Annotated in this window: 52 protein-coding genes, 1 tRNA gene, 1 pseudogene and 1 riboswitch (1 of these 55 cut by a window edge); of the genes and pseudogenes, 16 read left to right on the top strand and 38 right to left on the bottom strand. The window is 44.6% G+C overall.

Annotation, left to right across the window (positions count from 1 at the left end; translation table 11 throughout):
- Window positions 1-702: 702 nt before the first annotated feature.
- The 8 genes from A9237_RS16180 to A9237_RS16150 all read right to left on the bottom strand — a co-directional run bounded on the left by A9237_RS16180 (window position 703) and on the right by A9237_RS16150 (window position 10,553).
- Window positions 703-2,991 (bottom strand): Ig-like domain-containing protein, encoded by a 2,289-nt coding sequence (locus tag A9237_RS16180; RefSeq protein WP_078608652.1) that lies wholly within the window; start codon window positions 2,989-2,991, stop codon window positions 703-705.
- The gene (locus A9237_RS16175; RefSeq protein ID WP_078608651.1) at window positions 2,991-4,079 is read right to left on the bottom strand and encodes an OmpA family protein; all 1,089 of its coding nucleotides are present in this window, start codon (window positions 4,077-4,079) and stop codon (window positions 2,991-2,993) included. Before A9237_RS16175 ends, A9237_RS16180 begins: the two co-directional genes overlap by 1 nt.
- A gap of 475 nt (window positions 4,080-4,554) precedes the next feature.
- A tRNA-OTHER gene (locus tag A9237_RS27175) sits at window positions 4,555-4,640 on the bottom strand.
- Between the two features lie 432 nt (window positions 4,641-5,072).
- The gene (locus tag A9237_RS16170; protein WP_078608650.1) at window positions 5,073-6,581 is read right to left on the bottom strand and encodes a DUF3360 domain-containing protein; all 1,509 of its coding nucleotides are present in this window, start codon (window positions 6,579-6,581) and stop codon (window positions 5,073-5,075) included.
- A gap of 416 nt (window positions 6,582-6,997) precedes the next feature.
- Complete coding sequence (msrQ, locus tag A9237_RS16165) at window positions 6,998-7,615, bottom strand: protein-methionine-sulfoxide reductase heme-binding subunit MsrQ (RefSeq protein ID WP_078608649.1); 618 nt, start codon at window positions 7,613-7,615, stop codon at window positions 6,998-7,000.
- The gene (gene msrP / locus A9237_RS16160) at window positions 7,612-8,616 is read right to left on the bottom strand and encodes a protein-methionine-sulfoxide reductase catalytic subunit MsrP (protein WP_078608648.1); all 1,005 of its coding nucleotides are present in this window, start codon (window positions 8,614-8,616) and stop codon (window positions 7,612-7,614) included. The genes msrQ and msrP overlap by 4 nt, the downstream gene beginning before the upstream one ends.
- Before the next feature lie 189 nt (window positions 8,617-8,805).
- Window positions 8,806-9,741, bottom strand: coding sequence for a DMT family transporter (locus tag A9237_RS16155; RefSeq protein WP_078608647.1), 936 nt, complete (start codon window positions 9,739-9,741; stop codon window positions 8,806-8,808).
- A gap of 98 nt (window positions 9,742-9,839) precedes the next feature.
- Window positions 9,840-10,553 carry a helix-turn-helix domain-containing protein gene (locus A9237_RS16150; RefSeq protein ID WP_078608646.1) on the bottom strand — a complete coding sequence of 238 codons (714 nt, stop codon included), beginning with the start codon at window positions 10,551-10,553 and terminating at the stop codon, window positions 9,840-9,842.
- Between the two features lie 198 nt (window positions 10,554-10,751).
- Between A9237_RS16150 and A9237_RS16145 the strand changes: the two genes are divergently transcribed.
- Window positions 10,752-12,119 (top strand): MATE family efflux transporter, encoded by a 1,368-nt coding sequence (locus tag A9237_RS16145; protein ID WP_078608645.1) that lies wholly within the window; start codon window positions 10,752-10,754, stop codon window positions 12,117-12,119.
- A 106-nt stretch (window positions 12,120-12,225) separates the two neighbouring features.
- On the opposite strand, the gene A9237_RS16140 is transcribed toward A9237_RS16145, so the two are convergent.
- Together A9237_RS16140 and A9237_RS16135 are read right to left on the bottom strand one after the other, a co-directional pair.
- Complete coding sequence (locus A9237_RS16140) at window positions 12,226-13,392, bottom strand: hypothetical protein (RefSeq protein WP_078608644.1); 1,167 nt, start codon at window positions 13,390-13,392, stop codon at window positions 12,226-12,228.
- A 306-nt stretch (window positions 13,393-13,698) separates the two neighbouring features.
- Window positions 13,699-14,595, bottom strand: a complete 897-nt coding sequence (locus A9237_RS16135; RefSeq protein ID WP_078608643.1) for an SDR family oxidoreductase — start codon at window positions 14,593-14,595, stop codon at window positions 13,699-13,701.
- A 188-nt stretch (window positions 14,596-14,783) separates the two neighbouring features.
- On the opposite strand from A9237_RS16135, the gene A9237_RS16130 reads away from it, so the two are divergent.
- Window positions 14,784-15,668, top strand: coding sequence for a LysR family transcriptional regulator (locus A9237_RS16130; RefSeq protein ID WP_078608642.1), 885 nt, complete (start codon window positions 14,784-14,786; stop codon window positions 15,666-15,668).
- A gap of 106 nt (window positions 15,669-15,774) precedes the next feature.
- Here the strand turns inward: A9237_RS16130 and A9237_RS16125 are convergent, their stop codons facing one another.
- Window positions 15,775-17,379: a S8 family peptidase gene (locus A9237_RS16125; RefSeq protein ID WP_078608641.1), complete on the bottom strand. Its 1,605-nt coding sequence runs from the start codon at window positions 17,377-17,379 to the stop codon at window positions 15,775-15,777.
- A gap of 633 nt (window positions 17,380-18,012) precedes the next feature.
- On the opposite strand from A9237_RS16125, the gene A9237_RS16120 reads away from it, so the two are divergent.
- Window positions 18,013-18,999, top strand: a complete 987-nt coding sequence (locus A9237_RS16120; RefSeq protein WP_045481884.1) for a cytochrome-c peroxidase — start codon at window positions 18,013-18,015, stop codon at window positions 18,997-18,999.
- A gap of 74 nt (window positions 19,000-19,073) precedes the next feature.
- Here the strand turns inward: A9237_RS16120 and A9237_RS16115 are convergent, their stop codons facing one another.
- Complete coding sequence (locus tag A9237_RS16115) at window positions 19,074-19,973, bottom strand: LysR family transcriptional regulator (protein WP_078608640.1); 900 nt, start codon at window positions 19,971-19,973, stop codon at window positions 19,074-19,076.
- 124 nt (window positions 19,974-20,097) lie between these two features.
- Between A9237_RS16115 and dkgB the strand changes: the two genes are divergently transcribed.
- Complete coding sequence (gene dkgB / locus A9237_RS16110; protein WP_078608639.1) at window positions 20,098-20,898, top strand: 2,5-didehydrogluconate reductase DkgB; 801 nt, start codon at window positions 20,098-20,100, stop codon at window positions 20,896-20,898.
- 91 nt (window positions 20,899-20,989) lie between these two features.
- Here dkgB and A9237_RS16105 read toward each other — a convergent pair whose 3' ends face one another.
- From A9237_RS16105 to A9237_RS16070, 8 genes are all read right to left on the bottom strand, one after another.
- Window positions 20,990-21,838, bottom strand: a complete 849-nt coding sequence (locus A9237_RS16105) for an alpha/beta fold hydrolase (RefSeq protein WP_078608638.1) — start codon at window positions 21,836-21,838, stop codon at window positions 20,990-20,992.
- A 267-nt stretch (window positions 21,839-22,105) separates the two neighbouring features.
- Complete coding sequence (locus tag A9237_RS16100) at window positions 22,106-23,530, bottom strand: aspartate kinase (protein WP_078608637.1); 1,425 nt, start codon at window positions 23,528-23,530, stop codon at window positions 22,106-22,108.
- Window positions 23,531-23,612: 82 nt separating this feature from the next.
- A complete protein-coding gene (locus A9237_RS16095) occupies window positions 23,613-23,999 on the bottom strand; it encodes an ectoine synthase (RefSeq protein WP_005393369.1) in 387 nt (128 codons plus the stop codon).
- 13 nt (window positions 24,000-24,012) lie between these two features.
- Window positions 24,013-25,278: a diaminobutyrate--2-oxoglutarate transaminase gene (ectB, locus tag A9237_RS16090; RefSeq protein WP_078608636.1), complete on the bottom strand. Its 1,266-nt coding sequence runs from the start codon at window positions 25,276-25,278 to the stop codon at window positions 24,013-24,015.
- A gap of 35 nt (window positions 25,279-25,313) precedes the next feature.
- A complete protein-coding gene (ectA, locus tag A9237_RS16085; RefSeq protein WP_020197620.1) occupies window positions 25,314-25,847 on the bottom strand; it encodes a diaminobutyrate acetyltransferase in 534 nt (177 codons plus the stop codon).
- A gap of 343 nt (window positions 25,848-26,190) precedes the next feature.
- Window positions 26,191-27,855: a BCCT family transporter gene (locus A9237_RS16080; protein ID WP_009704320.1), complete on the bottom strand. Its 1,665-nt coding sequence runs from the start codon at window positions 27,853-27,855 to the stop codon at window positions 26,191-26,193.
- 225 nt (window positions 27,856-28,080) lie between these two features.
- Window positions 28,081-28,830, bottom strand: coding sequence for a 3'-5' exonuclease (locus tag A9237_RS16075; RefSeq protein ID WP_078608635.1), 750 nt, complete (start codon window positions 28,828-28,830; stop codon window positions 28,081-28,083).
- Entirely contained in the window at window positions 28,827-30,707 is a 1,881-nt protein-coding gene (locus A9237_RS16070; RefSeq protein ID WP_039984168.1) for a DUF294 nucleotidyltransferase-like domain-containing protein, read from the bottom strand. The genes A9237_RS16075 and A9237_RS16070 overlap by 4 nt, the downstream gene beginning before the upstream one ends.
- 372 nt (window positions 30,708-31,079) lie before the next feature.
- Here A9237_RS16070 and A9237_RS16065 point away from each other — a divergent pair, with 372 nt between their 5' ends.
- Window positions 31,080-32,489: an MATE family efflux transporter gene (locus tag A9237_RS16065; RefSeq protein ID WP_078608634.1), complete on the top strand. Its 1,410-nt coding sequence runs from the start codon at window positions 31,080-31,082 to the stop codon at window positions 32,487-32,489.
- 70 nt (window positions 32,490-32,559) lie between these two features.
- Here A9237_RS16065 and cysS read toward each other — a convergent pair whose 3' ends face one another.
- Entirely contained in the window at window positions 32,560-33,933 is a 1,374-nt protein-coding gene (cysS, locus tag A9237_RS16060) for a cysteine--tRNA ligase (RefSeq protein ID WP_078608633.1), read from the bottom strand.
- A 395-nt stretch (window positions 33,934-34,328) separates the two neighbouring features.
- Here cysS and A9237_RS16055 point away from each other — a divergent pair, with 395 nt between their 5' ends.
- Window positions 34,329-36,266: an LTA synthase family protein gene (locus A9237_RS16055; protein WP_078608632.1), complete on the top strand. Its 1,938-nt coding sequence runs from the start codon at window positions 34,329-34,331 to the stop codon at window positions 36,264-36,266.
- A gap of 53 nt (window positions 36,267-36,319) precedes the next feature.
- On the opposite strand, the gene A9237_RS16050 is transcribed toward A9237_RS16055, so the two are convergent.
- The 7 genes from A9237_RS16050 to A9237_RS16020 all read right to left on the bottom strand — a co-directional run bounded on the left by A9237_RS16050 (window position 36,320) and on the right by A9237_RS16020 (window position 40,799).
- Window positions 36,320-37,249, bottom strand: coding sequence for a LysR family transcriptional regulator (locus A9237_RS16050; protein ID WP_078608631.1), 930 nt, complete (start codon window positions 37,247-37,249; stop codon window positions 36,320-36,322).
- Window positions 37,250-37,395: 146 nt separating this feature from the next.
- Window positions 37,396-37,725 carry a hypothetical protein gene (locus A9237_RS16045; protein ID WP_078608630.1) on the bottom strand — a complete coding sequence of 110 codons (330 nt, stop codon included), beginning with the start codon at window positions 37,723-37,725 and terminating at the stop codon, window positions 37,396-37,398.
- A 1-nt stretch (window position 37,726) separates the two neighbouring features.
- Complete coding sequence (locus A9237_RS16040) at window positions 37,727-38,179, bottom strand: DMT family transporter (protein WP_237358411.1); 453 nt, start codon at window positions 38,177-38,179, stop codon at window positions 37,727-37,729.
- Window positions 38,176-38,616: a DMT family transporter gene (locus A9237_RS16035; protein ID WP_078608628.1), complete on the bottom strand. Its 441-nt coding sequence runs from the start codon at window positions 38,614-38,616 to the stop codon at window positions 38,176-38,178. Before A9237_RS16035 ends, A9237_RS16040 begins: the two co-directional genes overlap by 4 nt.
- Window positions 38,613-39,128: a VOC family protein gene (locus A9237_RS16030; protein ID WP_038894045.1), complete on the bottom strand. Its 516-nt coding sequence runs from the start codon at window positions 39,126-39,128 to the stop codon at window positions 38,613-38,615. Before A9237_RS16030 ends, A9237_RS16035 begins: the two co-directional genes overlap by 4 nt.
- Window positions 39,128-39,487 (bottom strand): carboxymuconolactone decarboxylase family protein, encoded by a 360-nt coding sequence (locus tag A9237_RS16025; protein ID WP_045411238.1) that lies wholly within the window; start codon window positions 39,485-39,487, stop codon window positions 39,128-39,130. The genes A9237_RS16030 and A9237_RS16025 overlap by 1 nt, the downstream gene beginning before the upstream one ends.
- A gap of 130 nt (window positions 39,488-39,617) precedes the next feature.
- Window positions 39,618-40,799 (bottom strand): MFS transporter, encoded by a 1,182-nt coding sequence (locus tag A9237_RS16020; protein ID WP_078608627.1) that lies wholly within the window; start codon window positions 40,797-40,799, stop codon window positions 39,618-39,620.
- Between the two features lie 101 nt (window positions 40,800-40,900).
- On the opposite strand from A9237_RS16020, the gene A9237_RS16015 reads away from it, so the two are divergent.
- The gene (locus tag A9237_RS16015) at window positions 40,901-41,677 is read left to right on the top strand and encodes an AraC family transcriptional regulator (RefSeq protein WP_078608626.1); all 777 of its coding nucleotides are present in this window, start codon (window positions 40,901-40,903) and stop codon (window positions 41,675-41,677) included.
- Window positions 41,678-41,931: 254 nt separating this feature from the next.
- A complete protein-coding gene (locus A9237_RS16010; RefSeq protein ID WP_078608625.1) occupies window positions 41,932-42,315 on the top strand; it encodes a hypothetical protein in 384 nt (127 codons plus the stop codon).
- A gap of 122 nt (window positions 42,316-42,437) precedes the next feature.
- On the opposite strand, the gene A9237_RS16005 is transcribed toward A9237_RS16010, so the two are convergent.
- Both A9237_RS16005 and A9237_RS27170 read right to left on the bottom strand, forming a co-directional pair.
- The gene (locus A9237_RS16005; RefSeq protein WP_078608624.1) at window positions 42,438-43,172 is read right to left on the bottom strand and encodes a chromosome partitioning protein ParA; all 735 of its coding nucleotides are present in this window, start codon (window positions 43,170-43,172) and stop codon (window positions 42,438-42,440) included.
- 31 nt (window positions 43,173-43,203) lie between these two features.
- Window positions 43,204-43,362 (bottom strand): hypothetical protein, encoded by a 159-nt coding sequence (locus tag A9237_RS27170; RefSeq protein WP_005434065.1) that lies wholly within the window; start codon window positions 43,360-43,362, stop codon window positions 43,204-43,206.
- A gap of 530 nt (window positions 43,363-43,892) precedes the next feature.
- Window positions 43,893-43,994, top strand: a riboswitch (glycine riboswitch).
- Between the two features lie 116 nt (window positions 43,995-44,110).
- Between A9237_RS27170 and A9237_RS16000 the strand changes: the two genes are divergently transcribed.
- From A9237_RS16000 to A9237_RS15980, 5 genes are all read left to right on the top strand, one after another.
- The gene (locus A9237_RS16000; RefSeq protein ID WP_005446084.1) at window positions 44,111-45,487 is read left to right on the top strand and encodes an alanine/glycine:cation symporter family protein; all 1,377 of its coding nucleotides are present in this window, start codon (window positions 44,111-44,113) and stop codon (window positions 45,485-45,487) included.
- A 450-nt stretch (window positions 45,488-45,937) separates the two neighbouring features.
- Entirely contained in the window at window positions 45,938-46,687 is a 750-nt protein-coding gene (locus A9237_RS15995) for a winged helix-turn-helix domain-containing protein (protein ID WP_078608743.1), read from the top strand.
- Window positions 46,684-47,145 (top strand): hypothetical protein, encoded by a 462-nt coding sequence (locus A9237_RS15990; protein ID WP_005443522.1) that lies wholly within the window; start codon window positions 46,684-46,686, stop codon window positions 47,143-47,145. Before A9237_RS15995 ends, A9237_RS15990 begins: the two co-directional genes overlap by 4 nt.
- Before the next feature lie 516 nt (window positions 47,146-47,661).
- Window positions 47,662-49,134, top strand: coding sequence for an aerolysin family beta-barrel pore-forming toxin (locus A9237_RS15985; protein ID WP_078608623.1), 1,473 nt, complete (start codon window positions 47,662-47,664; stop codon window positions 49,132-49,134).
- 221 nt (window positions 49,135-49,355) lie between these two features.
- Window positions 49,356-50,024, top strand: coding sequence for a ParA family protein (locus A9237_RS15980; protein WP_054823518.1), 669 nt, complete (start codon window positions 49,356-49,358; stop codon window positions 50,022-50,024).
- 100 nt (window positions 50,025-50,124) lie between these two features.
- Here the strand turns inward: A9237_RS15980 and A9237_RS15975 are convergent, their stop codons facing one another.
- Window positions 50,125-50,691, bottom strand: a complete 567-nt coding sequence (locus A9237_RS15975; RefSeq protein WP_078608622.1) for a threonine transporter RhtB — start codon at window positions 50,689-50,691, stop codon at window positions 50,125-50,127.
- Entirely contained in the window at window positions 50,691-51,326 is a 636-nt protein-coding gene (locus tag A9237_RS15970) for a LysE family translocator (RefSeq protein WP_045481827.1), read from the bottom strand. Before A9237_RS15970 ends, A9237_RS15975 begins: the two co-directional genes overlap by 1 nt.
- Window positions 51,327-51,595: 269 nt before the next feature.
- Here A9237_RS15970 and A9237_RS15965 point away from each other — a divergent pair, with 269 nt between their 5' ends.
- Entirely contained in the window at window positions 51,596-53,071 is a 1,476-nt protein-coding gene (locus A9237_RS15965; protein ID WP_078608621.1) for a carboxypeptidase M32, read from the top strand.
- Between the two features lie 96 nt (window positions 53,072-53,167).
- On the opposite strand, the gene A9237_RS15960 is transcribed toward A9237_RS15965, so the two are convergent.
- Together A9237_RS15960 and A9237_RS15955 are read right to left on the bottom strand one after the other, a co-directional pair.
- Window positions 53,168-54,496 (bottom strand): hypothetical protein, encoded by a 1,329-nt coding sequence (locus tag A9237_RS15960; RefSeq protein ID WP_078608620.1) that lies wholly within the window; start codon window positions 54,494-54,496, stop codon window positions 53,168-53,170.
- Between the two features lie 366 nt (window positions 54,497-54,862).
- Window positions 54,863-55,336, bottom strand: a complete 474-nt coding sequence (locus A9237_RS15955) for a hypothetical protein (RefSeq protein WP_078608619.1) — start codon at window positions 55,334-55,336, stop codon at window positions 54,863-54,865.
- 92 nt (window positions 55,337-55,428) lie between these two features.
- Here A9237_RS15955 and A9237_RS15950 point away from each other — a divergent pair.
- Window positions 55,429-55,602, top strand: a pseudogene (locus A9237_RS15950) (carboxypeptidase M32); the annotation flags it as partial.
- A 92-nt stretch (window positions 55,603-55,694) separates the two neighbouring features.
- Here the strand turns inward: A9237_RS15950 and A9237_RS15945 are convergent.
- Both A9237_RS15945 and A9237_RS15940 read right to left on the bottom strand, forming a co-directional pair.
- Window positions 55,695-55,994 (bottom strand): DUF3861 domain-containing protein, encoded by a 300-nt coding sequence (locus tag A9237_RS15945; protein WP_039989264.1) that lies wholly within the window; start codon window positions 55,992-55,994, stop codon window positions 55,695-55,697.
- A gap of 20 nt (window positions 55,995-56,014) precedes the next feature.
- Window positions 56,015-56,509: a DUF2798 domain-containing protein gene (locus A9237_RS15940; RefSeq protein WP_078608618.1), complete on the bottom strand. Its 495-nt coding sequence runs from the start codon at window positions 56,507-56,509 to the stop codon at window positions 56,015-56,017.
- 96 nt (window positions 56,510-56,605) lie between these two features.
- Here A9237_RS15940 and A9237_RS15935 point away from each other — a divergent pair, with 96 nt between their 5' ends.
- Window positions 56,606-57,040 (top strand): MarR family winged helix-turn-helix transcriptional regulator, encoded by a 435-nt coding sequence (locus A9237_RS15935; protein WP_078608617.1) that lies wholly within the window; start codon window positions 56,606-56,608, stop codon window positions 57,038-57,040.
- Between the two features lie 70 nt (window positions 57,041-57,110).
- Here the strand turns inward: A9237_RS15935 and thpR are convergent, their stop codons facing one another.
- Window positions 57,111-57,632, bottom strand: coding sequence for an RNA 2',3'-cyclic phosphodiesterase (gene thpR, locus A9237_RS15930; RefSeq protein WP_078608616.1), 522 nt, complete (start codon window positions 57,630-57,632; stop codon window positions 57,111-57,113).
- A gap of 10 nt (window positions 57,633-57,642) precedes the next feature.
- Window positions 57,643-57,671, bottom strand: partial view of a fosfomycin resistance glutathione transferase gene (gene fos, locus A9237_RS15925; protein WP_078608615.1) — the 3' portion only. 370 nt of this gene lie beyond the right edge of the window; the window shows 29 of its 399 coding nt (coding positions 371-399); its start codon lies beyond the right edge, outside the window — the gene reads right to left on this strand; its stop codon occupies window positions 57,643-57,645.

The following is a 57,671-nucleotide window of genomic DNA, read 5'->3' as shown; positions in this document are numbered from 1 at the left end:
CATTAACCCCGTTAGGATGGTTATACTTTTTGGCATTTTCTATTGCCTCCTATCGATGAAGAGACCAAGAGCAAGTTGCTAATTGTGATTAGAGCCTCGTTGGTTAAGAAGTTAACTTTCGAGGGCTTTTGTCTATTTGCCGCAAAGAAAAATGTTCAAGTGATTGCTCATTTTCGATTCAATCCGTACCACTCAAGACTTTTTTCTTTCTAAACTTTTTATATCAAGTAGTTAACCTTCTTGACGTACAAAGCTATACAGCTGGACCTCAAAGCCTAACGCAAAGTAACTTATTACATTTTCACTATCTCTATTACTAGTCACTACGCGACTAATAATAGAGCCGGTAGCATTAGTCGGCTCTGTATATTTTCTACTGGACATTGCGGCTCCTTCCTCTCTCAAACCGTAACGCCAATTTTAACGCGTCGCTTTCAGGTGCCTTCTTTTCTTTCTAAAGAATAACTAGACAAAGTGCTCCTAATTACGATCTGACTGGTTAAATTTTTAACAGTGACTCACACCCTGCCAAAGAGGGATGGTAAGACCCCACTTCCATAGACACTTAATAGTTATATAATTCAGCCAACCTATGATCAGCCTAAACCATCTAGCTTCCATCACCTAGAAAGCAAAAAGAGCACATCAACTAACGCTAATGTACTCTTTTAGAATAGAAAGCTATAGCGCCTCTATTTAATGTTATGGCTCAGATATGCAAGAAACATAGTGGTATGTCTCAAGCGCGGTAGTATTACGAATATTACCAAACGTCATGTCAATAGTAACGACATCAGTGGGACTGACCTCGGTTGATGACCAATAGACAATACCAATAGGCCAACCACGTTGCTCGTATAGGCTATTTGGAAAAGGAAAAGAAAAGGAATTGTACAAATCGAGGAGCTCATTGTCGGTAGGTAAACGCCAATTCGTTCTCCCTTCTAACGCGATAGAATTATATTGCTCACACAAAGCTGGTGCATCATTCCACCACTCAAAAAGGTGGTAATATCCAGTGTCACCAGTTTGAAAAAAACCACTATCGTCTAGACGCCCTGTCTCCTCGTAGTACATTCCATAGTTCTCACTTCCACCGATACTTTCAAGGTATCTATCACTAGGTGAACTAGTATATAGAACGCCATTATTGTTCAAGTCAACTACGTCAATACATGGCCCTGCTAAGGTAATACAAGCCGTGACCTTAATTTCGTTACTCACAATACCTTGCAGCTCTGCCGTCGCCATTGCAATATCATTGGAGATTACGCCATTTGATAATAATCCGGTTGCTGATATCGAGACCACATCATCACCCGTGACACTCCAGTTCACTTGGTCTGTAATATCTGCTTGCGTTGAATCATCATAATAGCCAGTCGCCCTGAGTTGGACTGTTTCAGTCCCCCAAATTCGAACGTCGCTTGGCTCCAATACTATCGACTCTAAATTCTTGACCACATTAATAGTCGCAGGGTCACTTTGAACAACATTGCCATAACCATCACTCAAAGATGCAATGGTTGTTGTTCCGCCTAACGCAACGCCAGTGACAACTCCACCATCAACGGCACCATTTCCAACTGTTGCGACCGATGTGTCTTGACCGGTCCAATCTACCTCTCTCGTAATATCAGCAGTCTCACCGTCAGTGTAGGTCCCCCTTGCTGTTAAGGTCGTTGCTTTCCCAACACCAACATCAACAGTGACAGGTACAATATCAATATAAACAAGTCGTTCTGTCGTTACGTTAAGTAGCGCATTGTCGCCAATCGTTTCACCTTCAACAGTAGTGCTAGCCCTTACTTCAACCGTTCCAGCAGACACGCCTGTTACCATTCCGTTATCTATTGTCTGGCCAGTCGTGATAGAGGCAACGGCTGGATCGCTTGTACTCCAGCTCACCGATGGATCATTCGTTACATCAAGGCCTGTGCCATCAGAGAAGATAGCTTTCACATTGAATGGCCTTGTTTGACCAACGGTCGTTGTATCCGTGTCTGGTGAAACCTCTAAAGAAGTAATAACCGCATCAGTCACCGTAAGCTCCGCAGTACTATTCAGACTATCAGAAATGTGAGCTTTAATCGTTGTGGGTGATGCAGCTGCAGTTACTCCGGTAGCTAAGCCACTGGTATCGATGGTCGCAATCGCCTCATCTGAAGAAGTCCACGTTAATGAAGAATCTGTAGTTACATCTTGTGTACTGCCATCAGAAAAAAACACCTCTGCTTTAAAAGCTTGAGTTAAGCCTTTAGAAACCGACGCTACTTCTGGAGAGACTCTCAGCTCAGTTGCAATAGCATCCGTAATCGTAAGCTCTGCAGTATCGCGAACGCCAACCCCGTTAATGTTCGCAACTGCGCTCACTTCAACAATACCCGCACTCATACCTTTTGCCAAACCATCAGTATCAACGGTTGCCATAGCGATATCGCTACTATCCCAGTTCAAATACGATTCAGTGGTAACCTCATACGCAGTGCCGTCAGAAAACGTTGCTGTGGCGACAAAAGGCTTTTCATAACCCGCTGCTAATGTCTCTGCTTTTGGAGTAACTTGCAGTCCTGTCGCTATTGCATCGGTCACCATGACACGTGCAGTGTCAGTTACCGTTTCATTATCTTCTGTATATTGAGCAGTAACCGTTGTATCACCAACAATCATACCTTCAACAGTAGCATCAGGGTTTACCTTGGTTATCGACTCATCTGAACTTGACCAGATGATATTGTCGCTGCTTGTGACATCAACAATGCTGCCATCAGAAAGCAAAAGGTTTGCGTTTAAAGGTAAAAGCACCCCTACAGGAATAGCGTTGTCTTTTGGTGAAACCATCAGTTTTACAATGGTCACATCTCGGGTCTCAGGTGGTTCTGTGGCCCCACCGCCGCCAAGCAAACCTTTGTCATCTCCGTTACAACCAATGACACCAATCAGGACGAATATAGCCAGAAACGATTTCCAAAGCGTATTTAGGAAATTCATTATTGAACCTCCTTAACTTGCTCATCGATTTTCTCTTCAAGCGTTTCAAACTTGATGTTTACACGTCGATTCAATGTGCGCCCTTCCGCTGTATCGTTACTTGCGACAGGTTCTAACTCCCCCGCTCCGGTTACCGTTAAACGTTTGGCATCCACGCCTTTACCGACAAAGTAGTCAGCAACAGATTTGGCACGCTCCTCAGAAAGCTCTTGGTTGTATTGCTCCGAACCAACACTATCGGTATGACCAGTAATAACAACACTACCGTTCGGATATTGATTTAACGCATCAACAACACGATTGAGTTCGTCACTGACTTGTAGAATGGATGAGTTGAAACCAAATTGAGCATCAGCGGCTAGAGAAACGTCTTTTATCACCACTTGTTTTTCAATAACGGTTTCGGGTCTAGGCTCAGGAATAGCGACTGGTTCCGGTTGAGACACTTCCTCTTCACCAAAGTGGTACGTTAAACCGATAGAGGTGAAGTGCAAATCTGCACCTTGGACAATATCATCACCAATACCATCAATGAATTGGTATTCCCCTCTCAGAGACCAGTTGTGAGACAAACTATAGTCAAGACCAAGAGAAGCCATTGCATTCCAATCTTGACTTTGTTCGCTTCCAGCCCAATCAGATTGCTTGTCAATATCTTGGTAAGCAGCACCTATGCGAGTAAAGACTTCCCAGTTTGGCGAAATCGCATAAGAAAGTTTAGCGGCAACTTCTGCACCATACGTGTCAGTACTGACTTTTCCATTCGAATATTTCGCATCCGGCTTACCGTAATCGGTGAAGCCGCCTTCAAGAGCAAACCATTGATTAAATTGGTAGCCTGCGTAAAGACCGTAGGCAAAAACATCCTCATTACATTCTTGTGCACTTGATGAACATGCATCTTGGTAAGCCGCCCACCCAGCACGAGCGCCTAAGTAAAAGTGCTCACTATGAGAGGCATTGCTTTCGATGTTTGAAACGCCAGTTTGTCCATTAACTGGAGTGTTGAGAGAGCCCCCTTCCGCAAAAGCTGGGACTGCAAGTATCGCACTGATAGCAGATACTAAAGCTATACTATTAGATTCCATACCTATTCCAATACTACCTGTAAATACTACCCTCCTAAACACCCAAAACTGCATATCCCAAGAAGAGCTTGATTTTCATATAAAGCTCACAAGAGAGAAAGACGAATCACGAACACAAGTAATTCAAACACACACAGTAATTATCAGGAGGAGCTACATTGAATATAAAAAGCCATATAACAGTAACTTACATAAAGAAAGCCAATGACTTATGGTGAGCAATCATACAAATACATATTTCTAGCGACTAGGCATCAATACCAAATATATATAAATATTGCCTATGAAGCTCAACACACATGTAATAAAACATTGTATTTTTAAATAGTTAGAGTAATTACTTGTGGAATCATTTTTTCATCAAATGGACTATTTATTACAATAAGAAATAAGTAGAGCTTGAAAAATAGGCTTGAGTCTGGCAGGAAAGGACAGAAACGAAAAAGCCCCAGCATTTCTGCTGAGGCTTAGAATGTGGCGGTGAGTGAGAGATTCGAACTCTCGATTCAAAACTAATTACGAGAAATTACTTTAAATTTAGAAGCGTTATACCATCAAACCTTTTATTTACTCTTTTAAAAGTTGCTCAACCAATTTTTTGGAAGTTCAATTGCTGTAAGTCCAAATAAACTATACGTAACGATAACACGGGCACCATATAGTGTTTCATTTGCAGTTGATGACAAAACTTCAACAATAAACTATCGCAGCCAACACAATGAGTTATAACTCAAGGGCAGCTTAGATATTGCCTAATTCACTTTAGATGAAAGGTAATTTTCGAAATAATTTTTTCACAATTGTACTTCCCCGTTCCTTGCACAATTAGGCTTAAGAGTTTGTCCTACAGGCTGGAGGACAAATCGATTTTATGGTGTTTTTTTGCTATCCAAATATGTTTTTGGGCAAAAACGGTTTAGTTCAACAGAACTAAACCGTTTCTATCAGGTTAGAAAAAGGTTCTTCAAACCATAAATCGTACTACGAAACTATCTAACGGAAACTTGGGATAAGCGCTGGAATCCCTGGTAGTAGACCAACCAACGCCATTACGCTTGTTAATACAACAAACATAATGCCAGGCAGTACCCAACGGCTCATTTTACTGAGTTCCCCACTACGTTCTTTACAGCCGACTAAGCCTAAGTTATCCAACAGCATAGTGAGAGACCAGCCAAATGCAGGGTTAACGAGCGCAGAAGAAAATACAACAATCGCTGCCGATTGTGTGGTTTTCCCCTCACGCGTCATTTCCATTCCCGCTTCTAGCAATGGAACAAATACCCCAACAATGAGCGCAACACAAAGTACCGGTTGCCAGATCGCTAAATCCATTGGGTAGCCCCAAACAGCAGCGATGATACAGAACAGTGCCGTTAGCAAAGCACCAGCAGGAATAGGACGTTTAGCGATAGCCGCCGGAACGATGTAAGTCCCCCACGAAGACGTAAAGTTAGTACCACCGAGCAAAGAGCCGAACGTCTGACGAATTGACGCTGTGGTCATGGTATCGTCGATGTTCATATGTACTTTTTCTGTACGCTCTGGATAGCTGATTTTTTGGAATACTTGATGTCCTAAGAAATCTGGCGACCACATAGCCACGGCCAAAATAGCAAAAGGCAATACGACCATGAAGTGTTCAATCGTCGGTAAACCTAGCATCCAGCCCGTATCCTCTCCCCACCAATACATAGGGTTCATATTGGGTAAACCGGGCTCGGTTTGAAAAGAAAACGGTGCGCCCATAGCAAAAGCTAAAGTACCGCCTAGCAAGCAACTAAGAGGAACGGCTAGCCAACGCTTACGAAAATGTTCCAATAGTGCATATAAAATAATGGTGCAAAAGATCACGACAAAAGCGATGTGGCTCATCCCTATTCCCTCTGCCCAAGCGAAAAGTTTTTTCACTTGAGAGACGGTTCCAACAAAGCCAAGGTAGAGTAATAAGCCGCCACACACACCTTTACTCGTGAGGTTTGCCAGCATACTGCCACCTTTACTGATGGCTAACAGTATGCCAAAAGCACCAATCAGCAAACCAAAGGCCATAGGGTGCCCACCAGCAGCAACGACGATAGGAATTAATGGGATGAGCGGGCCGTGTGTACCCGCGAGGTTTGCGGTTGGCAGTAGAAAGCCTGAAAAAAGAATAATGAAAACAGAGGCGATAAGTAGTTCATAACGAACATTTTCTAAAATAAAGCCTTCGTTCAACCCTAGCGCCCCGGCAAAAGTTGCGGCAATGGCTCCCACCATAACGACTTTACCAATGGTCGCGGCCATCGCCGGGATGGTGTCTTCTACCTCGAATCGATAATCTTTAAACGGCAAATTGGGACGCCAACGTTTAGGCGCCATGATTTGCAACTCGTGCTCTAAATATTGTTCTCGGGACTCAAACTCCGAACTTGGTTTATGTTGTTGTTCATAGGTGAGTTCATCCTCACTGGCTTTAGGCTTATCTGTTCCAATATTTACGGACTCTAAAGTGCTGCTCATTGTGATTCCTTTCGTTCACACTCTAAGGTGTGTTTTTCCAACCAACGTTGTTTGCTCACTAAACGAAGATTAAGCGAGTCGTTGTCTATAAGTTCTCTGCTACAAGAACTCGATGACTGAACTTTTTGAACTCTGAAAATTCAGTTGCTAGTACCTTATACCAAACGAAAAAATACAAATAGTCTCAGGTGGTTAGACATTAGTCGTAGGGTTCGGGCTAACGGTATGAGCGTTGTGATGGGATTTGATAGAACTAGCCCAAGGTCTTTGGCGAGAGCGAACGAAAGGTGTGGAAGCGTGGTGAGCCAACAGCAACAGAAAGCTTGGGTTAGCGGCTTTTTATCCAATAAAGAAAGGGGCTCACGGAGCCCCTTTTTGTCTGTTGATTCATTTATCGCAATTGGTCTAACAGCGCATCAATTGGATAACAGTTTTCGAAACACTCGCTGCTTCAATGTCTTCCAACGCACCAGCAACAAACCAATGGCGATTAGGATATAGATGGTTGGCTCTGCTACCTCTGACTTCACCGACCAATAGAAATGAATCGGTGCCAATATCGCAGCTAAGTAAACCCAGTTATGCAGCTTTTGCCATTTAGGCCCCATTTTACGTTGAATGGATTGAGTCGAAGTCACCGCCAGAAGTAACAAGATAACCCACACTGCTGCACCAACGGTCAAGTAAGGGCGTTTGACGATTTCAGAGGCAAGCAAACTCCAATCTAATCCTAAATCGAGCACAGCAAAAGCAACCAAATGAAGTACTGCCCAGAAAAAGCTGTAGAGCCCGAGTAGTCTCCTAACTCGAACTAACAATCCTTGCTTGGTCCAACGTGCAAGCGGAGAAACCAGTAAGGTAATAAACAACGTATTAAGCGCGCTAATACCCGTGTAATGAATGATGCCTTGAACGGGATCGCCACCTAAGTTGTCAGTATTAATAGCAATGACCAGCAGACCTAAGAAACCGAGAGAGACAAGGTGGATCAGGACTTTAAGCGCAATGATGTGTTTTGGCGTCAGCTTTCTCAATAGAACTTCCTCAGATCCATATTCTTATAGAGATGTGCCACCTCTTCCTCGTAGCCGTTGAACATCAATGTTGGCTGCCTGCGAGAGCTGAGCACACTGCCCTCGCCGATGAAACGCTCGCTTGCTTGACTCCAGCGTGGATGGTCGACATTTGGGTTCACATTCGCGTAAAAACCGTATTCATTCGGCGCTAAACGATTCCACGTTGTTGGCGGCTCTCGGTCAGTTAAACGAATTCGAACAATAGACTTGATGCTTTTGAATCCGTACTTCCAAGGTACAACTAGGCGAAGTGGCGCACCGTTTTGTGGTGCAAGCGTCTTACCGTATAAACCCACAGAAATCAGCGCGAGCGGGTTCATTGCTTCATCAAGACGAAGCCCTTCGACGTAAGGATATTCAATACTGCTGAACGAGCCTTGAGCTGGGAACTGTTTTGGATCATAGAGGGTTTCAAAAGCGACGTATTTCGCGCTACTTTTTGGGTCCGCCATTTTGATGATGTCAGCTAGAGGAAAACCAATCCACGGAATGTTCATTGACCACGCTTCCACACAACGTAAGCGATAGATTCGCTCTTCTAGTGTGAACTTATTAAAGATGTCATCGTAGTCGAGCTTGATTGGGTTATTCACCAAGCCGTCGATCTCAACCGTCCATGGGTCAGACACGAACTCAGAAGAGTTTTTCGCAGGATCAGACTTATCGGTACCAAACTCATAGAAGTTATTGTATTTCAGAATTTTACTTTCAGGAGTAAGAGAAAGATCCGCTTGGTATTGTTGTGGCTTTGCCGCGCTAAGGTCAATTCGATTGTCTGAGACTGGCTTTTCCTTTGACGCGAAGATATCCAAAATACCCGCTTGTGCATTCGCTGCGAGCGGCATACCGACAACCGCAATGCCAAGCTTTTTCAGTATTTCGCGACGTTCTTTATAAACGGACTCTGGCGTCGCTTCGTTTTCAGATAAAGCCCAGCGATGATTCTTCTTAATCCACATAATCTTCCCCGAATGTGTTCATACTTTAGTAAATAGCGAACTGGTAATACGTTGATTAAGACAGACCGTAGCAATGGCAGTTCTATTTCATTGAAAACGAAAAACCGATATGCATACGAGTTAACGCTTTTCATCGATGTCTGCTAGGAGGCTATGTTCGTTAGTAAGGAAACCTTATTCGCTAGGAAATCATGTCACCTGTTTTGGTTTGCTCGCCTCTTTATCTAAGGTTTGAAGAATAAGGCATACACCAATTAATCCAACGCCAATCCAACCAGAGATAGCAATCTTCTCCCCAACAATCCAAACCGCCAGCACGGCCGCAACAACCGGTTCAAACAACGTAAGAAGATTGGCACTGCTAACATCAACGTACCTTAATCCATAACCATAGGCGAGATAACCCAAACACATTGGAACGATCGCCATATAGACTGAAACAGAAGCGTTCGTGATGCCGGTGAATAGGTTATCTCCGGTAAACGCTAAGCTAGGCAATAACAACAGAGCACCACCAGCAAAGATACTACCTAACGCCGCTTGCGATTTGATTCCGCCATCAATCATTCGCTTAGCAACCCACGAATAAATGGCGTAACTTAACCCTGCTATTAACCCCAAAACGATGCCCAAAAGATAAGAGGCTTGATTTGATTCCACCGCCCCACCCGATTTCGCCATGACTAACATAATGATGCCCACCACTCCAAATGCAAAGCTCACCCACCATTGAACAGAAATGCGCTTACCTTTGCTAAAAAGACACTCTATTAAAACAGTAAAGAAAGGCGCACTGGCAATTGAGATAACGGTACCAACGGCAATGCCAGAAAGCTTCATCGACGTGTAAAATGCCAAAGGATATACAGCTAATGCAACGCTGCTTATTGCTAACGCTAACTTAAACAGTAAAATCTGATGGAATTGATGACGAATGCTACGCCAAGATAACACTGCTTGAATAACACCACCAACGCCCATAGCGAAAGCACCAATGGCTAGCGGACTGACTTGATGAGCAAAACTTGCGGCTGTGCCTGTCGTTCCCCACAACAAAGAGGCGAACAAGATCGCCAGTGCGCCCGATTGATATTGACTCGTCGATTGAATCGCAACAGATGACATGCTTTATTTCTCTATAATGATTTTCAATAGAGAAAAGGATACGTTGATTAAGAAGGCATAACTTTGCAGAAAGGACGCAACAATCGTTTAATGAGACGTTATTGACGGGCTAGCTCGCGTGGCGACAAACCAAAATGGATTGAAAAGCGACGACTGAACGCAGATAAATCGGTGTACCCGACTCGCTCGGCAATCAGTTGAACTGGTAAGTCGGTATGTGTGAGCAAAGCTTTGGCTTTTTCCATTCGTAACTCAGTAATGTACTGCAATGTGCTGACGCCAAGACTTTCTTTAAATCGCTTTTTAAATTGAGTCGGGCTCAAACAAGCTATCTTAGCCAGTTCATCGATAGACAACGCCGTATCCATATTTTCAGCAATATGGCTTTGTACTGCTCGAATCCTTGGGTCAACAGGCTTTGCGTGAGTTTGCTGATCTAAAAGCATCGAGAACACATTTAAAATCGAGCCCTCTAACCCACTATCAACTTGGTGCTGCAACTGTTTTTCTACAAAATGAAGATAGCTTAACAGTGGTGGCGTAACAGAAAACACTGCCAATTGTTCCGTAAAAAAGTGCTCTGGCAAAACGTCCAAATCCGCGACAATAAAACGCGCCATTTCATCGGCTTTGAATCCATGCTCAGTGCCAGCAGGAATCACGACACACTCACCGACGGTGACTTTACCGACAAAGTTTGTCATCTCAATCGCAATATTGCCGTGGATTGGCAGCACCAATTGATGATAATCCCCGTGTGAATGGCTCTGTAATTGCTTGGTATAAGTTCGAATACTGAGGCTATTTTTCATATCAGATTAGCTAACGAATACGCTTATTTTCAGAAAGATACGTTGAGTATAACCAGCCAAACACACAACACAAATACGCCGACTGATTTGGATTATTAACCAAATCTAAAAACTGATTTAGGGATTAGCCCTCTTATCATTAACAATCGCAACTCTATACTGGCACTGTTCCCGAACTTTCGAATCAAGAGCCTTGTGATGATAGCGATTTCCTCGACCTTAAAATCCGTTCTCGAAAAAACACTGCCGTTGACTGTCGGCCTTTTTGCGATCATGTCAGTACAACTTATCGATGCGGTGTTTATCGGTATGCTTGGCGTGAACGAGCTTACTGTGCAAGGTATCACGATGCCGTTTCAAGCTGGCTTTATTGGCATTCAAGTCGGCATTGGTGTCGCGGCAACGTCGATCATCTCACATGCTTTTGGCGCAAATAATACGCAACGCGCGACAAATACCGCTTCACTTGCGTTATTGGTCGGCAGCGCTATTATCGCACTGATTGGACTAGCGTTGTGGTTGATGGAGCAAAGTGTATTTTCTGCATTTGTCTCTGTGAAAGACAGCGGTGCACAATATCAACAGCTCGAAACGTTATTTGGTCAGTTCTGGGGCTTATGGTTGTTAAGCGCACTATCCAGTGCCGTACTGTATTTGATGACCTGTGTGTATCGTGCGAACGGTGACACTAAAGTCACGGGCTCTGTCTTTGTTATCGCAAGTCTTATCAACCTCGTGCTCGACCCGATCTTTATGTTCGTTTTAAACATGGGAATTGCGGGTGCTGCATTAGCATCGATGCTTGGCTTTGCCATCAGCGCGGGTTACATGATGCACAAAGCCAAAGGTCGTCAATGGTTCGCGCCTTTCTCTTCGGCTTTAACTAGCAAAGACGATGTCGCGCTGCTGATCAAAACCACGATTCCAACCATGATGAATCAGATATTACCGTCAGTCAGTGCTTTCGTGACGGTTATGTTCATCGCTCATCTTGGTACTAACGAAATCGCATTTTGGAGTTTGTTAAACCGAGTGGAAAGCTTCTTACTGATCTTCACGTTAGCACTCACCATGTCATTGCCGCCGATGATTGGCCGTGAACTCGGTGCCGAACGTTTTGATTCAATCCAAGCGCTCGTTCAATCGGCGTCTCGCTTTGTGATTTTGTTCCACTTGGCCATCGCAACTTTGTTGGTGATGAGTTTACCAATTGTTGTTCCTCTCCTATCGGCGGACAACACAATGCAAGACTGGTTAAAGCTAGCGCTTTGGGTGATTCCGTTTAGCTACGGCCCTTTAGGTTTGTGTATGGTTGTCACTTCCATCTTCAACGCATTAGGTAAACTAAAAACTGCCCTATTCGTTTGCTTTGTAAGATTGGTGGTTCTGTACATCCCAGCGATTGCCATCGGTTCGTTACAGGGTGACATTTTTACAATCGTCATCGCAGCGACAATTGCTAACGTTCTAGCAGGCTTGTTTGCATGGTTACAGTTAACGAGCTATGTAAAACAAAACTTGTCCGTCACTCAAGCGTCGATGTTGAAAGTGGAAGCAGTGAAGTAATAACGGGTTTTAAAAAAGATAAACGCCCATACTTTTGAATAAGTGTGGGCGTTTTTGTTTTTGGCGCCGTACCTAGGGGGATGAGGTCATTACTCTTCTGCGTACTTTATAAAACCGGCACGTGATGCGCTTCGACTTTAGTTTTGTGAATGTGGCTCATCTTATGGGTATTAACGAAGTCTGTTCCGCTCCTAAAGCCCGTTTTCACTTTAGTAGTGAGTACTGCAATGTTGTTGCCAAAGACAACGTCCGTGTGACGAGCATATTCGCATTCCGTAGTCTTAACGCCTCGCTCAGCAAATCCCTGCTCCATCTTACGAGAGTAAGTAACGAAGTCCGCTGGCGTGATTTTTTCGTCTAATTTCGAGTTGCTTGTTACTGCGCTGATTACATCCGCGGGTGACAACGATTTATCGAGGCTTTCTAACACCTCCACCGCCTTTTTAGGATGTACCGTTGGGGGCCTTTGACAGGTATACATTTCGTAGAGGTACTCGACCACCGTCTCAATATCCTCTTTATTATGTCCACCCATTAAATAACTTCCGTTACCTACCGCACCACCGGAAAATTTGCTCTCGCCATTAAGGTGCTTTGCTAAATTACCATCGGGCTTGATGCTGACACCGATATCGAAGAAGTAATCTCCGGCATTTAAAGCCAGTAAAGAGACCATGTTCTTTACAAAAGCCGGGCTACCGTGATTGATGCTTGCCTCATACAATTCCGTCATCTTTTCGGCAATGACTGGCGTCTCCATGTTTTTCTTCTTCAGCAATTCATCCACTGAAACGAACTTAACATTATCTGGAAGCTCGACACGTGAGTCGTAACAAGTTCGCCCTTTAGTACGTCTATCAACATATATTACGTGTTTTACCTTTGGGGTAATTTTGGCATTACTAATGACGTTCAGTAGGCCATGTTCCTTTTCAACACTGGGAATAATATTGTCTTCACCACTTTCCGCTTTTGTATTCACCCAACAATAAGCAACGGTCTTGGTTGGTAGCTTGGAAAAACTCGGTTTCGCGCACAACAAAGAACTGAGTCCACTCTTTTTCTTATTTTCTTTTAATGGTGTTAGCGCTACGTCGGTGTTTTCGTTGCTGCGTTCAGCAATGACTCTTTCTCGATTCGCTGCCCAGCGTTTATTGTCTGCTTGTGTCACTTTTAGCTCTTCCTTACGAGCTAAACGTTGTTGGGTGGCGCGTTCTTGAACAGATTGTTGTACTTGTTCTGTGTGGTCACTTGGAGAAGATTGATATCGCATTAAGTTGGCCCTAATTATCAAATGTAAGAATTTGTTACAATATGATAAATTTGACACTTAGAATAAATAGTGGTGATGAAGTAACCGCTCAATAAGATATTATTACTAATTAAAAGCTCATTATGAAGGGGAAAATCACATTATTTTCTCTTCTGTATAATGGTAATGAGTACGGTAAATACCATTAAATATAAATTATTGTATATTTACTCTAATTTACTTTTCATTAATAAACTAAGTAAGAGTTAATAGGCTCTAATATTTAAAAAGGGACTCAAACGAGTCCCTTGGTGGATTCAAATAATCTTAAGCATTCGTTAGTTTTTTCAGCTCTGCTTTGTTCTCTTCTAACCAAGCTTCGAAACTCTGAGGCTGCCTGCCTGTCAGTTCTTCAAACGCTTCACTTGTACCATCTGAGTAGTTTCCGCGATTGTGTTTATCCATCGTCACACACAACTCTACGATAGGAGCAGGCAACTCAAACGACTCAAGCTGTGCTTGGTAATCTTCGTCAGACAGGTTAACCATGTTGATAGACGTACCGAGAACTTTATCTATCACTTTCGCCATTTCTGCGTGCGTTAGAGATTGCGCACCGTTCATTGGCAATACCACTTTGCCCTGCGCTGGTTTCACGAGAGCAGATGCCGCAGCAAAAGCGAGATCTTTGCGTGATAGTTGTGCAGAGCGCCCCTCTGCTGCCGACGTCAACCAATGACCCGACTGTAGAATGCTCGCAAAGTATTCTGCCAAGTTCTCGAAGTACCAGTTGTTACGCATGATGGTCGCATTAGCGATACTGCTTTGTTTAATCGCATTCTCGGTCGCTTCATGCTCATGAGCGAACATCACTGGCGAGCTCTCTGCAGAAGGCATCGACGTGTAAGCAATGTGGCTCACCCCTACTTTTTCTGCTGCCGCGACTGCATTCAAGTGCGCTTGAGTGCGAGGACCAGAGGCGTCGATGCTGACCAGTAGCATGCTGTCTGCTCCCTGGAAGGCTTGCTCTAGTGACTCAGGGCTTGAAAAATCTGCCTCGCGAACATCCACACCTTGGCTTGCTAACGCTTGCAGTTTGTCTGCATTACGAGTGGTCACAATCAATTGGCTTGGTTTTACATTGAGCTCTTCAAGCAATGCTTTTACCACTTGTGAACCTAGTTTACCTGATGCGCCTGTTACTAGAATTTTGCGATCTGACATGATGGTTTCTCCATTCGATTCTTACATTATTTATTTCTGAACAAGGCGAAAATGACCAAGCTGTTTTGGCTTCCCGCTGTCGATGGAGACACTATATCGTTTGATGATTGATAGATAATTAGCCTTTGATTAAACTAATTGTTCATTCTGACTAAACAATACTAAATAGCTTTTGGAAAGTAATCGGTATGATCTCACTCGATGACATGATGGTCTTTGCCAAAGTGGCAGAGAAACAATCCTTTACTCAAGCAGCTGACGATCTTGATATTGGCAAAGCGCGCGTCTCACAAATCGTCTCTAAACTAGAGCAAGCGTTGAATACTCGTTTGTTGCATCGCACGACACGTTCCCTTTCATTGACTGATGCAGGTTTACGCTACTACGAAAAGTGCAAACTGATTGGTGATATCGCTTCAGAAGCTAACGCAGAAACACAAGATGCCAATCAAATCCCAAGTGGGACGATTCGTATCTCCACGCCTAGCTCAGCTTTGGTCGATATATTGAGTGAGTTCTTACACCTCTATCCGGAAATCAAACTCGACATTATTGAGAGCGACAGTTACAGCAATCTGATTGAATCTCGTTGTGATATTGCATTGCGCGCCTCTTCCGCTTTAGAAGATTCAAGTTTATATGCGGTTAGACTGGGCTATTTTCGCGACATGATTTGCGCCACGCCAACCTATCTCAGCAAGGTAGAAACGGTATCTACACCGGAAGATCTTCTCTCGCTAGATTGGATTAGCCACCATATCGTTCACGGTGATAAGCAACTCACGATGACCAACAGCCAAGGTCATGTCACGCGCTTGGTTCATAGCCCTAAAGTGCAAGTAAGAACCGCGGCCACAGTCAAAGAATTCGTTTTGAATCATCTTGGGTTTGCCATCATGCCAAGCTTTATGATGAAGGAAGAATTAGTGCGAGGAGATTTAGTTCGCATCCTACCCGATGTGCACGATTTAGAGATTCCGATTTATGCGGTGTACCAAGAGAAAGCCTTAATGCCGCTTCGAGTTCGCACTCTCATCGAGTTCTTGAAGCAAAAAACTGATGCGTTTGAATAGCGTCGAACGTCTCCTATGAAACTCAGCAATCCCTAAGCCCAATATTCCCAAAAGAAAAGCCCACCGAAAAGTGGGCTTTGTTCTCTTCTAATAACGAGAATAATAACTAGTAGCTTGCTTGAATGCTGACACCACTATAGTTTGAGTAACCTTGAATCATGACGTGGTAGCGTCCACTTTGGGTTGCGCTTACCGTACATGTTTCATTGTTACCGTATTTGAAAGGTCGGCAGTCCCATGTATTCAGTGCTGGTTTTGCACCAAAACGGAGATACAAATCCGCATCACCACTGCCACCATACATTTGTACTGTTAAGCGTTGCCCCGCTTCTACATCAACATAGTAATACGCGACTTGACCGGTTGAACCACTTAAACCGCTCACTGGCACACCCGAGGTTAACTTGCCTTCTGGGTCCGGTGTTGGATCAGGGCCACCACAGTCTTGGCCACAATCTGCATCGGTTAAGCTATAAAGTAGCTTGTTCACGCTGCCTCTTGTATCCGTCACCTTTCCGCTTGTTGCGCGGCTAACGATTAAGGCTTCCACTTGGCTTGGCGACAACGAACTGTTTTCTTGAAGATACAGTGCTGCTACACCCGCTACATGTGGCGTCGCCATCGATGTACCACTAATGGTTTTGTAGCCACCGTCATACCATGCAGATTTGATTTGTGAGCCTGGCGCAAATACGTCCACACAACTGCCCCAGTTTGAAAAACTCGAACGTGCATCCGTGCTAGTGGTCGAGCCGACAGTGACACCATTAGCAACGCGCGCTGGAGAGTAGTTACACGCATCGGCGTTGGAGTTACCTGCTGCAAGCATAAAGCTGACACCGGATTGAACCGCACTTTGCACCGCACTATCGAGAGCGACAGATTGACCGCCACCCAAACTCATGTTGGCGACTGAAGGTCCGGAAGCATTCGCAGCCACCCAGTCCACACCGGCGATAACACCAGACGTAGAACCCGAGCCGCTACAGCTCAATACTCTCACGCCGACAAGGTTGACGTTTTTTGCAACACCATACAAGCTGCCGCCGATGGTGCCCGCAACGTGTGTACCGTGTCCATTACAGTCACTTGCATCTGCATCGTTGTCGATAAAGTCATACCCTGAAACCGAGCGACCACCAAACTCAACATGGGCATTATTCACACCAGTATCGATAACATAAGCCGTTACCCCAGTACCATCAAAGTTGGCACTGTAGTTGTTATCGAGTGGCAAGTTGCGTTGGTCGATTCGGTCTAGTCCCCAAATGGCATTGGTTTGATTTGCGTCTGCCGAGACTATTGGGTCAAGCGATAGGATTCTGTCTTGCTCAATGTAATCCACACGAGGATCAGAACGCAGGTCTTTTAGTTGCTCAGGACTCAAGTTAGCGACAAATCCGCTGATCGAGTGGTCAAAAACCGACTCCACTTGTATCGAATACAAACCAGACATGCGGTCTACAGACTGCTGCGTGAATTGCTCGAATTCCGTTGAGTTGCTCGCCATCATTTGCGGTTGTTGAAATACCACTATGTAGCGATCTGCAATGGCGATGTCGTCCGGCGCAAGCATCAAAGTGGCAGGCAATGTGTTGGGAGCTTGTTGTAACTCTGCACGGTCCGCAATCTCATTAGATTGCGAAAAAGCGATAGAAGAATGAAAACAGAGTGCCGAGGTGATACAACAACTTAGTAGTTTCTTTAACATAAAATGTTCCTTGAAATCATAGTCTTGTTGATTTTTACCTAGTACCAAACTGTCAACACGAAAACACAGACAATCAGCGTAGTACGCTCAATACGTGCTGCAGTGACGTTACACAAATCAAACTAGACAATGAGCAACCATATGCATAATTGATAATAATTCACATACTCAGAAACATGATCAATAACCAAGCTTTATTGAAATTGAAATGCAAAAATTCATTTAGACTTAGAGCAAAATCCCTAAAATAGAATAATTCTACACACCTGGTTTATTGCCTGTTATATACCCCACTCTTACCGATAATTTACGCAATAAAAACCTAGCTTATCTTATATCTTAGGTTTTTCGCCTACCAAGCTTCACTTGATTGCATAATTGACCTAAATCAACGAACCTGTCGTTTATATTCTTTGCATATTTGTAAATGAAAGGTGACCAACTGCTTGGGAAGCTTGCAAAATCAAATCGTGCAAAGTTTGGGCGTTTTTAACATCGTTTTTTGCCATAAAAACCATCGATTTTTTGCATTTTATCGAATAAAACGATTGCTATACCGTGACTTCCAGAGCGTACCAATAAGAAGTACGCCGCCCTAGTGAGAGTGAAAAATCACTTAAAAAGGAAGTTATTATGAAAACTCTTATAGCAGTGAGCGTCTTATCAGTCCTATCTTTCGGTGCCTACGCAGAGCGCCAATCAGCAGAGCCCATCAAGGTAATCGAGCCAGTTGCTGGACTTGATGCGAAGAAAGTAGAACTGGGTAAAACGTTGTGGTTTGAACCTCGTTTATCCGCCTCCAACACCATTTCTTGTAACTCTTGCCATAACATCGCAAAAGGTGGCGTCGATAACCTACCAAGCTCCATTGGTCATAAATGGGCAATTGGCCCTATCAACTCACCAACGGTGTTTAACTCGGATTTGAACTTTGTTCAGTTCTGGAATGGACGAGCAAAAGATTTGCAAGAACAAGCGGCTGGCCCGATCGAAAACCCACTTGAGATGGCCTTTAGCCACCAACTTGCGATCGACACGCTCAAGTCGATTCCTCAATATCGCGAGTGGTTTAAACAAGCCTACGGCAGTGAGACGATCACCATTGATAACGTGACTGATGCAATTGCGACCTTTGAGCAAACCTTACGTACGCCAAACGCACCGTTCGATCTTTGGTTGAAGGGCGACGATAAAGCACTAACAACAGCGCAGGTCGAAGGCTACAACTTGTTTAAAGCGAAAGGTTGTACAGCGTGTCACAGCGGCCCTCTCGCCGGTGGTCAAATGTACCAAAAGATGGGCTTAGTGAAGCCGTTTGCAACGGATAACCCAGATGTTGGGCGTAAGGCGATCACGGGTAATGATTTCGATAAGTTTGTCTTTAAAGTACCGACACTGCGTAACATCGAACTGACCTACCCGTACTTCCACGACGGTTCGGTTTGGGATCTAGAAGAAGCAGTCGCCATGATGGCAGATCTTCAGCTTGGTCAGAAACTGACGAAAGAAGAATCGGTCAAGATTACTGAGTTCTTACGCTCACTAACGGGTGACCAACCAGAGGTGACGCTACCTCATCTACCGCCATCAACCAACGAGACGGCACGTCCAAATATCTAAGTTGGTAAATGAAATACTTTAAAGGAGCCTTGTGTGGCTCCTTTTGTTCTTCTTTTCAAGTAATTGAATTCGCGCTATTCAAAACCATCATCATTCATATGACGCTTTAAGAAATCGATAAATGAACGCACTCGAGCAGAAGCCACGGCATTGGCGTAGTAAACAGCATGGATAGGCTGTCGAATATCTAAGCGAGACTCTGGCAAGACTTCAACCAACCGACCATTACGTCGGTCATCTTGAGTCATAAAATCAGATAGGCAAACAACGCCGTCTCCTTTTAATGCCATCACTCGAAGCGTTTCTCCACTTTCCGCTTTTACCACTGGCTTGATACGAAGCAGTTCGCCCGCTTCGGTTTGTAGTGGCCAATCATTTAAGAATTCGAAACGACTAAAGCCTAACAATCGATGCTGCTCTAGTTCTTTAACTGACTTTGGACTGCCATGTTGCGCGAGATATTCGGGACTTGCTAAAACACGAATGCTACTGGTCGCCAGACGTGCAGCACGCATGGTGGAATCTTTAAGTTGTCCAATGCGAATTGCAATGTCGGTTCGCTTGCCAAGCAAGTCAATGTTCTCTTCATTACTGGTCAGTTCGAGCTCAATCTCTGGGTATTCTTGTTGATACTGCGCCACCAGCGGAGCCACAACATGAAGCATAAATGGTGAAGCAGCATTAACTCTCAAAAGTCCCGATGGCTTACCTTTGTCGCCGACGAGCATATCTTCTGCCTCGTCCACCGACGCTAGAATTTTACGAACGCGATCAATGTACAACTGCCCTTCTTCGGTCAGTTCAATTCGCCTTGTGGTTCGGTTAAGTAAGGTGGTATTGAGCTTAGATTCTAACCTTGCCAACGCACGACTAGTCGCAGAGGTTGTCAAAGAGAGCAACTCGGCCGCCGCACTGACCGAGCCAGTATCAACCACCGACACGAACACATTCATTTCATCTAACGTTGCTTTCATTATTGCGTTTGATTCAAAAGTATTTTCATTTTATGTGACTTTATATCAATTTTAGAATCATGCAAACTGGGTTCATCGAAACGAATTCAACGACTAAAATAAATCTAAAAACTAGGAGATATGTATGACAGTTCCTGCATTTGGCGTGGGTACCTTCCGCCTTAAGGGTCAGGTTGTAATCGATTCAGTAAAGAACGCACTAGACCTTGGTTACCGCGTGATCGACACGGCTCAAATCTATGACAACGAAACTGAAATCGGTCAAGCGATTGAGGAAAGTGGCGTAGCGAGAAATGAGCTTTATATTACCACCAAGATCTGGGTTGATAAGCTTAACAATCAAGACCTTATCCCGAGCTTGAAAGCAAGCCTAGAGAAACTTAAAACTGACCATGTTGACCTAACACTTGTCCATTGGCCAGGCGAAGGCACTGACGTGAATGAATACATGCCAGAGCTATTAAAAGCAAAAGAACTTGGCCTTACTAAAGCGATTGGGGTTTCTAACTTTAATATCGAGCTACTAGAACAAGCTGCAGATGTGGTTGGCTTCGATAATATTGCTACCAACCAAGTGGAACTGAGCCCATATTTGCAAAACCGCAAGTTAGTCGAGTTCATGAACGATAAAGGCATTACGGTAACATCCTACATGACACTGGCTTATGGCAAAGTTCTTAAAGATGAAGTAATCAATGACATCGCGGCAGTGAAAGGTGCGACCGCGGCTCAAGTGGCTCTGGCATGGGCAATGCAGAAAGGTATCGCAGTGATCCCGTCCTCAACAAAGCGCGAAAACCTAGCGAGCAACTTGAAAGCGTTAGAGCTTACGCTAACTGATGAAGAGATGGCTCGTATCGATGCGCTCGAATGCAATGGCCGTGAGGTTGACCCAGAAGGTCTAGCACCTAAGTGGGATGCATAACTCTCGCTCGATATTAATTCATTAATAATGATAGAAAAAGGAGCCAACTTTGGCTCCTTTGCTTTTGTTTGCCTGTACACATAGAAGTGAATTAACTCGTTGCGACTAATTCGCTCATCACTTTCACAAATCGTTCTGGCTGCTCTAACATTGGTGTATGAGCAGATTCTGCAATGATTTCGAGCTTCATATCTGCCTCTCCAAAATCAATCTGATCCCATGTTGAAACTGGAGCAATGCTGAAATCTTTTTCTCCGCTGATCACTAATACCTGTACAGCGGGAAGTTGCTGATAAATCGCCGTATCAAATTCAGCAAACACTTCTCCCCACAACTTATCTAACAGAGCGGTATGGGTTGGAAACCCTTCCCACAACGGCAGTTCATTAAACTCCGGATCATACCAACGCATCGCGCCTAGTCGATGACACAAGTGAACGAATTTTCGCTCCGGATTTTGCTCAATGTCGCGAGCAAGCAATGGGAAATTGCGTTCGAAAATTTGCTTTCTCTCCTCGTCCGCTTCTTGCTCCCAACATTGAAATTGGAGCGCCTGCATTTGTGGTGACAAATTTGGCGAGATGTTCGCAAGCACTAAACCTTCAACATATTGAGGAAACGTCACGGCAAAATGGGTTGCCATTAGTGCATGCCCAGAATGACCAAACATCCACGCTTTTTCGATGCCGAGCGTATCCATGACCAATTTAATGTCAGCACTGATGGCCTCTAACGTTGCGTCAGATGCATTGGGAATAACGTCGCACTCAGCAAAGCCGCGATGGTCGACAAAAACACATTGGAAATGGTCGAACAATGCAGTTGGCGTGACACGCAAATAGTAATCTGCGCTGCCGATAATAATTAAAGGGATACCGCTGCCACGAACGATAGTTTTAAGGTGGTAATGACCTGATTGAATGGTTTGATTCTTATTCATGATGTTTACCTAATTTAATTCGAGTTTGTTCCCTCCGAATATCAGAGTAGAACGTGAAGTTTGAAAAATCAGGCAAGTGTCGTCAGCGAATAAGTTTCATGTGTTAGTTGAGGTCAATACTGAGGAACAAAAATTCTATCTAGCTAACCCTATATGTTCAAGTGTCTTGATCTTGGTTGACGGACACAAAAAAGGGACGATAAACACGCCCCTTCTTTTCTATTAGCAGCTAACCGTTGCCTAACAGTTAACTGCCGTCAATCAACTTCAAGCAACATTCGCCGACTTATTTGTATCGCTGCCTTGTTCAAAGAACTCTTCATGTAGCGCGCAAATCGCTTCTTTATACTCATCGTCACTGACGACAAACTGCACGTTAACGTTTCTCATTGATGAGTGAAGAGCAATGGGTGTCACGTCGCGATTCATCAGTGCAAAAACGCCTTTAGCTAACGTTTTATTGGTATCGATTTGAGAACCGATTGCAGAGATGAGCGCTACCATGCGTCCATTAATTGAGGCTTGTGGATAGCGTTTCTCTACTTTGTAGCGCACCTTGTTTAAGCTCTCTACACTGCCGCCTAGGTAATAGGTGATCGAGTTTGCGTTCATCTCCTTCCCTATGAGATTGACGCGAGCATCAGCGATTATCTCCATCAACTCGTAGCTGACGTTGTCTACCTTTCCAACCATGGTTTGATCAAATAGATGAAGCGCAAATACCTTCTGCTTACCGGCAATGATTTCAATGCGGTCGCTTTCTGGGCGGTAATCAGCAGAGATCAATGTTCCTTTATGTTCTGGTTCAAACGTATTTTTGATCTGTAATTCAATCCCACTTTCACGCAGTCCTGCCGCTGCATTTGGGTGAATCGCTTCCATACCAAGATTCGCTAACTGATCGGCCACATCATAATTGGTCATTCCAATTGGATTGACACGCTCAACACCAACAACCCTTGGGTCGGCAGAGCTTAAATGGTACTCCTTATGAATTATCGCTAAATCGGCTTTGGTTGTTGCAGCAATTCGGCTAAAGGTCATTTCGCTGTAACCTCGATCATAAGTGTGCATCAGCCCTTCTTTGCAATACGCATAACCCGTCACGATTGGCAGCTCTTGAGTCACATCTATCTCTTCAAACGCTTCACGTATCGTCTCATCTAAACTGCGAGGTTGTTGGTTATCCCAACCGGATAGGTCAACAAAGGTCGAGTTAATACCCATGTTCTTTAGCTTTAGGGCGGTGTTATAAGCACTGTGCGCTTCGCCAATTGATGAGAGAAACTCACGAATTTGCGGTAAGTAGTGGCGCAGAGAAAACTGCCCGTATTGGCAAGTTTCTAGGATATTGGTTACGCATATTTTTGCTTCTGAAATGCGAGAACGAATGAACTTGTCCGCACGCATGCGGTTCATCGGATCGGCAAAAATATGTTCGTTTGTCAGCAGCATACGGCTTTCAACATACGCTAGTGCGTCTTGCCATGCTTCATCGCGTTTAGCGATAAGTTGATAGACACCTGGCTTACTGGTTTTTTTGCATTCCAATAGAGCGTCCGTCATTCCGCCATAAGCAGAAACAACAAAAATACGGTTATATGGGTTTTGTGGGCGAAGAAGAATGTTGTCGAGTACAGCATCGAATGCTGTCATAGATGTACCGCCGATTTTTTCTACGGTAAATGTCATGAGGGGGGCCTTAATGATTGGTAATTTAAAAGAATGGATAAGAAAAAGGGGTGAAACATCACCCCTTTAAAACATCAGTGGGCTAGTCCACCAGCGGATAAACGCCATTTTCGTCGTGAACTTCCGCACCCGTGATTGGTGGATTGAACACGCATGCCATGACCATTTCTTTGTTTTTATAGGCGCGTAGGTAATGCTCGTCATGCTTGTCTAGGATGTATAGCGTACCCGGTTTGATTGGGTAAGTTTCACCGCCAACGACTTCAATTTCCCCTTCTCCACTCATGCAAAATACAGATTCCAAATGGTTCTGATAATGAATGTGTGTTTCGGTTCCTTCGTATATCGTCGTGATATGGAATGAAAAGCCCATGTTGTCGTCTTTCAATAACATACGGACACTTTCCCAGTTATCAGACACAACTCGTCTTTCGCTATTGCGACACTCATCGAGTGTTCTAACGATCATAATTCTTTCCTTGCTATGATGCTTGTTTGAAAAGTTTGCTTGCGATGGCTTCTACCGAGCCCTCGAAGATATTAAGCCCTTGGGTAAGTTCGGATTCGGAAATGGTCAATGGGCAAAAGAACTTCACCACTTCATCATTTGGTCCTGCGGTTTCAATCACCATTCCGTTCTCAAAACACGCTTTTGCAATATCACCAGAGATTTCACCGTTCTTACATTCGATACCAATCATCATCCCGCGACCTTTACGCTGTACAAACATCTCAGGGAATCGTTTTACCGATCGTTGAATGACTTCATCAACCATGTTCGAACAACGCTTGATGTGCGCTTCAAAACGGTCATTTGACCAATATGTTTCAATTGCTTTCGCTGCTGTCACAAACGCATGATTGTTGCCACGGAATGTGCCGTTATGTTCGCCTGGTTTCCATTTATCCAACTCAGGTTTTAATAGAACGATGGCCATTGGCAGACCATAACCGCCAATCGATTTTGACAGCGTTACCATGTCTGGCTTAATGCCCGATGGCTCGAAGCTAAAGAAAGTGCCAGTTCGACCGCAGCCTGCTTGAATATCGTCAACAATCAATAAGATATCGTGTGCTTTGCAAAGCTTGCTGAGACACTGCAACCATTGGTTAGACGCAACGTTAAGGCCACCTTCTCCTTGCACCGTCTCTAATAAAACTGCAGCTGGTTTATCCATGCCTGCAGAGTTATCTGACAACATGGTTTCAAATAATTTGAGGCCATCAATATCTGCATAACCTTCGAAAGGAATACGAGTAACATTGTTTAAGCTAGAACCCGCTCCTTGGCGATGATGTTGGTTGCCCGTTGCAGCTAAAGCGCCAGCCGTACAGCCATGAAAACCGTTTGTGAAGGCAACGATACTACTGCGCCCCTTCACTTTTTTTGCCAACTTGATTGCCGCTTCTACGGCATTGGTACCGGTTGGGCCTGTGAACTGAACTTTGTAATCCAGCCCTCTTGGTTCAAGAATGTATTGATTTAGTGCTTCAAGAAAAGCGGCTTTGGCTTCTGAATGCATGTCCAAGCCGTGTGTAATGCCATCCATTTCAATGTACTCAAGGAGCGCTTGCTTAAGTACTGGATTGTTATGACCGTAATTTAGAGATCCCGCTCCAGCAAGGAAATCGAGGTAGCGTTCGCCTTGTTCTGTTTCTAACCAGGTACCTTTTGCTTTACGAAAGACGACTGGAAAACTGTTCGAGTATGAACGTACGTTGGATTCCTGCTTTTTGAAAATATCCATGATAAGACCGTTATTTGATTCCTATTTTGTGGGGATTACTTGAGGGGAATACGATACAGATACTCGGTATCGTGCTTGCCTTTGAAATGATCCTTTTCATCCAAGAAAGTCGTCACTTCGCCGGCGTTTCCATGTTGAGCATCGAGCTTTTTAAATAACGCCCAAGATGCATCGTTGGATTTAGTGATTGTGGTTTCGATTGCGTTTATGCCTTCGAGTCCTTCTCGCTTTAGTAAGCGTTCAAGCATTTGAGACGCCAAGCCGTTTCCTCTGAAACGAGGGGCAACCGCAACTTGCCAAATGAACAGCACGTTAGGCTCATCCGGCTTCTGATAGCCAGAAACAAACCCTGCAATCTCGCCTTTGTGCTCGACCAAAATACAAGTTTTGCTGAAATGACTAGATTGAAGAAAATTACAATATGAAGAGTTCATATCGAGCGGAGGACAATCTGCGATCAAACCATAAATATCGTCGCCATCAGACACGACAGGTTCACGAAAAATCCATTTTTTGCTTGGGTCTTCTCCAATCTCTGGATACATAACCCAAGGGGCTGAGGTAATCATGTGTAGATACATATCCTTCGTACACTAATTAAATTTCCTTTTTATTATGCACACTGATTGTGCATAGAAATCAAACAAAGCCGCTTAAAAACCCTACTTATTTGATCTATGTCGCACTAAGACCAAATGAACATGACTTTAAAAATAGTTTGAGCTCTAATGTATTTATAGGGTAAAAAATTAATTGAAGCCAAATGAGCAAAACATCGTCAATTTCGCACTGGGGAATTGTTTCGAGCAGGAAGAAAGTTACAGTAGATTGATGGCTAAAGATGAAGAATTCAGATAAGAAAACGGCACGCCGAAGCATGCCGTTTTTTTGTTGTTATGAAGGAAGCTTAAATTACGCTTTCGCTTTCTTCATTGATTTTGATGTTGGGCGAGGCTCATCCATCAAACCTTTCACTAGAGATACCGTTGCAACCAACAATACGATAGTGAATGGCAGACCGGTTGTTACCGCCATCGCTTGTGCAGCCGCTAGACCACCACCAAGCATTAGTGCGATTGCAACTAAGCCTTCGAACGTACACCAGAACACACGTTGAGGTGTTGGTGCATCTACTTTACCGCCCGCTGCAATCGTATCGATGACAAGAGAGCCAGAGTCCGCTGACGTGATAAAGAACACCACAACCAGAATAATACCTACGATAGACGTGATTTGAGAAAGAGGCATCACATCTAGCATCGCGAACAGTTTAAGTGGAAGCTCTGCGTCAAAAACCGCTTGGTAACCATCGTTTACGTATTGGCTGATCGCCGTACCACCGAATGCCGTCATCCATAATACACACACGGTTGATGGGATCAGGATTACACACACGATGAACTCACGAACTGAACGCCCACGAGATACACGCGCGATAAACATACCTACGAATGGTGACCATGAAATCCACCAAGCCCAATAGAACGCAGTCCAGCCTTGAGAGTAGTTCACGTCTTCACGGCCGAATGGCATTGAAAGCGCTGGAACGTTCGCTAGGTAAGACATGATGTTCTCGAAGAAACCAGTCATGATTGCGAGTGTTGGACCTACAACGATCACGAACAAAAGCAATAACGCCGCTAAACCCATGTTGATTTCAGACAGGCGTTTTACGCCGCTATCCAAACCAGCCACTACCGAGATCAAAGCAAGTGCTGTGATGATCACGATAATCACAACTTGCGTCATATCTGTCATTGGTACACCGAACAGGAAGTTTAGACCTGTTGCTGCTTGTGATGCACCGTAACCCAGAGACGTCGCAAGGCCGAATACCGTCGCGACTACCGCTAAGATATCAATGATGTGACCAGTCCAACCCCAAACGCGCTCGCCAAAAAGAGGATAGAAAATAGAACGCATCGTTAGAGGTAAGCCCTTGTTGAACGAGAAGATCGCCAAACCAAGTGCCAACAGTGCGTAGATTGACCAAGGGTGAAGTGCCCAGTGGTAAATCGTTGCTGCCATACCAAGTGCAGACGCCGCTGATGTGTCACCTTCTGCTGCACCTAGTGGAGCCCAGTCAGTACGAACACCATTCTCAACGTTCACACCGCCAAGAGCAGCACTGAAGTGAGACATAGGCTCAGATACGCCGAAGAATACTAGACCGATACCCATACCAGCTGCGAACAGCATCGCTAGCCAACCTGCGTAAGTGTAATCCGGAGTTGCTTCTGTACCACCGATACGAACGCGACCAAGTGGCGTTACGATCAGGATCAAACACACTACGACAAACACGTTGCCCGCAGATAGGAAGAACCAATCAAGGTTAGAAACAAGCCAACCACGTAGACCCGCGAAGAACGGCTCAACTTGTTGTCTGAATGTCAGTGTTAACACTACGAACAGGATGATCGACATACCTGAAATAGCGAACACACGGTTGTGAATATCAAGTCCAAAAGGACCTACTTTTAGCGCGACGTTATCCTGACCGATCTGGTAATCAGTATCGATCGGGTTCACTTTACCGTCGGGGCGTTGGATACCGCCATTGTTGTCGGTGCTCACGATTTATCTCCTTAAAATACGTGACCAAATTAAAATCTGTGTAGGACTTTGAGTGATGGCTTTCTTGCGTCACTTGCTGCAAAGCTTATTTGCGATCGTTACGTCGCTTTTAGAAGGGTTGCTCTACTTTGTAATTTTAGCGTTAATCGTCCTGATATCGCATTGCATTTTGTTATCAGGACGACTAATTAAATTTATCGCCAATTCATAGACGATATAGATGAGTTATTGCCATATCACGGACAGTGGCATGTCACCATCAAAGTGATATTGCAACTGGGCTTGAAGCAACTCAGCGGTAGCAAGAGCGTCGGTCAGCGCATGGTGTGGCTGATAAGCTGGCAAATGGTAGCGCTCACGCGCGTGGCCGAGTCGCACAGAACCCGGCTTTTTACCTTTGAGCTTGTTTAACCAACCTTCACACTCACGACGTTGAATCGCGTATTCAATGTCCAACGTATCAACGACTGGAAATTGAATCCCCTCACCCACGCTGTTTAACAACGCATTATTGAAGAATTGACGCTCAATATTTTTGTAGTGCACCACCACAATCTTTCCGGCTAACTCATCAAGAATGGCTTCCAGAATTTGTTCAAGTTGCGGCGCATTCTTCACTTCAGAGTCGGTAATACCGTGGATCACCACCGATTCTTCATTCAGTTCTCGATTTGGATTCACCACCCAATGACGAGAACCGCTGCACTGCACTCGCCCTAGCGTAAATGGCACCAAACCTATGGTGAGAATGGCGTCTTCCTCGGCGTTTAAACCTGTGGTCTCAAAATCGACGGAGACAAACGGTACCTCTTTTAATGGCGTATCACCATTCACAATAGGCGTAGAGTAATAACGTTTTAATCGAGTATCGTTCGCCTGCTCGGCAAGTTGCTCGAAGAAGATAGGCCAATCAGGTGTCTGGCTGGTATCAAGCAAATCAGTGATATCTTGCTTTTGTTTTGAAAACCACATCATTTGCCACTTCTCTGGTAACGGAACTTTATGTAGTTCTGCGCGTTGCTTAGGATTTGGAAAGCGGCTTTTAAGTTGCGACGCTCAAACTCCGACATTTCTTCTGGCTCGATATTGTTATCCGGCTCTTCTCCATTTTCGATATCCAGTGCTTGGTGTCGGATTCGCACCATGTAGATCAACTCCATCGCATCTTTTAAGTCCATGCCACGGCCTTTCGGTAAGATGCCTGCGTTGTTGATGTCATCTAGGCGTTCAAACGAGTTTTGCGAACGGGAACCAATCGCCAAGGCGTGCACACGAATCAGATCCGCCATTGGCGCGGTGCCTCGGCGTTTCAAGTTGATGGAATTGCGATGACGACCATCTTTCTCCATTACAAAGTCTTTGAAGAAACCAAGCGGCGGCGTACGACGAATCGCGTTGTAAGCCATACAAGCCAAGAATCGATTGTTCTTCTTAGCACGACGCACAATGAAGCCGCTCAATTGCTCTGCCCATTTCACACGTCCATGTACGCCAAGTAAGTCGAAGAAAATGCTGCTGTTCAGAAGTCGCTCTGGCGTAGGATCATCAATCCAGTTCGCAAAGCACTCTTCCCATTCTGAACGCGTTTTGCGCCATTCTGGGTTGGTCGCCATGATGTCGCCAGTACAGTAGGTATAACCGCATTCGGCTAATCCATCACAGATGAATTTTGCGAGCTGAGCAAAGTACTCGCCATGCAGTGCTGGGTCGTAGCTGTTATCCAGAATCAGCGCGTTGTCTTGGTCTGTGACGATTAGCTGTTCATCACGCGCCATAGAGCCCATCGCCAATAAGCAATAAGGGATTGGCGCAGGACCTAATTCTTGCTCTGCTAACTCTGCCAGTCTCTGTTTGAAGCTGCTGCCGATCACCGACATTGCTCGCCCGACCATGTGGGCATTCGCGTCTTCACTTACCATTCGCACAAAGCAGTCTTTCACTTGTTTAGATACCGCTTTGAGATCTTCTACCGAGTTTTGTTGGAAGATAGAGCTCACAAGCAACAAACTGTTTTGCGATTCATAACGAACGATATCCGTCATGCTGATCACACCAATTGGCTTTTTGTCTTTTAAGATTGGCAGATGATGAACGTTGTAACGCAGCATTGTCAGCATGGCTTCAAACACGTAAGCGCTGTAATCGAGCGAGACAACGTCGTAGCTCATCACTTCACTCACAGGAATGTCGCTGTCTCGTCCTTCAGCTAAGACGCGTACGCACAGATCTTTCTCGGTCAAGATACCAAGCAATTGGTCATCGTCGTCTTCAGTAATGTCTTCTTGTGCGCGGACAATCAAAAGCGCAGTAACGCCCTCTTCCGCCATCAAAATTGCAGCCTCACGCACCGTCGCACTGGCTTCTAACGTTACTGGCTCGCGGCTTAAGATCTTGCGTGCTTTCGCAGTAGTAAAGTCATTCCCATCTGAGTGGTTTGATACCGCAGTGCGCAGCCTCGCGCTGTCTTCCAACTCCATGAAATCGGCGAAGTTCTCAAACTCGTCACATAGCTCAGTGAAGATCTTCTCTGGAATGCAGTAAACCAAGGTGTCTTCTATCGCTTTAGCTGGCATACGGACACGGTTGTTCATCAACAACCCCATTTGTCCGAACAAGCCACCAGCATCGATACGGTTGTACAACTCGCCTTTGCGGCGGAAGATTTCCACGACACCACTGCGGATCATGTACAAATCACGAATGTCATCGCCTTTCTTGAGAATGTCCGTCCCTGCGCGGTAATACGCGACTTCAGCATTCATTGCGATGTTTCTTAGGTGCTCTTCCGGTAAGTCATCAAAAGGTGGGTATTGGCTAATGAAATTGAGTACTTCTAATTGCTCGGCTTCCATTCTTTATTCCATGCATTGCCTAAACTAAGGCGATAAATATCACCAAGAAAATAATCACACAATAAATAAATCGAGAGGCCAGATAAAAAGATTTGTAACCATCGAAAAGCGGAATAATGACTGATTATTATTGAAACGAGCGTGTCGAAAATTGCTTGTTTTCATCTAAAAACAACCAGTAAATAACGCAATATATTCACAAAGCAAATAATACATTCAACAGCCAAAGCAATCGTTTTCTTGTGATCTAAATTACACATTGAACCTCATAACAAAAGTCCGTATATTGCGCGTGCCTACGCGGCACACCCTACAATGCACAACGCCATCCTGCTTTCACTGGTGCATTGATATTGGTGTTTAATTACATCCATGCAAAACAAACCTTCCTCTTTTTCTCGCTTTTTTAAAGAATCGGGCGCTTTGTTACACCTATCGATCCCTATCATTCTGATGCAGCTTGCCACTCAGTCGATGGGCTTTATCGATACCACAATGGCAGGCCAAGTGAGTGCTGCCGACCTAGCTGCGATCGCACTTGGCACCAGTTTATGGCTACCCGTTTCGCTATTGCTTCGTGGCATCATCATGGCATTAACGCCTGTCGTGGCTTACCACCGCGGCGCGCAAAGTTTGGATAAGGTGCGTATCGCGTTTATTCAAATGCTTTGGTTGTCTGCATTCGTTAGCGCAATTTTGATTGTTTACTTGCTGCTTGGTGAAAGCATTCTGGTTGGCTTAGGCGTTGCGCCTGAGATCATTCCTATCGCCAGTGATTACGTTGTTGCATTGGCATTTGGTGTACCGGGCATTGCGCTTTTCTACACCTTGAATGGCTTCTGCGAAGGGATGAACAACACTCGCGCACCCATGCTGATTTCGGTGATTGGTTTGTTGGTAAACATCCCTGTTAACTACATTCTTATTTACGGTAAATTCGGCATGCCTGCATTGGGTGCGGTTGGTTGTGGCTGGGCTACGAGCTTGGTTTACTGGCTGATGTCTGCCCTACTGTTTAGCTACATCAAACGCCATCATCACTACAAAAACATTCTGCACTTTGCTGAGCTAAAGCCGATATGGCAAGAGATCAAACAGCTGTTCAAACTCGGTATGCCGATTGGTTTGAACATTGCGGTTTGTGGCAGCATCTTTGCGGTGATTGCGCTATTGATTGGTCGTATTGGTGCAGAGAACGTTGCCGCAGCACAGATTGCACTGAACATCTCTAGCATGACGTACATGATCCCAATGAGCCTTTCCTTTGGTATCACGATTCGCGTTGGTCATGCCTTGGGTGAACAAAAGCTTGAAACAGCTTCACACCGTAGCTTGGTTGGCATTATTACCGCAGCGCTACTGTCGCTGATTTCAGTGGGCTTTTTCCTACTATTCCCAGAATGGATCATTCGTTTGTACACCACAGATCCGGTAGTTTCCGCAACGGCGGCTACTCTGTTGATGTTTACTGCAATGTACCAGTTCAGCGACGCGCTACAGACGTCTGCAAACGGTGCTCTGCGTGGCTATAAAGATACTAAGATTCCGATGATTCTGGCGATTCTTGCCTACTGGGGCTTGGCGCTTCCACTGGGTATGTTGCTGGGTATCACAGATGAAATCGTTCCTGCAATGGGCGAAGAAGGCTTCTGGATTGGTATCGTAACTGGCTTAACCACCGCAGCAATTGCAATGCTGATTCGCTTGACGCAGGTGATTAAGAAGTATAATCAAACCGCAGAAGTGAATACGGCTTCGCAGCCTGAGTTAGCGATTCAATAACGACGAGAGCGTTGATCGTTTCAATAAGAAAGGCTCACTATCGCAGTGAGCCTTTTTGTTTTCCAGCTTGCTAGCCTTGTTTACTTACCGTTGAGCCATCACCAGCATCGTTGATTCTGTAGCCAAGTTCGGCAACTTTCTGACGGATTTCGTCAGCTTGTTGGTATTCCTTCTGCTTTTTCATTTGCAAACGCAACTCTACCAATTCCAAGATCTCGTGCGGAATTTCCTCTTCTTCTACTTTATCAAGCTCCAAACCAAACACACGGTCAAAGTAGCGTGCCGTTGCCTTTTTATCTGCATCGTTTAATGCACTTCCAAGTAACTCCCACATTAGTGCGATCGCTTGTGGCATGGCTAAATCATTGTTGATGAGTGACATAAAACGCTCAACATACGTTTGGTCGACTTTGCCACCTTCTGGTAGTGCCGACACTTTCGCTTTCAGGCGCTTTAGAGCCGTTTGTGCGGCATCCAAGCTCTCCCACGTAAAGCTCAAATGACTGCGATAATGGCTGGTCAGCACCAAGTAACGGTAAGCCAGCGGGTCATAGCCTTTCTCGATTAACGCATCAAGACGAAGTGACGTACCGGACTTGGAGATCTTCTCTTTGTTCAATTGAAGGAAGAAACCATGCAGCCAGTAATTCGCTTGTACGTGTCCATTCTTCGCTTGGCATTGAGCAATTTCGTTGGTGTGGTGAACTGGGATATGGTCTTCCCCACCAACATGAATATCGAACACCTCCCCAAGGTACTTCTCTGCCATCGCTGAACATTCGATGTGCCACCCCGGAAAACCCACTCCCCAAGGGCTTTCCCATTCCATTTGTCTTGGTGTGTCGCCGCTAAACTTCCAGAGTGCGAAGTCGGTTGGGCTCTTTTTCTCTGCCATTTCGACGCGAATGCCCGCTTCTAACCCCTCGCGATCTAATTTGGCAAGTTTTCCGTAATCTGGAAGTTTGGCCGAATCAAAATAAATCCCATCGGAGGTTTGATAGGTAAAGCCCTTTTGTTCAAGCTCTTGGACGAATTCAATCTGCTCTTGTATGTGTTCAGTCGCGCGACAAATGATGGAAGGCTTGGTGATGTTTAGGCTAGTAAGATCATCTAAAAACGCGTCTTCAAAATACTTTGCGATCTCCCAAGCAGACTTATTTTGTTTTCTCGCGCCCTTCTCCATTTTATCTTCACCGGTATCGGCATCAGACACCAAGTGACCAACATCCGTGATGTTCATAACGTGGTTTACGTCGTAGCCATTGAGCTCCAACGTGCGCCTTAACACATCCACAAAAAGGTAGGTTCTCAAATTCCCTGCATGCGCGTAGTCGTACACCGTAGGGCCACAAGCGTACAACCCAACTTTACCGGATTCGATGGTGTTGAACGGCTCAAGGGTGCGCCCCAGTGTATTGAATAGTTGTAATTTTGGCTGACTCATATTGTTATTCCTTTAAATGCAAAAAGGCCGCAGATGAAAACATCGGCGGCCTTTAATATGTCTGTATGATCTTTTGCTAACTAATAGCTACACGAAAGCCGCCGCACGTCTTGGGAGGTGCAACAACAACAGTTGGTTGAGATAGAAATAGCTAAATAGTTCATACCCAACACCCTAAATAAGAAATCTATAGAAATCAACCCTACGATTTTGACGCGTTTCGTGGCGACAAACCGAACTGCGCATGCCGTATGGCATTACTCCCCCTTACAAAGCCGTACTAATCATTACAATTAAATTTATAAATAAGCCTTATATTTCACGTTTGTTTCACGTTTTCTTTGATAAAAGACACGCCATAAAAATCAGTTACATCAGTAAATTAGGGAATATTTATGAAGAAGCCCGCATTTGGGCCTTTGCAGCCTATTGCTGTATTTGCGCTATTTTCGCTTGCTTTTCTTTCCGTTTCGCGGATTTTATTCGCCATTTGGCTCTCTGACCGAATCGAATCTTTTAACGACCTTATCTATATTTTGGGTCAGGGCCTACGCGTAGACTTTGCCACTATCTGCTGGCTGTTCATTCTTCCGGGCTTACTTTCTGCTCTATTGCCTGTTCAAGGTAAGGTCGGCGAATGCTGGAAATGGGTTCTACGTTGTTGGATGGTCGCAGGTTTGTGGATCTTGGTTTACATGGAACTGGCCACGGCTCCGTTTATCCAAGAATACGACCTACGCCCAAACCGCTTGTTTGTTGAGTACCTGATTTATCCAAAAGAAGTGTTCAGCATGCTTTGGACTGGTTACAAGCTAGAGCTCTTTATTGGTGCTGTAGGCACAGCGATTACCCTTTTCCTCGGTTGGAAATGGAGCAAAAAGCTTACCGATAACGCCCAACAAGTAAGCTGGAAATGGCGTCCTGTTCTTGCCATTTTAGTGGTTCTGATTGGTGTTGCAGGTGCACGCTCTTCTCTGGGCCATCGCCCTTTAAACCCTGCAATGGTCGCGTTTTCTAACGACCCACTGATGAATGATTTGGCACTAAACTCCTCTTACTCTCTGTTGTTTGCTGTAAACAATATGAAATCAGAAAAGAGCGCGGAAGAGTTCTACGGGAAAATGGATAACCAGAAGATGCTAGATCTCGTTCGTGCTTCTTCTGCTAAGTCGAATTTTGATCCGTCAGTTCTGCCAACCATGAACAGCAACGAAGCGAGCTATCAAGGCAAGCCAAAGAACTTGGTTATCTTGCTGCAAGAGAGTTTAGGTGCGCAGTTCGTGGGTTCATTAGGCGGACTACCACTCACTCCAAACGTCGACAAGTTAATGGCGGAAGGCTGGAGCTTTACTCAACTGTACGCAACCGGTACTCGCTCTGTTCGCGGTATTGAAGCGGTGACAACGGGTTTCCCACCATCGCCATCGCGTGCGGTTGTAAAGCTAAGTAAGAGTCAAACCAACTTCTTTACGATTGCGGATCTTCTGAAAGCCAATGGCTACCACACAGAATTCATTTATGGTGGTGAAGCAAATTTCGATAACATGAAGACCTTCTTCTTTGGTAACGGTTTTGACCAAATCATCGAAGAGAAAGACTACGAAAACCCATCGTTTGTTGGCTCTTGGGGTGTGAGTGATGAAGACCTTTACACCAAGGCAGATCAAGAGTTCGAACGTCTATCAAAAACCGGTAAGCCTTTCTTTAGCTTGGTATTCAGTTCGAGCAACCACAGCCCTTACGAATACCCACAAGGTAAGATTGAGCCCTACGACTCTGAATACATGACGCGTAATAATGCGGTGAAATATTCTGATTACGCGATTGGTACTTTCTTTGATAAAGCGAAGAAATCATCTTACTGGGACGACACGGTCTTCATCATCATTGCTGACCACGATGCCCGTGTATCCGGAGCTAACTTAGTGCCAGTGAAGCACTTCCACATCCCAGCATTGATTCTTGGTAAAGACATTAAGCCACGTAAAGACGACCGTATTGCCAATAACCTAGATATGCCACCAACGCTACTTTCTTTGATTGGTGTGGATGCGAAAACGCCGATGATTGGCCGTGATCTTACTAAGCCTCTCGCACGCAAAGACGAACGTGCCATGATGCAATACGACAAGAACTTTGGTTACTTAACCCGAGATAACCTCGTTGTGTTCTCGCCGGGCGAAAAGGTATCGACCATGCAGTACAACTTCAATAACCAAACCATGAAGCCTATTGAAGTGGATCCAGCAATCGTTGAGCGCGCTAAGGCCAACGCTTTGTTTGCCTCTAAGGCGTACCAAAACGACTGGTACAACTCAAAAGCAATACAATAAAAACAACAAAGGAGCGCTCAATGCGCTCCTTTTTCTTGTTCATTTTATTGTGTTTAGAGCTTGTCCCAGTAACAAGGTGTGCCGAATTTCTCCGACAAGAAATCAATGACTACCCTCACCTTCGCCGCCAAGTTATCGGTGTCTAAATACAGCGCACTGATGATCTGCTCTTCTGAAGAGGTCGAGACTTGATGTTCGATCATGATGGCTTTCAATTTGCCTGATTTGATCTCTTCACCAATTAACCAACTCGGAAATACAACAATCCCCGAGCCCCCAACCGCTGCCGATACTAACGTTTCAGCATTGTTGCTGTAGAGTGACCCACTCACATCAAACGCTTCCAGCTTCTCTTTATCTTTACCGATAAACCAACGTTGTAAACCTTTAGTGCCTTTGAACACCAAACAGTTGTGTTGCGCTAACTCTTGTGGAGATTGAGGCTCACCATGCACTTTGAGATAGCTTGGGCTGGCCGCCATCAAATAATGTTGATTCCCAAAGCGTTTCATTCTCATGGAAGAATCTTGAGGAACGCCAATACGAATCAGCAAGTCAATCGAATCTGCTGCTGGGTCAACAAAATGATCCGTCTGCTGCATCTCAATTTGGATCAGCGGGTAACGCTCAAGCAGTTCAGAGAGATATGGCGCAATGTGCTGTCGTCCAAATGCGACCGGCGCACTTATTTTTACCGTTCCGCGAGGCGTGTCTGCTCTTTGCTCAATGCGCTCAACAACCAACTCGTACTGCTGAATCACTTCCGCACAGTACTTGGCAAACGCATTGCCTTCATCCGTTAATGAGATAGAGCGAGTGTGACGATGCAGTAGTTTGGTGCCTACCTTCTCTTCTAGATGCGCCATTTTTCGCGATACCGAAGAAGGCGTCATGTCCTGCCTGCGAGCAACCTCAGAAAAGTTACCAAACTGAGTGGTCATCAAAAACAGCTTTATCTCAAGCAAAGAAACGTCGTAATTCACAGAGTATCTCCATATCAATCGATCTAAGCGTAACGGTCAAAACGAGAAAAAGGCAAGCAATCAAATTACTTACCTTCTTGAATGGCCAAGCTAACGCGTTAACGCAGCATGCGAAGCCATGTTTCTAACCAGTACGTTTTTACCGTTCACGAATTCAAATCACGAATATTAGTCGTCGCCACAAAGTGTGCGTCTTGAGTGAACTGCTGAAACTGCTCAACCACCGCCTGCATCACGTCGGTTTGGATGTCTTCTGCAAACAAGGATTCTGACTCGATATTGATCACTTCAAAATATTGCCAAGGTGATGCTTGGTTCTGACCAAACAAGGTTTCGCCTTTAAACACTTCAAACGAAGACACACTGTTGAGTTGATTTACGGTTGGAAGATCAACAGTCTTTGCCCAATTCAAATACTCGGCTTCCGATGTGGTCGGCTTAAGATTAAAAAATACGATAAGAGTTTTGCTCGCCACTCTATTGCTCCTGCTTTTTGTTCGATAAATAGATACAAACCAATGCACCTGCGATGCTCAACATTGCCGCGACGCGCCAGTAATTTAGTTCGATGGGCGTATTTCCTAGCCACCCTTGCGTATCAATCGCTAAGCTCATGATCATTTGCCCTAAAATGGTGGCGACGGTTGCGGTCGCCACTCCGATTCTCGGCACTGACGCGACCATGACCACCATGTAGACAATGCCAAATAACGCCCCTGTTAACTGCCATTTCGGCACGGATAACAAAGTTGTACTTTGTGCTGGTTCGAAAAAGAAAATCAGCAATGCGGTGACAATCGTACCGACACCAAAGGTTAAAAATGAACTTTGAATCACGCCCACTTTTGCGCCTAATTTGCCGTTGATAGCCGCTTGAGCACTCAATGCCATGCCTGAAATAATCGCCAGTAAGATGACCAAAACCATCATTGCGCTCCCATGTACACGCAGCACAGCGCGAGTAAAATAAAGCCAAGGCCAAGCATTCTCAGTGGATTGGTCGGTTTTCTCTCCATTCCAAACCAGCCAAAGTAATCGATCGCAAAGCTCTTAATGATTTGACCAAACAACACACAAATCATGGTCATTGCCACACCCAATAGTGGTGTCGACAACGTGAGCACCACCACATAGATAGGCCCAAGAAAGCCACCAATAAGCTGCCACTTCGGAATTGTGTGCCATTCAACCTGATGGTGAGCAGGAACGAACAGGCGAATCAGCCAAAGCAGAGCAGCACCAACAGCGAAGATGCTCAACGTTGCCCATAGGTGCCCTACTTGCTCACCCAGTGGACCAAGAAGACCTGCCTCAAACGACAGGCCCATTCCTGACACCACGACCAAGAAAACAAACAGAATATTCATCGTGGATCAAACAAAGCCACAGAGCTGTTACGTTGGTACGCCTTCCCATTCGGGTAAGACACCAGTTCAAGCTGCATGCCCCAAGGCGACATAAAGTAAACCCAGCTTTCACCTGCTGTTGGGCCATCTGTCATCACTGAAGGCTCTCCTAGCACTTTGATACCTTGCTCTTTCAGATAAGCCACTGCTGCATCCATATCATCAACATAAAATGCAAGGTGGTGGCCACCAATATCGGCATTGTTTGGCGCTTCATAACGACGCTCGATGTTGTCTGCGTATTCGAAGATCTCCAGATTGATGCCTTTCGCACTCATTACGGCAATCTTGGTAATTTGTGCGCGAGCATCTACATTTAAATGCTGCGTCATCCAGTCATCATCCGACGCAAATGGACCAAACTCGTAAGCCAGTTCAAAATCAAAATGCTCATGGAAGAACGCAATCGCTTGATTCAAATTCGGTACAGTAAAACCAATGTGGTCTGGTTTTTTTAATCCTGGAATTGCCATTAGATGTCTCCTCGGTCGTGACGTACTTTGTTCAGAGCACCCATGGTGGTTGCACCTTTGTTGAAGCCTGTGTATGCCGAAGCAAAGACGATAAGCTCTTCAATTTCTTCGTAAGTTGCGCCTTGCTTCAACGCCATATCAACGTGCGCACCAAATGGATTACCATCACCCGTTACATTCAATGCCATTTGGTCGATGGCAATCGTGATAAGTGCTTTGGTTTTTTGGTCGATAAGTGGCATGCCCCATACTTCACCAGCAACACGAACCGTTAAGTCACCCCACGTTTCGTTGATGGATTTCAAACCTGAGATCAATGCTTGGTCATCAAGTACTGCATTTTTGAATTGGTCGCTCATATTGCTTTCCTCATATCATTCGATTCGCCTTAGCGATTGAGGAGCATTATAGGGAGCGCTCGAAATGGAAAAACCACACGCGCGGTACATCACTTATGCAGAATTTGCACAAATCAAAATACGTTCAAAGTCACTGTGCGAGGTTAGGTTGTGCTTCGGTGTTCTTGCGTGAGGAAGGCATCATCATTGCGCTCAGTGATGCAAGCCCCATCCCACCAGCAAGGATGAAATACATCAATACAAACTCTTGTGTATGAGCATAAGTCGCTGCGATAAGCCAATACGCGATAGGTCCAGTACTAAAGCTTAATGTGTACTTAACGGCATAGATTCTTGAGCGCCATTTCACATCGGAATAACGGCCAATAAGCCAATCGTTCACTGGTATTTGCGCGTATGTACACAGCATCAAACCAACAAACACAAGAACCAATGACCATTCATGAGTAACCGTCGCTAATAGGAGGAAGAACAGTTGCCCACCAGCAATACAGGCGAGCAGCTTCTTGATATCAACGCGATCGAGCAACTCACCCACAACAAGCTGAATAAACGCAGCACAAACAAAAATCGATGTGGTTAACGTGCTTGAAAGGCTCAATGATTGGCTAAATTGTGCATCCATGATTTTAGGTAACGAGGTCGTCGTAGATTGAAAAACCAACCCACCAAAGAAGACAACCACCGCTGCGCAAGCGAACAGCACTTTGAGTTGTCGCAAAGGCATCGTTACGTCGTCACGTATATTTTTTCCATGTTCGATATCAGTAACACCTTTCGATGCATACCAGTACACAACACCAGTTAATAAACACACAAGACCTGGAACATAAAATGCAGCTTGCCAAGAGAACCATTGGCACAACCAAGCGGTTCCCATTGCAGCAAACGCCAAACCTAAGTTACCTGCTAATCCATTTACCGCGATAGCCCTGCCGGTTTTGTTTGCAGAGCTAAAAATAAGTGCGATACCGACGGGATGATAAATCGCGGCAAACAAGGCGATGGCACAAAGCCCCAATCCCATTTGCCATGGCGTTTGCGCGAGAGCGGTAAGTAACGCAGAGGTACCCATCCCGAAGTAGAAAACGATCATCATGCCCTTTCGACTCCAACGATCCGCCAGCCAACCTGCAGGCATGGACATCACACCATAAACCAGCATTGCCCCGCTCCCCACTTGGAGCAGCTCTGCGTAACTCATGTCCCATTCTTTATGCAACGTTAGTACGACAGAAGGAAAAATGAGCAAGAAATAATGATTAAGCGCATGGCCCACATTGAGGACACCTGAGTGAAAGGAACGGTTCATCTCGACTCCAAACCAAATAACGGATAGCTAATTAATGACAAGCTCAGTTTATCTGGCTAGCATTTGGCGTATAGGTTCTATCAAGACAGGTTATTGCTCAAATGAGCCAAAACATCAAAGCCATCAGTTTGGACGCCAGCATCAATCGCTTGGAGGCTGTGGTCATTCCCAAGCACTACCCCAATGGACACGTGATTGATTGGCATTGCCATGAGCACAACCAACTGGTGTACGCAAGCAGCGGTGTGATGGCAGTCGAGACAGAATCTAAGCTATGGGTCGTTCCGCCTCAAAGAGCCGTGTGGATCCCAGCGCATAAAAGCCACAAGGTCTACATGTATGGTGATGCGGCAATGAAAAACGTCTACTTGTTGCCAAGCATCGACACTGAACTGCCAAACCAGAGTGATGTTCTCAACGTGTCGCCAATGCTGCGTGAGATGCTCATTCATCTTTCTGAGCAACCGGCCGATCAAGCAAGCACAAAGGCGTATTGGCGTATTGTTCAGGTTTTGTTGGATCAGTTAAAAGTCGCGCCGCAAGCGTCCATTCAGCTCCCTCTTCCCACCAATGCCAAGCTAGGACAAGTTTGTAACTCACTGTTGGATGAGCCTGCGGATAATCGTTCATTAAAACAATGGGCAGAAGAAATTAACGTTAGTAGCCGTACTTTGAGCCGCTTGTTTCGCAACGAAGTTGGCATGTCTTTCATCGAGTATCGTCAACAAGCAAGGTTGTTCCACTCTTTGACGTTGTTGGCGCAAAACCTCCCGGTTACCACCGTTGCACTGGAGTGTGGTTTTACCAGCGTGAGTGCTTTTAATCATCTATTCAAACAAAGCTTTGGGGTGACGCCAGGTCGCTTCTTCATGAATTAATGTTGAATATTGAGAACCGATAACGCCACATTTGATCCACTCAGAGAGCAATCGAACACTCATAGCACCTGACTGACCTATCTTCTGAAGATTCTACCAAACACGCAACTTGCGTACTTACTCACTAGAAAAGCGTAAATAATCAGAAAAATCGTTTAATAATGTGCTTTTTGGGCATTCCCATTCAGACTTCAATAAATTAGACTCAAGCCAATGCCCAAGAAGTTTTAATTATTGATAAAAAAGGAATGCCAATGAGCTCAAGTATGATCCTTAATGAATCGCTGATTGTAAGTGGCCGAGATATCCCACTAAGAGAATTGTTGTATGCGAAGCGTGTACTTGATAATTACATGGCAGTGGCAAAAGAAAGTAGCCCGTTAGAACTGCTCACCGAAATGAAGTCTGCGGCAAAACAAGTAGAGTACTTCACCACCGATGATAACCCTTGCGAAGCGCGTAACGTCATCAGCAGCATGATTGATGAAATCGACAGTGCTGAGACGTTTGATGCATTTAAAACGCTGGCAGGGAAACCTTCTCAAGCACTTAACGAACTGATTGAGGATCGTGCTCAGCTGATCAAGCACGAGCGTGAATTGCTGTTGGCTTCTGGCTACGACGCGTCTCGCATCTGATCCCTAGCAATTGCCCCAACGACAAATAGTTCTAGCGAAACATCGCGCATAAAAAAGGAGCTCACTGAGCTCCTTTTCTGTTTCTAAATCTTTGAAGATCGTAATCGCTCTATGCTTTGAGGCTACAGCCCCATGTCTTCAGTGATTTCTTTAATCTGTTTCAAGTCCATCTTGTGAACTTCGATGAGCTGGTCAACTTGGCTTAGTCGTGAGTTCGCTTCATCGTGCTTGTCACACGCGTCAGATTTCACATCCCAAGACTTACCTTCTAAGAAAACGTCACACTCCTTCTTCAGCGTTTCGATTTTCGGTAACAGCGCTTGGCGTTCTTTCTCTAGTGACTCAAGCTCTTGTGAGATTTGCAGCTCTTTACGGAACACTTCACGTGAACGTTCAAACATGGTCGCTTGCATGTCTGCTTGACGGTTAAGTTTGTCGTTCTCGCTCTTGGTCGTGTTCAACGTTGCTTTCTGTTCCTTCACTTGAGACTCAAGAGACAAGTTCACCTTCTCCACTTCAGTCAGTTGCTCTTGAAGTGCTTTAACTTCCGCTTTGTGCGCTTCTTCTTTCTCTGCCAACAGTGTCGCGACTTTAGCGTCGATCTCTTTATCTAAGCCCGCTTCACGTGTTTTTACTTGAGAGACCAAGTTCGTTTTGTCTTGTGCCAGTGCTTGGTACTTTTCTTCCAGCACTTGATAGGTCGACTCCCACTTGCTTGCTGTCATTGCAGAACCAGCCAAACCACCGAACGCTAAACCTAATAAGGCCGCAATCGCGATATAAATGTGAGTACGCTTATCGCGCTCCTCAATGACAACTACTTCGTCTTGGTCTTCAATATTATTTTGAGAAGTCACCGTATCTTACTCCAAGGACTCTGCTGGTTTGCTAGCGAGTGAGTTCCGCAATCATGATTGACGCGGTATAAATTAAGAATGCGCCGATCAAGGTAATCACGGTCGCCTTTTGGACTTTTTCATTGGTACGATAACGAAATAGCACAAACGCTACTCCAATCAATACCGCTATGGCTAACAATCTGGTCATACCGTCTCCTTGTCCAATAATAAGAACTTATCCGATTCCATAGACAGTTGCGCAAGGAATCATTGTAACCTATTTCTACGTAGCTTACGGTCAACTTAGCGTAGATTTTGAAGCGATTGCTCCCGTTTTGATCAATTTTCTGTTCTAAACTGAACAACTTATCACCAGCCTAGACAACTCTCATCAAATCCTACCATTGGTCTCTCCCCTTCCATACATACCAAGAATGACCAACATAGAGAGTTATTTGTTCAATTAATCAGCAAGTCTATGAAACTAAGACAACAAAACCCGCATAATGTGTTGAAAATAAATCTTCATTTGGGTGTTGAAATGGTAACAAAACATGATAGAGTTCACACGTTAATGGTGACCAGCATCATTAACTAACCTTTACTCATTTGATTGAGTAAATGTTCCGATGAAGACTGCAGGAGAGTGGTTATTAACCAAATCTTAACATTTGGTTAGAGTAACTCGCCGAAGAATTAACTATTTCAGGTGCTACCTTGGTAGCGGGGACTGTAGTTGGAGGAACCTCTGGAGAGAACCGTTAAATCGGTCGCCGAAGGAGCAAGTCCTGCACATGTGTGCGGGGTGAAACTCTCAGGCAAAAGGACAGAGGAGTGGAAAGTAACAACCTAACTATTTGGCGTTCCCGCCTTATTTTGAATAGCATGGCTATTTGAGATCGTTGATCTCGTCCTTTCCCTCTTCTCCTTATTAGTTGTTTTATTAAGGGGAAATCATGAACGACCTACAATCTTTACTTCAAACCATTGATAACTTTGTCTGGGGTCCACCACTGCTGCTTTTGCTCGTGGGTACCGGTGTTTACTTCACTTTTAGCCTAGGCTTGATCCAATTTAAACACCTACCAACTGCGTTAGCGATGGTATTCAGTAAAGATAAGTCATCTGATAAACAGGGTGACGTTTCTAGTTTTGCAGCGCTATGTACTGCGCTGTCTGCAACCATTGGTACAGGTAACATCGTTGGTGTTGCTACCGCAATCAAACTTGGTGGCCCTGGTGCCCTATTCTGGATGTGGCTCGCTGCCCTATTCGGTATGGCAACCAAATACGCTGAGTGTCTTCTTGCGGTGAAATACCGTCGTGTTGACGACAAAGGCCAAATGATTGGTGGTCCTATGTACTACCTACAATATGGTGTTGGCTCGAAAGCGCTGGCTATCATGTTCGCGGTATTTGCATTGGGCGTTGCCTGTTTTGGTATCGGTACCTTCCCACAAGTGAATGCGATTCTTGATGCAAGCGAGATTTCTCTTGGTGTAAACCGTGAGCTGTCGGCTTTCATCCTGACACTACTAGTGGCATTCGTTACATTGGGTGGTATCAAGTCGATTGCGAGCGTAGCAGGTAAAGTGGTTCCAGCAATGGCGCTATTTTATGTGTTGGCGTGTTTGAGTGTGATCATCATGAACGCAGACCAATTGCTAAACGCAGTTGAGTTGGTGTTGGTGTCTGCATTCACTTCAACCGCAGCAACGGGTGGTTTCTTGGGTGCAAGCATTATGCTGGCCATCCAATCTGGTATCGCACGTGGTGTATTCTCAAACGAATCAGGTTTGGGTAGTGCGCCAATGGCAGCCGCAGCAGCGAAAACGGATTCTTGTGTTAAACAAGGCCTGATTTCAATGACGGGTACCTTCTTCGATACCATCATCATTTGTACCATGACAGGTCTTGCTTTGATCCTTACAGGTGCATGGCAAAGTGACCTTGCTGGTGCGGCGATGACAACACACGCATTTGCCGTTGGTTTGAACGCAGAGACATTAGGCCCAATGCTGGTGTCTATCGGTCTTATGTTCTTCGCGTTTACCACCATTCTTGGTTGGAACTACTACGGTGAGCGTTGCGTTGTGTTCCTATTCGGTACCAAAGCTGTGCTTCCATACAAACTGATTTTCGTTGGTTTGGTAGCATCTGGCGCGTTCCTTCACCTTGATATGATTTGGCTACTGGCTGATATCGTAAACGGTCTGATGGCAATTCCTAACCTGATTGGTTTGATTGCTCTGCGCCATGTGGTGTTGGAAGAAACAAAACTGTTCTTCAAGCCGTCATCTCAATCGGATGATTTTGATGCAGTGAAAGCATAATCCAAGCTAGAAACTTTAAGCCCGCTGACTCAGTGGGCTTTTTTATATACCCCTTTCTCGTTATTCTTTTCATTCTATTTAACTCTTCACTTTTTATTTTCCACTCGGCTAATAATTCCTACCAAGTTATCAAATAATTAAACTTATAATGACATGTGTAACAATATTAAATTAAATGTCAGCATCACTGTTATTTAGTAAATCCTAAACCATATTATTGCTGTGTGATTATTTTGGTTCTTTCATTGAAGCTATATCACTAAATGAAAGATTAACATGGCACAAAGTTGATGTTTTACTATGATTATGGTTTCTTCTATCAATAGGTAGCTAACTATTAAAACCATCAAAATAAAAGTGACCTAATTTTAATCTTTATTCATATAACAGAGATGAGTGGTTTCTTTCTACTCGTCTCTTTCGCTTTATAATAAAAACAAAAATAATCGTATGATCTTATATAACCCTATTAAAAACACGCTTTCTAACAGCAATAAAACGGTAAAAATTGGGTATCGTGAATCACAAATCCTCACTTTGCTTCTCGAACATTCCCCCGCAGTTGTTGAAAAGCGAGACATTGTGCAATTTGCATGGGGGAACGAATACATTGGTGAAACTTCGTTGGCGAAGAGCATCAGTGTGCTCAGGCAGACCTTTACCAAAGTGGGGATAAAAGAGTCCCCTATCGTTACTGTCCCTAAGGTCGGGTATCGTTTAGTTGAAGGCGTCTTGCTGAACGAATGCCTTGTCGCTGCGACTCCACCAGATGAAAAAGTACAACAGAAATCAGTGCAGCAGCCAACACCACCACTGCCGAACAAACATGAAACCAACTATAAAAACTTAGCGTGCTATATCGTTTCTCTGGGCATTCTATTTGCGGCCAGTCTAGTAAGTGCGAGTAAGTTTCATAGCAAATACAGTCACCCTCAACGCAACAAAGCCTTAAATGAACACACTATTGGGACACTAGAGGTATACACCGATCCCAATACGCAGTTATCAACGCACCTTGAACAGTTACTGGCTCAACATCAGTGTCATTGCGTGGTTTACATCGAGGAAAACGAGCAGTTCTCTGAGTTGTCTTGGTTGAATAAGCACACGCGAAAATCCATCAATGTGTTCTATACGGCAGGTCAGTTCGAACAAGCCTCTCAAGCGATCGGTCAGTTTATTGCGGAGGAAAGCCAATGAAGGCGTATATTGCCGTAGCCCTCTCTTGCGTGGTCTTTTTCGGCGCTTGGAAGCTACCTTGCTATCACGATACCGAAGATAAACGCTATCACCACAGTGTGGTCGATATTCTTCCTCATGAGCACACTGTTCGGATTGATGGCTTAACCCGGGTCAATCACCGCGTTATCACTCATATCGCTTCGTTACAAGACGAATCAATGTCGAACCCCATCATCCTTAGCTTTAAGGGCAAGTCACGCCCTTATTCGGATACGAGCTTGTCAGTCTCTGGCAAAATGAATCTGCTATCGGTGCAAGAAATTCGCCCTGCGTTAAATGATTCGTTTCTTTCGCCCTATCTTGTGCTAAACGATGACCCTATCTATTTTGATATCGAAGTACTGCTTCAAACTGAAACCTTCTCTCTTATCCGAGATAAACAAACTGGCCGCACTAAACTGTTGGCTAAGCGATAAACTTTTCGCTTGAAATAACCCTTTTGATATTCGCCTTGTGATGAGTGAGTTTTATTCGCTTAAAAGTCACTCATTACAAGGCTTCACTCCCTATTACTTCATTTATTTCTAATTAAGTATGAGTAAATTTAATTATTACTAATGTTTAAGTCTGTACTATTAAATTTAAAATACTTATTCATTAGATTCTGCTTATATAAATTGAGGTGTAAGTTTCGTTAAAATCGTTTAAATCATTTCCAAATTCATTCTGACAATATTTAGCCTCGTCATTGAGTAAATATTCTATTTTAATCTTTCATGAATATACCCACCTGCTATTGCTCTTATTTTCAAAAGGCAATCGATTTCATTAGTTGAAAATGACAGATGCAATAATACAACTCACTGATTCGTTACAGTAATAATATTTCAACTATTTTCAGTACTATCAATCCTATCAGCATGGAACAGTAAACCTGTCCTCGAGATCGGGGCACATAAAACAAATAAAAATACAGCCATGAGGGAACGTTCATGCGAAACATCAACATTAGTTTATTGTCCGCCGCCATCCTGTCTACATTCGCAAGTGGTGTAAATGCAAAGATATATCCAGACCAAATCGTCTTCGACCAGTTAGGTGAAGATGTCTGCCGAGCAGGTTATCGTCCACTTGACCGATATGAAGCTGAAGAGCAAAAAAGTGCCCTACTTGCTCGTATGGGTCAATGGCAGATCACGGGCCTCAAAGGCGATTGGGTGATCATGGGACCGGGTTATCATGGATTAATTAAACGTGATACTCCGAATGGCAAAACCTTCTGTTACCCGGACGAAGCACAATCAGAAATCCCGAACTATCCAGCTCGTGCGATTCCTGAAGGCGATGAAATTGATGTTCAATATGAGTTAGTCACCGACCGCTCTGCCTTTGTTCGCCCATTAAGTTATCTTGCGCATAATCTTGGTTACGCATGGGTTGGCGGCAACAATAGCCAATACGTGGGTGAAGACATGAAAGTTGACCGCGTGGGCGATCGCTGGGTGATTCAAGGTAACAACAGTGGCTCTTGCAGTGGTTACCGTTGTGGTGAAAAAACCAAAATCACCGTCGACAACTTTACCTACACACTAAACGACAAAAACTTCTGGCATGGTGATGTAGTTGAATCGGATCGCGAGCTTGTTAAAACCATCACGGCCATGGCGAGAAACTACAGTAACACGCCGCAGCAAATCGTAGTGGATTTGAAACTGGACGAGTCCACCAACTGGTCAAAGACCAACAGCTACGGCTTTGCCCAGCAAGTGAAGACAGAAAACGAGTTCAAATGGCCATTGGTTGGTAATACCAAGCTGAGTATTACGCTTGAAGCAAACCAAAGCTTCTCAAACTCAAACGGCGCATCCACCAGCGAGCAAGTCACGCTGCAAGCTCGCCCAATGGTGCCTGCGAACTCTGAGCTACCAGTGCGTGTTGAGTTGTACCGCTCTACCATCTCTTACCCATATCGATTCAATGCCGACGTTAGCTATGACGTGAACTTCTACGGATTCCTTCGCTGGAGTGGCAACGCATGGCACACGCACCCAGACAATCGTCCATACCGAAGCCACACCTTTACCATGGGACGTGGTAGCGACAAATCGGCGGATATTCGTTACCAATGGGATCACCGCTATATTCCGGGTGAAGTGAAATGGTGGGACTGGAGTTGGGCAATCAAAGAAGCAGGATTGAGTAGCATGCAATACGCCACTGGCGCGAGCTTACGACCTTTCTATTCCTACGTATCCGGTGATTTTTATGCAGAGTCTCAATACGCAGGCACCATTGAAATTGGCCAAGCGAGTCCACTTGGAATCAGCACTCGCTCAGCGAACGATTTACCGCAAGGTAACACTCAGCGCGTGGGCGACGTGGAAGTTACCACCAACTTTGATGCTGATGAGCTAAGCGCACTTGGGTTTGAAGGTGCAGAGATGACCGTTCAGGCAGCAAACTAACCCTCAATAATAATTACAACGAATCACCAACAATTTGCCCGTGACTCCCCATCGCGGGCTTTTTTACTTATTCCAGAACACTCTTTGCTTTGAACACTGATGAAATAAGGGAAAGCGAACTTCAGAATAAGCATTAGCAAGGAATGATTTTATGGGATGCCAACCAATTAAGTTAACAATTTGTACATAATGCCCTGATTTAGTAATTTGGGGAAAACAGTTTGCTGCCGCTTGTAAAACAACGCCAAACCAGTATCGCTTACTCAAAAGCGAAAAAGATCATCGTCTTAAATCTCAAAGGTGGTGTGGGAAAGTCGACTTTCTCTGCCAGTTTGGCCAGCAAACTCATCGGAAATGGACATACGGTAGAATTGATAGATTTCGATAAACAGCAATCTACCAATCGCTGGGCCGATGGCATTGATGAACTACCGAATCAGAGCTACAACCCTTCCCTTCGCAGTTTGTCTAATATTGCTGTCACGCTTAAGGTCAGCAACGCGACGGATTACGTGGTGATCGACTCTCCGGCAAACTTCTCAGAGAGCGACTTAGTGCGTTACCTTAGATACGTTGATTACATAGTCATACCAATGCAACCATCACCTATTGATTTGCATGCCTCGTTGCCATTCATCAACACGCTGATCGAGAAACACATCTTTAAGTCTCGCCAAATCAAAATTGGTTTTGTCATCAACCGTTGCGTTCATCAAGACGAAAGGCTCGATCGCGTTATGCGTCTTTTGCGCTTCTTCCGCCAGTTCAAAACACTAGGCATCATGAGCGAGTCCGAAGTGTATCAACAACCTTTCATGGACAAAGAGTTGGTTGACGCAAGGAACGTTGACCCAATCCTGTGGGATAACGTGATTAAGTGGTTAGAGTAACAAGCTTCATCACTATCTAGCACTCAACCTCCAGACAAATAAAAAGAGACAAGCATCGGTACTTGTCTCTTTTTGTTCTATTCAAAGTTTCACCAGAAACTTAATCTCGTAGCCATTGGTGCTCTTCACCATCACCTTGCTTGTTAAAAAAAGAAGAGTGTTGTTGCTTGAACTGGTCCGCTTTTATCTCTGAAATCGGCCATTGACTGAAGTCTTCACGAATGAAGTCATCCTCAATACCAAACTCTAAGCTTCTTAGCTTGCTGCCAACAAAGCGGTAAATGTAGCTCTCTCCCGAATCTTCACAAAGCATTGGGACATGAGACATAGGCTGACCATTTACCGAAACAGATACCCACTTGCTGCTCTCAGGTTCACACGCTTCTTGGTTAACCACATCAATCTCGAATTTGTTGTCTAATGTGGTTCCAACAAATACTGCGGTTGACTCTTTTAAGTAAACGCGGCGTAACAACAGCTGTTTCGTATCTTGCGTGCGCGTGGCTTGGATGCCATTGGAAAACGGCTCAAAGTAAGCCCAGTGCCAATCCCACCTCATTCCTTTTTCGGCGAAGTTCAACTGGGGAACCGTCTTCCATGCGACGATCCCGAGCAAGACGACGATAAATAGAACTAAAGCGATGACAATTCGAATAAGAACACGCATTAGGCTGGCTTTTCTACAAGTAGTTTAATACCAAGCGCCACAAGCACGGCACCTGTTGCTCCTTCCATCCACTTCATAAAGCTCGCGTTTTTCAGTAGCGTTTTTGCTGAGTTCAAAGCGCCAGCCAAACCACATTGCCACACCATCGCAATAATGAAGTGGATTGAAGCCATCAGCATTGATTGCAGCAACGGAGAACCTTCTGGGTTAACAAACTGAGGCAAGAAAGCGAGATAAAACACGGCGGTCTTTGGGTTCAATACATTAGAAAGAAAACCTTCGCGGAATGAGCGTTTGCCACTGTAAGCTTGATGCGCTTGTTCAGAAACCGCTATGCCCCCATTTGTCTTCATCAGTGCACGTAGGCTGCTCAAACCAAGCCAAATTAGGTAAGCGGCGCCCACCATTTTCACCATTTGGAACAGTTCCGCAGATTGAGCAAGAACGGCAGAAATACCCACAGCAGAAAACAGCGCATGAACAAATAGTCCGAAACAGATCCCCAAGCTGGTTGTGCAACCATCTTTAAGACCCGCGCGGCTTGTATTGCGAATCACCAATGCGGTGTCCAATCCCGGCGTGAGCGTCAAAATCGTAATGGCAATAAGAAATGCCTCAAAATTTAAAATATCCATATTCTTTTAATAAGTTGTTGTGTATCACCCATCAATACCGTCAATCCGCTTGATTCGCAAGCAACTTTTGCGGTGTGCTATACAAGTGACTGAATTTGTGCACAATAGACCTGCATTATTTGTTAATAAATAGTAAATTAGACACACTTCTCTATCGGCATTGTCTTGATGCTGCCTTTTTCTCTGCATCGGTGTCGAGAGATATGAACGTACGTTCAAGGACCCCATTTGGGGCGTTTAAGGAAAGAACATAACAAAAGAGTAGCCACATGAGCGCATTTCAAAAACTCGTCGAACATTCAAAAAAAGTCTCTAACTTTGGTCACCTATCTGCAATCGTAGGGTGGGATCAAGCTGCCGTCATGCCAGCAGGGGGGGCGGAAGCTCGCTCTAACGCGATGGCTGAACTAGAGGTGCATATGCACTCTCTTATGACTCAACCTCATTTAGGTGATCTGTTTGCACAAGCAGAAGAAGAGTCATTATCAACGCAAGATCAAGCCGTACTGCGTGAAATGAAACGCGATTGGCAACAAGCAAACCTGCTGCCTGAATCTTTGGTGCAAGCACAGTCATTAGCAGGCTCTAAATGTGAGCATGCTTGGCGTACCCAACGTGGCAATGACGATTGGGCCGGCTTCGAAAAGAACTGGGCTGAAGTGGTTAAGCTTTCTCAAGAAGAAGCGCAAATTCGCGCAGAAGCGACTGGCACGTCACCTTACGATGCAATGCTAGAACTGTACGAACCAGGTACTACTTCAGCGTCTCTAGACGTGCTATTTGCGGACGTGAAAACCTGGTTACCATCAATGATTGATGGAGCCATCGAAAAGCAAAAAGCCAACAACATCCTGCTTCCGAACGGTCATTACCCTGCTGAAAAACAAAAAGCACTAGGGTTGGAAGTCATGAAGCTACTGCAATTCGACTTTGAACATGGTCGCCTGGATGAGAGTGTTCACCCATTCTGCGGCGGTGTACCAACAGATGTTCGCATTACCACCCGTTACGATGAAAAAGAGTTCGTGCAATCATTGATGGGCATCGTGCATGAAACAGGTCACGCGCGTTATGAGCAAGGTCTTCCAAAATCGTTAGCAGGCACAATGGCTGGCCAAGCTCGTTCAATGGGCATCCATGAGTCTCAATCTCTGTTTTTCGAGATGCAAGTGGGTCGCAGCCAAGCATTTGTTGAGCACCTTGCTCGACTAGCTTCTAACCATTTTGAAGGCCCTGAGTTTGCTCAAGACAACTTGTCGAAAATCTACACACACGTAGAAAAAGGCTTCATCCGCGTTGACGCTGACGAACTGACATATCCTGCTCACGTTATCCTACGTTACGAGATTGAACGCGACCTAATGAACGGCGTAATCAAGCACACTGACGTTCCAGAGTTATGGAATGAGAAGATGAAGGCTTACTTAGGTCTATCAACAGAAGGCAACTTTAAGAACGGATGTATGCAGGATATCCACTGGACAGATGGCGCCTTTGGTTACTTCCCATCATACACGCTTGGCGCGATGTACGCGGCGCAGTTTATGGCAGCGATGCAGAAAACCGTGGACGTAGATGGCGCGATTCGCTCTGGCGATCTGTCACCAATCTTTACTTGGTTGTCAGACAACATCTGGAGCAAAGGCAGCTTGTTCTCGACCGATGATTTGGTGACTCAAGCAACAGGTGAAGTGTTAAACGCGAAGCACTTTAAAGCACATCTAGAAAGCCGATACTTGAAATAGCGTGCGGTTAATAGCTCGAGTAAATGACTAGAGCTAATCAACCAAACGAAAAAAAGGGAGCCTAGGCTCCCTGATGGTAGGGTAAACCAGTTTTTATTATTCAACAGTAGTCACTGTCAACTTGTTCACAGACCAAGTGCTTCCAGTGGCGTCGTGCATACTATCGCCTAGACGAACGATAAAGTTAGTATTCAAACGACCAGAGTCAGGCCAGTTGTAAACAAAGTACTCGCCGTAGTGCAACTTGAAATCAGTCATATCTTCGAACTTCTCGTAAAAAATCCCTTCCTTATCTTCGTCTACAGTCCAGATAGCTTTTTTACCAGTCTCAGGGTCAGCTTCAACTGCCATAGCAAACTTGCGAAGCGTCGACTTGTTACCTACTTGTGACACTAGGTAAATGTTGGCGTACGCATCACCTTCGCCATTCAAGACATCAACTCCGGTAACGTCGATATCAATAATGTATTGATTAAGAGTCTTTGTGCCGTCAAACAGTGGGCTGTACGCATCAGGATACACGTACGCTTCCTTGTTATCACCTTTAAGAGTCACAGCACCGGTATTCGCATGAATACCGACAATCTTAGCACCAGTAATCTTGGAGTTGTCTACAATAGGCTCAGACGGAGGAGTTGGAACTATTGGGTTGAAGACAGGATCCTTAATGATAATACTGCCGTCTTCCCCAATGGTAATCTCGCCCATATCAAACCACTGAGCCCCCTCCACAGGAATGGTATCTTCATACACTCCACCATTGACAGCACTCATTAGGAGAACGTCAGCCGCACCAATAGTGTAACCATAGTAGTAAGGGTCAGTCACTTCTTCCGCTTTGCGACCCGTACCTTCTATCTTAAATGTTACCAGACCAAAGTTGTTGTTGTTGATGGTAGAGTTAAGGCCGTCAATATCTTCTGTTACTTCAGCAGTCACGAAGCCGTAATCTCGGTTGTACGCTTCGAGAACGATGGAATTCTGAGTTCGGTCTAGCTCAGTCATTGCATACGCTGTGTAGTATTTGTAAGAGCCTTCGTTGGTGTGCTCACCCACCCATACAAGCTCAACTTTAGCACCGCCGTATACGTCAAATTCAAACACGTCTCCAGAGTTAATGTTACCAATTTTATCAGCTGGGATAGTGAAGTCTCTACCATAACCATCTACAGAGTCAGTGACGCGTACTTCATAACCATCCACTCGTAGGAAGTGACTATAACCGTTTGCATCGATTTGACGTATTACAACTTCACCATTAGGAGTTGGTGGAAATTCAGCCTGAGCACCAACGATGTCATCAATAACTACATCAGTCGATAGAGTGATTGTGCGCGCTGCGACTTCAGAAGCAGAGTCATCAGAGTCACAACCAATAAGTACTAAAGTACCGAATAGAACGAGAGAGATTTTCGATAATTTCATGATTACACACCTTGAGTTTAAGATTGACACTAATCGTTTATCGTTATCCATAACGGTATAATGAAAGAATTATAGCTTTTGATTTCAAGATGTAAAGAATTTTATCGAATTTAAAAACGGTATAAAATTATTATCAATCGATTCGTTTACTTTTGGGGGAGTTTAGCTGCTCATAAGCTATTGATATGACGTTTTTTATCTAAACTGTGGGTGAGTGGAAAATTGTTAGTCTTATTGTGGTTAGAGGAGCAACCAATACAAAATGATGCATCAAACACCGTTCAATTTGTAATGAACTGATCCACGTTATACTGAAACAGGTTAATAAAAGTGCCCAACCAATTAATGTTTGTTGGGCATTTAACTCTACTCCTTCATTCCTTTCTTGATTGCAATTTCAATCATGCTGAAGCCCATAAGTTTGTAAAGTAACTCCTTCCCTTCCTTACCCAAACTCCCATCAACCGCATTTATTAGACCCATCAATCCTTTGTAGGCCAAGTTCCCTACTTTTTCGCTGGCAGCGATGTGACCCACCAACAAGGTTAGGATGTTGCAGAAACCTGAGTCATTTAACGCATCAATCCAACTCTTTTCAAAATCTTCTAACGATTCCATGTTCAATTTAGCAAAAAAGTATGGAGCAACTCTGCCAGTCAACGCAGTATGTAAGGTATCTGCCTTGTGGTACGTTTGTAGTGTGCTTTGGCGAATACCGGTTCTAATTGAAACGTTATACATGTTGATGGCATCGAACCCTTCTTCCAAAAATAAGTTGAAAACCTCTGTGTTTATCAATTCACGTTTTGCTTCCATCTCCGCTTTACTAATTCTTGGCATTTATTATTCTCCACAGCCTCTAACTTCATTAATTGTAATCGTTTATCGTTTTGTTTTACACAATAAAAAGATATGGGAAGTCACTCAAATAAGATTCAATGATTCGCTCCGACGACCTATCGTCGATCTTTACTTGGTTATCAGACAACATCTGGAGCAAAGGCAGCTTGTTCTCGACCGATGATTTGGTGACGCAGGCTACAGGTGAAGTGTTAAACGCGAAACACTTTAAAGCACATCTAGAAAGCCGATACTTGGGTAAATAACGTTCGGCAAGTCATCACACAAAAAAAGGCTGGTTTAATACCAGCCTTTTTGTTTGCGCTAGAGTCTACTCAAAACGCTCAGAAACTTATCATTAAGCTAGATTACGTTTCACCGTACTCTTCATATTTTGCATGAAGTTTCTGAAGTGCGGCATGAAATCAACGAATAACGGATGCTTGCGATCTTTCATCATCACAGGACCAAGCAGACGAAGGGCAACACCAACGCGTGTCGCATCTGCAGGTTCTAATCCGCTGCCTTGGCCGATCTTATCTACGATGTTCAACATGTCTTCGCGATCTTGGACTTCAAAGCTCAGGCTTTTTGCTTCACGGCCTTCTTCTACGTTTACTTCTTCGATAGTAATGCGGTAGTGGTTGTCTTTTCTCATCTCATTTCTCCAATCAATATTCACTCGCTTTTTAGAAAGCGTTCAATCTTCGGTTTGATGGTCATGGATGTAATGGTCATCAACACCATTGCTACAGGTAACGCAGCGAAAAGTCCTTTTAACCAAGCAGCTCCAAATAAGGATACGTCCTCAAACCCTATGTTGTTAGCGGCGGTGATAAATGCCATGACGGATTCCATAATCAGTGCCATAAAGACACCAACCACAAGGTTCTTCTGCTTTTCACTGGCGCGGCTAAATAGTTTGCCAACCAGTTTGGTCATTAGCGTCATCATCACCATACCCGTTGGCATAAGGACGACAATCGCCATCAAGAATGAGCGCAACCAATCGCTGAAGAAAGAATCGGAATAGCCTACGTTCATGTAAGTCATTACGCCTGTCAGTGTCCCTCCCATGAGTGTCATCATCCCTAATACAACAGCAATTTTATGAATCAGTGGCGTCTTCGCCGGTTGTGTCAGTTCATTCGACATGGTCAAGGATTCTGTCATTCAATTCTCGCTCTTGAAGTTACTCTCAATTAAGTTGATAATGTCAACTATAGCTATTTAGTTGACAATGTCAACCACTTTTATTTGGAGTGTTACATGTCGAATCCAAAATCGCTGGATAATCTGTTCCATCTTGTGCACGTCTTAAAGCGTCAATTGCACGAGCATATTGAACAACTAGAACTCCCTATCGCGCCTATGCATGTACGGGTGATAAAAATCATTAGCAAACAGTCACCATGTACGGCAATGGATGTGGTGAACTTCTTAAACCGAGATAAAGCACAAGTCACACGCTTAATTAAGACATTGATTGAAGAAGGCTTTATTGAGAAGAGACCGAATCCAGAAGATAAACGCAGCCAGTGTTTGTTGACCACCGAGAAAGGCAATGAAGTGTTGTCGAAGATCAAAGCCGTCGATGCTGAGATCTTTCAAAAGATGACGTTAAACGTGTCTGAGGAAGAGCTAGAAGCGTTCCAACTTGTCGCTGGGAAACTGGCAGAAAACCTGTCGAAAAAGCCAAGCTAAAAAACGGTAATCATTTTTGAAATCGGTTCAGCCATTATGGATTACTGGCTGAACTGATGTATAGAAAGTGCTAGCAAACTACTTCTTCTAGCGCGTGATAAACGAGCTTCCCATCAACCGTTTTGCTTTCCATTAAAGCGATAGAATAAATCGGAAGTGGTAAAGGTGATATCTCAACAGCATCAAGTGGTGCTTGTTTATCGACGTGGCGAGCAAGTGTGATGTGAGGAACATAGTCACGTGACTCCGTCACAAAGCCATGCTGTTCTAATGCCTCTATGAGTTCGTTTTGCAGTGTTGTAACCGCTAAATTATCTTTAATCCCCAACCAAGCCAGTTGCCTGCCACTTTGGCGAAATGAACCTAGGTGATCGACCGTAACCTGCTCACAACGGCAGCTAAGTTGATGAAGAATATCAATAAGACGCTGCGTTTGTTCTTCTGTCGATTCACCGATAAAAGCCAACGTAATATGAAAATTATCGACGCAAGTATAGCGCCCTTCTATCTCATGGTGTTGAAGCCTATCTTGGATCTGCTTGAGCTGTGATTTACTGCCTTTATCAAACGTGAGGGCGAAAAATAATCTCATCTAAACGCTCCTACAACCACTCTAAACCTTGATAAGGTT

Origin of the sequence: Vibrio owensii (assembly GCF_002021755.1) — a bacterium.
In the GTDB taxonomy this organism is placed as follows: domain Bacteria; phylum Pseudomonadota; class Gammaproteobacteria; order Enterobacterales; family Vibrionaceae; genus Vibrio; species Vibrio owensii.
The sequence above is the reverse complement of the archived record's forward strand: the minus strand, read 5'-3'. Positions and strand labels throughout refer to the sequence as shown.

Bases quoted from the DNA above. Each gene is read 5' to 3' on its own strand.
- A9237_RS16180 (WP_078608652.1), bottom strand. From the start codon at position 2,991: ATGAATTTCCTAAATACGCTTTGGAAATCGTTTCTGGCTATATTCGTC.
- A9237_RS16175 (WP_078608651.1), bottom strand. From the start codon at position 4,079: ATGGAATCTAATAGTATAGCTTTAGTATCTGCTATCAGTGCGATACTT.
- A9237_RS16170 (WP_078608650.1), bottom strand. From the start codon at position 6,581: ATGAGCAGCACTTTAGAGTCCGTAAATATTGGAACAGATAAGCCTAAA.
- msrP (WP_078608648.1), bottom strand. From the start codon at position 8,616: ATGTGGATTAAGAAGAATCATCGCTGGGCTTTATCTGAAAACGAAGCG.
- A9237_RS16155 (WP_078608647.1), bottom strand. From the start codon at position 9,741: ATGTCATCTGTTGCGATTCAATCGACGAGTCAATATCAATCGGGCGCA.
- A9237_RS16150 (WP_078608646.1), bottom strand. From the start codon at position 10,553: ATGAAAAATAGCCTCAGTATTCGAACTTATACCAAGCAATTACAGAGC.
- A9237_RS16145 (WP_078608645.1), top strand. From the start codon at position 10,752: ATGATAGCGATTTCCTCGACCTTAAAATCCGTTCTCGAAAAAACACTG.
- A9237_RS16140 (WP_078608644.1), bottom strand. From the start codon at position 13,392: ATGCGATATCAATCTTCTCCAAGTGACCACACAGAACAAGTACAACAA.
- A9237_RS16135 (WP_078608643.1), bottom strand. From the start codon at position 14,595: ATGTCAGATCGCAAAATTCTAGTAACAGGCGCATCAGGTAAACTAGGT.
- A9237_RS16130 (WP_078608642.1), top strand. From the start codon at position 14,784: ATGATCTCACTCGATGACATGATGGTCTTTGCCAAAGTGGCAGAGAAA.
- A9237_RS16125 (WP_078608641.1), bottom strand. From the start codon at position 17,379: ATGTTAAAGAAACTACTAAGTTGTTGTATCACCTCGGCACTCTGTTTT.
- A9237_RS16120 (WP_045481884.1), top strand. From the start codon at position 18,013: ATGAAAACTCTTATAGCAGTGAGCGTCTTATCAGTCCTATCTTTCGGT.
- A9237_RS16115 (WP_078608640.1), bottom strand. From the start codon at position 19,973: ATGAAAGCAACGTTAGATGAAATGAATGTGTTCGTGTCGGTGGTTGAT.
- dkgB (WP_078608639.1), top strand. From the start codon at position 20,098: ATGACAGTTCCTGCATTTGGCGTGGGTACCTTCCGCCTTAAGGGTCAG.
- A9237_RS16105 (WP_078608638.1), bottom strand. From the start codon at position 21,838: ATGAATAAGAATCAAACCATTCAATCAGGTCATTACCACCTTAAAACT.
- A9237_RS16100 (WP_078608637.1), bottom strand. From the start codon at position 23,530: ATGACATTTACCGTAGAAAAAATCGGCGGTACATCTATGACAGCATTC.
- A9237_RS16095 (WP_005393369.1), bottom strand. From the start codon at position 23,999: ATGATCGTTAGAACACTCGATGAGTGTCGCAATAGCGAAAGACGAGTT.
- ectB (WP_078608636.1), bottom strand. From the start codon at position 25,278: ATGGATATTTTCAAAAAGCAGGAATCCAACGTACGTTCATACTCGAAC.
- ectA (WP_020197620.1), bottom strand. From the start codon at position 25,847: ATGATTACCTCAGCCCCTTGGGTTATGTATCCAGAGATTGGAGAAGAC.
- A9237_RS16075 (WP_078608635.1), bottom strand. From the start codon at position 28,830: ATGATGTGGTTTTCAAAACAAAAGCAAGATATCACTGATTTGCTTGAT.
- A9237_RS16070 (WP_039984168.1), bottom strand. From the start codon at position 30,707: ATGGAAGCCGAGCAATTAGAAGTACTCAATTTCATTAGCCAATACCCA.
- A9237_RS16065 (WP_078608634.1), top strand. From the start codon at position 31,080: ATGCAAAACAAACCTTCCTCTTTTTCTCGCTTTTTTAAAGAATCGGGC.
- cysS (WP_078608633.1), bottom strand. From the start codon at position 33,933: ATGAGTCAGCCAAAATTACAACTATTCAATACACTGGGGCGCACCCTT.
- A9237_RS16055 (WP_078608632.1), top strand. From the start codon at position 34,329: ATGAAGAAGCCCGCATTTGGGCCTTTGCAGCCTATTGCTGTATTTGCG.
- A9237_RS16040 (WP_237358411.1), bottom strand. From the start codon at position 38,179: ATGATGGTTTTGGTCATCTTACTGGCGATTATTTCAGGCATGGCATTG.
- A9237_RS16035 (WP_078608628.1), bottom strand. From the start codon at position 38,616: ATGAATATTCTGTTTGTTTTCTTGGTCGTGGTGTCAGGAATGGGCCTG.
- A9237_RS16030 (WP_038894045.1), bottom strand. From the start codon at position 39,128: ATGGCAATTCCAGGATTAAAAAAACCAGACCACATTGGTTTTACTGTA.
- A9237_RS16025 (WP_045411238.1), bottom strand. From the start codon at position 39,487: ATGAGCGACCAATTCAAAAATGCAGTACTTGATGACCAAGCATTGATC.
- A9237_RS16020 (WP_078608627.1), bottom strand. From the start codon at position 40,799: ATGAACCGTTCCTTTCACTCAGGTGTCCTCAATGTGGGCCATGCGCTT.
- A9237_RS16015 (WP_078608626.1), top strand. From the start codon at position 40,901: ATGAGCCAAAACATCAAAGCCATCAGTTTGGACGCCAGCATCAATCGC.
- A9237_RS16010 (WP_078608625.1), top strand. From the start codon at position 41,932: ATGAGCTCAAGTATGATCCTTAATGAATCGCTGATTGTAAGTGGCCGA.
- A9237_RS27170 (WP_005434065.1), bottom strand. From the start codon at position 43,362: ATGACCAGATTGTTAGCCATAGCGGTATTGATTGGAGTAGCGTTTGTG.
- A9237_RS16000 (WP_005446084.1), top strand. From the start codon at position 44,111: ATGAACGACCTACAATCTTTACTTCAAACCATTGATAACTTTGTCTGG.
- A9237_RS15995 (WP_078608743.1), top strand. From the start codon at position 45,938: ATGATCTTATATAACCCTATTAAAAACACGCTTTCTAACAGCAATAAA.
- A9237_RS15990 (WP_005443522.1), top strand. From the start codon at position 46,684: ATGAAGGCGTATATTGCCGTAGCCCTCTCTTGCGTGGTCTTTTTCGGC.
- A9237_RS15985 (WP_078608623.1), top strand. From the start codon at position 47,662: ATGCGAAACATCAACATTAGTTTATTGTCCGCCGCCATCCTGTCTACA.
- A9237_RS15975 (WP_078608622.1), bottom strand. From the start codon at position 50,691: ATGCGTGTTCTTATTCGAATTGTCATCGCTTTAGTTCTATTTATCGTC.
- A9237_RS15970 (WP_045481827.1), bottom strand. From the start codon at position 51,326: ATGGATATTTTAAATTTTGAGGCATTTCTTATTGCCATTACGATTTTG.
- A9237_RS15965 (WP_078608621.1), top strand. From the start codon at position 51,596: ATGAGCGCATTTCAAAAACTCGTCGAACATTCAAAAAAAGTCTCTAAC.
- A9237_RS15960 (WP_078608620.1), bottom strand. From the start codon at position 54,496: ATGAAATTATCGAAAATCTCTCTCGTTCTATTCGGTACTTTAGTACTT.
- A9237_RS15955 (WP_078608619.1), bottom strand. From the start codon at position 55,336: ATGCCAAGAATTAGTAAAGCGGAGATGGAAGCAAAACGTGAATTGATA.
- A9237_RS15945 (WP_039989264.1), bottom strand. From the start codon at position 55,994: ATGAGAAAAGACAACCACTACCGCATTACTATCGAAGAAGTAAACGTA.
- A9237_RS15940 (WP_078608618.1), bottom strand. From the start codon at position 56,509: ATGACAGAATCCTTGACCATGTCGAATGAACTGACACAACCGGCGAAG.
- A9237_RS15935 (WP_078608617.1), top strand. From the start codon at position 56,606: ATGTCGAATCCAAAATCGCTGGATAATCTGTTCCATCTTGTGCACGTC.
- thpR (WP_078608616.1), bottom strand. From the start codon at position 57,632: ATGAGATTATTTTTCGCCCTCACGTTTGATAAAGGCAGTAAATCACAG.